This is a genomic window from Micromonospora phaseoli (assembly GCF_900109115.1).
Lineage (GTDB): Bacteria > Actinomycetota > Actinomycetes > Mycobacteriales > Micromonosporaceae > Micromonospora > Micromonospora phaseoli.
The window spans coordinates 114,884-157,530 of sequence record NZ_FNYV01000013.1; the positions used below are offsets into that span (position 1 = coordinate 114,884).

The following is a 42,647-nucleotide window of genomic DNA, read 5'->3' on the forward strand; positions in this document are numbered from 1 at the left end:
TAGTCGGCGCCGCCGGCCACGTACAGGGCAGACCGCATGCCCGCCCCGGAGACGATCCACTTCGCGCCGCCGTTGGCCCGCTGGAAGGAGCCGCCCTCCACGCTCACCGCTGACGCGGCCACGTAGAAGCCCGCGGAGTTCTCGTTCCTGGTGTCGCTGCTGCCGATCCCCGTCGAGTCCGCGGTGCAGCCGGAGAGCGTGGAGTTCGGGGCGAGGATCTCGAAACCGTTGCCCGCGGTGTCCTGGGCTTCACAGCCGACGACGGTCGCGCGCGAGGAATCGATCCGGAACGCGGGAGCGGGATCCGTCGCGGTGCCGATGCCGTACGCCTTGCTGCCCCACATCTTGATGTTGCCACCGCCGAGGAGGTAACCGCCGCCCTTGCAGCCCTGGGCCGAGCAGCCGCTGATGAACCCGTCCGACGCCTGGAAGTTGTATGCCCAGCCACCCGCGTTTTCGACCCGACAGTCGGTGATCTTGAACTCCCGCTGCCCACCCGCGTACGTGCCGCCGAGCAGGAAACCGTCGCCGGTGGTCCGGGTGACGAAGACCCGGGTCAGCCACGGCGCCGGGTCCGGCCCGTACGAATCGGGCTTGATGTTCATCTGGAAGTTGACCCCGTTGGCCGCTCGACTCGCCCCGTCGAGCCCGATGTCGGTCACGCACTGCCGGGTCGCGCCGGCCTGCTCACCGGACCACGGGTTGACAACCAGGGCCGCCCCGTTGAATCCCGAGGCCGCGGTCAGCATCGTGACCAGCGGGCCGGCACCGATCAGGGCCTGCTTGTCACCGAGTACCACCGGGGCCTTCAGGTTGTAGCTGCCGGGTGCGACGTACACGGCCCGCTGGCTGTCCGTGCCCAGCGCCGCATTGATAGCCGCCTGAGCGCCCAGGTTCGGGTTCACCTCGAAGGTGGCGCCTGAGCCGGCCGGGCCGACCCAGGGGATCGCGCCGGTCGCAGCGAGCGCGGCGGCCTGGGCGGGCGCGATGCCGCCCAGCACCGGCGCGGTGACGGCGGCACCGGCGGTGACCGCTGCGGCCCGGAACAGTTGGCGGCGGTGTGAACGATTCTCCTGCATGCTTGCTCCCTGAGGGGTGACCGCCCTGGAATCAGGCCGGTCGAGGTGCTGATGGCACGAGGAAGCAGGCCGGGCGACGACCGGCCCGGCGCGTTCGCGCCGGGCCGGATGCGGTCTCTCCGGTTCTGATTGATCCCCCGTGGTGGCACCGTCTCGGGCACCATCGGAGTCATCCTTGCACCCGTCGGGCGATCCAGGCTGCCCCGTCGTACACATGTTCCATCCACAGCCTGTGAATGCAGGAGTGACTACCACCCGCAATGAACGGTTGACGGAATATAACGGTGACCGTACTATCGACCACATGCAGGAACCTACCTTTCTGATCCTCACCGCCCTGGCCGCGCAGCCGTTGCACGGCTACGGGGTGATCCGGGCGGTCGACGAACTCTCGGCGGGCGAGGTCAAGCTCAGGCCCGGCACCCTCTACGGCGCCCTCGACCGGCTGGCCGAGCAGGGCCTGGTCACCGTCGACCGGGAGGAGGCCGTCGAGGGACGGCTACGCCGCTACTACCGGCTGAGCGACACGGGAGCCGCTGCGCTCCAGGTCCAGATCGAGCGCCTCCGCCGGCACGCCACAGCCGCCGAGATCCAGCTGGGCAAGCGTCTCGGTGGTGCCCTGACCTTTGGCACGGCGAGCGCCCTGACCTTCGGCACGGTGACCGGATGACCGCCGCCTGGGCAACCCCCGACCGCAACACCGACTCCTGGTCGGCCCCTGACCGCAACACCGCAGACTGGCCGACCGCCGACAACCGCCTGGAACGTGGCTACCGCCGGCTGCTGCTCGCCTTTCCACGCCGACACCGGCGGCGGCACGGCACCGAGTTGGTGACCACGCTGCTGGAGATGGCAACACCTGGCCAGCGCCGCCCGCGTACCGGCGAGGCCCTGCATTTGATCGCCAGTGGCCTACGACTGCGGTTCCGGCTGCCCGCCGGTCGGCCGTTCATGGCGCTCACGGCGCTGCTCACCGCGTTGACCATGGGCGGCTTCGGTGCCGCCGCCGGCTCATGGCTGGGTGCACAGACATTCGCGGACCTGCCCGATGACGCCGCCATGACCCGGCTCACGCAGCAGGTCGGCGGAGAGGCCGGCACGGTCCACCGCCTTTACTCAACGTCGCCGTGGACCGCCGAAACGGCCCACTCATCCAGCCAGGTCGACGGCACCTGGGATGCCGAGCAGGTCCGGCAGCGGTTGGCCGACGACGGTTGGTCGGTTTCCGGCTTCACCCCGGCCACCGGCATGTCGGGCACCCTCGACGACGCTGGCTCGCTCGTCGAGGTGCCGCTACACGGTGCGCGTTTCACCGCCGAGTCGGACGGCCTGATCCTTCACGTGATGGGCTGGAACCCTGTGGAAAACAGTCCCGTCGCCATCCGCAGTACCGTCTCGTTCTATGCGATGCCGGAGCGCACCGCCGCGTTCCTGCCCCTGCTCGTCCTCGGCACCGCCGTCGGTCTGCTCGCCGGCTGGCTGGTCGCGGCGACCGTCGCGTACCGGATGGCGGCAGCGACGCCCGGACGCCGCCGCGCCGCCGCCGCACTCTGGGGTGGGGCCCTGTTGGCGCTGGCCCTGCCGGCGGTCGCCCTCTACGGCAACGTCATGCGGGTGTTCCGGGACGGCAGCGCCGAAGACGGCCCTCCGCTGACCGTGCACAGTGCCTTCACGCCCGGCGAGTACTACCCGTTCGGCCCGTCCTGGCTGGTCCTCGGGCTGAGCGCCGCCGGCCTCGTGGTCGCCGTCGCCGCGATTCTGCTCGCCCGCCCTGGCGAGCAACCACCACTGCAAACCGTCGTGCCGGGCTGAGGCGCAACAACGGGGGCAGGGGCCGTTCCGACCGGGAGCGGCCCCTGGTCGCACGGCAGGTCCGTCCCGGTCCAGCTCCCGCTGACGGTACGCGGACAGCCTCCTCACCCCCGCGCACGTGCCCAGGACACGAACCGGTCGAACAGCCCGACCGCCGACGCTCCGTCACCGAGCTGCGCGGTGGCCTCCGCGTACAGCGTCGCGAGGTGCACCAGCAGGGCCGTCCGGTCATCCCGGTACTCCCCCAGCAGCCGTAGCTTCGCCGCGCTGCACGGCCACGCGACACCGCAGTTCCGGCAGCGCCACGTCGGGCGGGACGGCGCGTGCTCCGGGCGACGGCGACTCATCGGCGGACCGTCCCGGCGGGACCGACCGGACCAACCGTCCGGCCCCGACCAACTGTTTCGACCGTCCTGCCCGGACCAACCGGACCGGCCGGGATCAGGCCGGCCGACATGACGAACAGCTCGCGGCGCTCGACCGCGTCGCCTCGGGCGTCGAGTTGGTAGCACTCGATCCAGGTCCACCCGTCGTAGGTGGTCCGGTCGGTGCGGTGCCGGATGACCCGGATGGTGATCGGGCGGACGAACTGCGGCGACGCCGCACGGGTCAGCAGGAACAACTCCCCCGGCACGATCGAGCCGTCTGGCGAGCGGTTCGCGGACTTGTTCAGCACACGCACCCCGATCCGTTCGCCCGCCGGCTGAGCCGCCTGTGCAGTCAGCTCGACAGCGCGTCGAGTAGTGGGTGGGGGCCGCCGTGGTTGCTCGCCCTAACGGCGGCCCCCCGATGCCACGACCGCCGGGTCAAAGGGGGATAAACCGCCACCGGCCGCGCCATCGATACCCCAACTTCCCGCAAGTGACGGGACAACTACATGGCGTGTGTATATGGTCGGCGGATATTCGAGACGTCCGATGGGAGGCGGCCATGAACGACGCGCTGCGGGTGGCGCTGCGGGACACCGGGCACACGATCGAGTCGCTCGCGGAACGCGTCGGCGTCGACCCGAAGACGGTGAGTCGGTGGTTGCTCGAAGATCGGATCCCGCATGCCCGGCACCGCCTCACGGCGGCAGACACGCTCCAGAAGAATGTCTCGGACATTTGGCCGGACATTTCGAGACGTCGGGCGCTGGTCTGGTTCCGCCCCTGGCAGGAGATCGAGCGCGAGGCGACAACGCTGCGCTCCTTCGAATCCCTGGTCGTACCGGGCCTGCTCCAGACCGAGGCGTACGCCCGCGCGGTGCTCACCGGCGGCGGCCTGATCCCCCGCAGCGAGGTGGCACGGCTGGTCGACCACCGAATGTCCCGCCAGTTGATCCTCCACCGCGAGGAGCCGCCGCTGCTCACCGCCGTGCTGGACGAGGCGGTGCTGCGCCGGCCGGTAGGCGGCCCGGCCACCATGCGCGAGCAACTGCTGGCGCTCGCCGAGGCGTCCACCCGGCCACACATCCGGATACACGTGGTGCCGTCCACAGTGGGCGAATACGCTGGAGTGAACGGCCCGTTCGTGCTGGCGACCGCGCCCGATCACCGCATCGCCGGCTACCTCGACAACCAGTTGCACGGGCAGGTGGTGAGCGAACAGGCCGACATCGCGGCGATACTTGCCGCGTGGGAGAACGTGCGCGGCGAGACGCTCTCGCACTGGCAGTCGGTCGACCTGATCAGGGAGGTGGCGGAGTCATGGCAGTGAACGACATCCCCGCGCTGGCCAGCGCGCAATGGCGCAAGAGCAGCCGCAGCAGTGGCAACGGCGGCAACTGCGTCGAGGTCGCAGGGAACCTGCCCGACGTGGTGGGCGTACGCGACTCGAAGGACCCGACCGGTCCGGCGCTGGTCTTCACTCCGGCCGCCTGGCGCGCCTTCGTCACCGAAGTCAACAACACCTGACCCCGTCGTACACATGTTCTATCCACAGGCTGTGGACGCGGGGTGAGTTACCAGCTCAGCGCGGTCGTCGCGGACGGCGGGCTGTTGCGCGAGGAGACCCGCGAGCTGGATCATGCCGTCCTCGGCGCGCTCCGGCAGGACTTCGCCCTGCTGCCGTTGACTCCGCAGCTGGTGCAGGAGTTGACCGGCACACCGCCGGACTACGCGGCCGACGAACCCGGCCCGGGGCAACCCTTCACCCTCACCCTCTCCGCCCCGCTGACCGAGGTGCTGGCCCACTGGTCCCGACGCGGCCCGCTGGCGTACGTCGAGGCGGAGTTCGCCGGTGGGGCCGGGCACCAGGCGGCGGCGGTCTGGTTGGGCGGCGCGTTGGCCTGGGGGCCCCGCTTCGACGCGGCGTTCGACAAGCCACGCCCCGAGTGGCCGATCAACGCCGCACTGATCGAACTGGGCGCGGAGCCGGGCCGATGGATCGACCCCTTCGCTGAGCTGGGACTACACGTCGAGCGCAGCACCGAAGGGTGGCTCGCGCACGGGCGACGCGGGCTGAGCGCCGACTACTGGGACGAGTTGGCCGACGAATGGGAAGCTCACCAATAACCTCTTGGCCCCCGTCACGTTGGGGACTGGGGGATTCCATGAAATTGCGACAATTCGGCTTCATCGCCGCACTGCTCTTTGCTGCCTCGATCTCGGCCAGCGGGCCCGTGCCACCGGGCAGCATCGCCGTGCCCGAACCGGTCGCGGCGGTCGCCGTCGTCGACCGCGACGGCCTGGCCGACGTCGACTTCGGCGACACGGAGAGCGAGCTGACCAGGCGCGGCATACTCCGCACCGACGTCGACGCCTGCGGCCCGACGCTGGCCGGGCACGCCCTGATCAGCCCGATCTTCATCGACGACCGGCTGGTGCTGCTCTGGGCCGGCGACCCGGTCCGCACCCCGGAGGGCATCGCGGCCGGCACGCCGGTCGCCGAGGTCAAGGCCAGCTATCCGACCGTACGTCAGCTGAGTGCTCCACAGGGGACACACCGCTTCGACGGACTGCTCGCCCGAGACGGCGACCGCGCGTACCTGTTCCTGCACGACGGCCACGAGGTCCGCAAGGTCATCGCCGGGTACGCCGACTGGGCACACCGCCTCTTCGTCGAGGGCCACGGCCCCTGCTGAGCCGGGTCATCCCTGGAGGCCGCCGTCCTGCGGGCCGGCGATCCGCCGGCCGTACCACTTGGGCCAGACGAAGTCGGTACGCATGCTCAGGCCGCTCCACGAACCGGACTGCGGCACGAGCCCGCCGGATGAGCCGTGGAACACCGCGACCGAGCCGGAACTGAGCCCGTCCTGGTCGCCAGTGACATCTTCGCCCGGCGACGCCACCAACGCGTCCAGCGGACCGGTGCCGTTGAGGTTGAGGATCGCGACCGAGCCGCCGAACCAGTCGTCCCGCTCGGTGCCGCCCGGAACGACCGCGTGGTCCTGGTCGAACCCCTGGGCACCCGTGCCGGTCAGCCCGGAGGCGGAGCCCTTGAGCAACGCGACCGTGCCCGCCTCGGTCTTCGTACCGATCGCCTCGCCGGGCGCACCCACCAGCACGTCCGCCCGTCCGTCGCCGGTCACGTCGCCGACGGCGAGCGTCGCACCGAAACGGTCACCGGCCTCCGGGGATCCCGGCACGCCCGCCGTCCGCTGCGAGACGAGCTTCACCGCACCGCTGGAGAGCCCCGCCGAGCCGGCGGTGAAGACCGCGACCATGCCCTCGTTCCCCTTCGGGCTCTGGGTGAACGGCGCTCCCGCGAGCACCTCACCCGACCCGTCGCCGTTGACGTCACCGACCGCCAGCGCCATGCCCAGGTCCCACACGTAGCTGTCGCTGCGGCCCGTCGCCTTCCGCAGCGCCGCCCCGGTGACCGAGGTGGCCCCGCTGAGCTTCACCCCGCTCGCCGAACCCCACATCAGCGTGATCATGCCGCTGCCGGTCGACGAGGAGTTCTGGTTCTCCTGCGGCGCGCCGATGATCAGGTCGGCGTACCTGTTGTTGTTGACCTTCCCGATGGCCAGGGTCCAGCCGAAGTGGTCGAGGCGTTCGGCCGAGCCGGGCACCGCGGCCTGGTCCTGGTGCAGCTGCTGCGCGCCGGTCCCGGTCAGGCCGCCGACGCCGCCGTACAGCACGGTGACCGCACCGGCCTCCTGGACGCTGCCGATCGCCTCGCCGTACGCCCCGACCGCCAGGTCGTCCCGACCGTCACCGTTGATGTCACCGGCGGCCAACGCCGACCCGAACCAGTCCTGGTTCTCCGAGGCGCCCGGTACGCCGGCCGTGCTCTGGTTGAAGTGCTTCGCCGAGTCGAGTTGCAGGCCGGTGCTGCTGCCCGGGATCACCCACACCCCACCGCCGTGCACCTTCGCGCCCGGGTCGTACTCCTCCTGGTCACTGGCGGCCAGGTCGTCGTAGCCGTCGCCGTTGAAGTCCCCGGCGGCGAGGACGGTGCCGAAGCAGACGCAGCCGCCGGCCGGCGAGACCGCCGTCGCGTAGTAGTCGACATACGGCGCCGACGAGTAACGCACCACCACCAGGCCCGCCGGCGACTGCGGCAGGCTGTGCTCGAACGGGTCGGCGGAGGCGGCGATGTCGTCGACGCCGTCACCGTCGAAGTCGGACCGGGTCGCACCCGTCCCCTTCATCGGGGTGACCGCCTTCGCCACCCGGTGGTATTGCAGGACGATCCCGTCCCGGGTAACCGTCCGGAACTCGTCCGCCGCCGCCTGGGCGGGCACACTCACCGCCATGCCGGCGGCGACCGCCAACACAGACACTCCAGCGACTCTGCGTCGCATCGAAACCCCGTTTCTCAGTGATCGTTGTTGTGCTGAGTCGGGCACGCTCAGTAGAGCGCGCCGCCGCTCTGCGGGCCGGCGATCCGCATGCCGTAACGCCGAGGCCAGACCAGATCGGTACGCAGCGACAGGCCGCTCCACGAGCCGGCCTGCGGGACGAGCCCGGCGGCGGAGCCGTGGAACCGGGAGATCGTGCCAGAGGCGTGCCCGGCCTGGTCGCCCGCGACCTCCTCCCCGTCCGACGCCACGACCGCGTCCAGCGGGCCGGTGCCGTCGAGGTTGAGGATCGCCACCGAGTTACCGAACTTGTCGTCGCGCTCCGTACCGCCCGGGACGACCGCGTGGTCCTGGTCGAAGCCCTGGGCACCGGTGCCGGTCAGCCCGGAGGCGGAGCCCTTCAGCAGGACGATCGTGCCCGCCCCGGTCTTCGTGCCGATCGCCTCGCCCGGCGCGCCCACCAGCACGTCAGCCCGACCGTCGCCGGTCACGTCACCGACCGCGAGCGCCCCGCCGAACCTGTCGTCCTGCTCAGCACTCCCCGGCACACCGGCCGTACGCTGACTGATGACCTTCACCGCGCTGCCGGACAGGCCGCCGGTGCGGCCGGTGAAGACGGCGATGAGACCCGCGTAGATGGCCGGGTTCTGCGCGCCGGGCACACCGGCGATCACCTCGCCGAGACCGTCGCCGTTCACGTCACCGATCGCGAGCGTCTCGCCGAGATACCACGCGACCGCGTTCGGGTCGCCCGTCTTCGGGTAGATCGCCGCCCCGGTGACCGAGGTGGCTCCGCTGAGCTTCACCCCGCTGGCCGACCCCCACATCAGGGTCACCATGCCGGTGCCGTTCCAGGACTGGCCGTCGTTCTCACCCGGGGCGCCGATGACCAGGTCGGCGTACTTGTTGTTGTTGACCTTCCCGATGGCGAGGGTCCGACCGAAGTGGTCACCGCGTTCGGCGGAGCCGGGTACCGCGGCCTGGTTCTGGTGCAGCTGCTGCGCACCGATGGTGGTCAACCCGCCGACGCCGCCGTACAGGACGGTGACCGCGCCCGCGTCCTTGACGCTCCCGATCGCCTCCTGGTACGCGCCGATCGCCAGGTCGTCGCGCCCGTCGCCGTTGATGTCACCGGCCGCGAGCGCCGAACCGAACCAGTCGTAGTCCTCCGCGCCGCCGGGAACGCCGGGCGAGCTCTGGTTGAAGTGCTGCGCCGAGTCGACCACCAGGCCCGCAGGGCTACCCGGGATGACCCAGACCCCGCCGGCGTGGGTCTTGTTGCCCGGGTCGACCTCGTCCATGTCGCCGATCGCCAGATCGTCGAAGCCGTCCCCGTTGAAGTCACCGGCGACGAGCGAGATGCCGAAGCAGGAGCAGCCGCCGTCGGACGAGAGAACCCCTGCGAAGTAGTCGACCTGCGGCGCGGACGAGTAGCGCACCACGACCACCCCGGTCGGGTGGTGCGGCAGGCGGAACTCGCCCGGGTCGCCGGTGGCCGCGACGTCGTCGACGCCGTCACCGTCGAAATCCGACCGGGTCGGCCCGGTCCCGTTCACCGGCGTGGTCGTCTTCGCCACCCGGTGGAATTGCAGCACCACGTCTTCCCGGGTGATGGTCCGGGTCTCGTCGGCCGCCGCTTGTGCGGGCGTACCAACCGCCATGCCGGCCGCAAGCGCCAGCACCGAAACTCCAGCGACTCTTCGTCGCATCAGAACCCCCATTTGATCGCTCGCTACCGGCCGGCGAAGCACTCGCTGTAGTTCATGAGCTGGACGCGGTCGGTGTTCAACGAACGTCCGCTCCACGAGCTGGACTGCGGGACGAGTCCACCGGAGGCCCCGTGGAACCGGGAAATCGTCCCGGACCCGTACCCCGCCAGATCACCGGCCACCTCTTCGCCCGGCGATCCCACCACGGCGTCCAGCGGGCCGGTGCCGTTGAGGTTGAGGATGGCCACCGAGGCACCGAACTCGTCTGCGCGCTCCGCGCCGCCCGGCACCACCGAGTGGTCCTGGTCGAATCCCTGGGCGCCGGTGCCGGTCAGCCCCGACTTGCTCCCCTTCAGCAGGGCGACCGTGCCCGCCCCGGACTTCGTACCGATCGCCTCGCCCGGCGCGCCGACCAGCACGTCCGCCCGACCGTCGCCGGTCACATCGCCCACCGCGAGCGTCGCACCGAACCGGTCATCGGTCTCGGGCGAGCCCGGCACACCGGCCGTACGCTGCGTGAAGATCTTCACGGCGCTGCCGGAGAGACCACCCGTGCGCCCGGTGAAGACCGCGACCAGCCCGCCGTTGATGTGCGGGGTCTGTGCACCCGACGCTCCGGCGACCACCTCGCCCAGCCCGTCGCCGTTGACGTCTCCGATCGCGAGTGAATCGCCGAGGTACCAGGCGACGGTGTCGCTGCGCCCGGTCGCCTTGTACACCCCCGCGCCGGTGACCGAGGTGGCGCCGCTGAGCTTCACGCCACTGGCCGACCCCCACATCAGGGTGACCATCCCGGTGCCGTCCCAGGACTTGCCGTCGTTCTCGTGCGGCGCGCCGATGACCAGGTCGGCGTACTTGTTGTTGTTGACCTTCCCGATCGCCAGGGCCATCCCGAAGTGGTCGCGTTTCTCCGCCGAGCCGGGCACCGCGGCCTGGTCCTGGTGCAGTTGCTGCACCCCGGCGGTGGTCAGCCCGCCGACCCCGCCGTAGAGGACGGTGACCGCACCGGCCTCCAGCACGTCGCCGATCGCCTCCTTGAAGGCACCGATCGCCAGGTCGTCGCGCCCGTCGCCGTTGATGTCGCCAGCCGCCAGGGACGCGCCGAAGGCGTCGTAGTCCTCGGAGGCGCCCGGCACACCCGGCGAGCTCTGGTTGAAATGCGTGGTCGAGTCGACCACCAGGCCGGTGGGGCTGCCCGGAATGACCCAGACGCCGCCGCCCCGGGCCTTGTTGCTCTGGTCGACCTCGCCATCATCACCGATCGCCAGGTCGTCGTAGCCGTCACCGTTGAAGTCACCGGCGACCAAGGCGACACCGAAGCTGGACGAGGTGTTGTTCGTCAACGAGCCCATCAGATAGTCGAGCTGCGGCGCGGACGAGTACCGCACCACGACCAGACCGCTCGGGTAGTGGGCCGAATAGTTGTAGTTGATGGTCTCGGAGGCGGCCGCGATGTCGTCGACACCGTCCCCGTCGAAGTCGGACCGGGTCTCGCCCGTCCCCTGCACCGGGGTGACCGCCTTCGGCACCCGGTGGTGCTGCATCACGAGACCGTCCCGGGTGATAATCCGGAACTCGTCCGCCGCCCGCGCGGGGGCACCCACCGCCAGCCCGGTCAACACCGTCAGAACTGTCAGTCCCGCAAGCTTCCGCCGCATCGAAACCCCCGTATCCCCGTAGCCGCTCACACATCCTAGGGATACGTAGATCAAAAACCATGTCCGGTCGGTCAGACATGGGGGACTGGACGGGCGCACGATCCTCACCAGGTGACTGGCAGCTCCACGGGGCCGAGGATGGCGTGCCCCTGCTTCCACCGCACCTCGTCCGGGGCCACCGCCAGCCGCAACCCCGGCAACTCCCGCAGCAGCAGCGCCAGCGCGACCCGCACCTCCAGCGCCCCCAGGTGCGCGCCGATGCAGTAGTGCGGGCCGTAACCGAAGGAGAGGTGCGGGTTCGGGTCCCGCCCGAAGTCCATCCGCTCCGGGTCGGTGAAGACCCGCGGATCCCGATTCGCGGCGTCGTGCGACGGGATCACGATGTCGCCCTCGGTCAGCCGCGCACCGCTGGGCAGCGTCACATCCGCCATCACCCGGCGGGGCATCTCGTCGCCGTTGGAGGTCGAGTGCAGCCGCTCCAACTCCGCGACCGCCCCGTCCACCTGCTCCGGATGCTGCAGCAGGTGATCCCACGCGCAGTCGTGCCCGGCGTACGGGCGGGTGCGCAGCAGGTACACGAAGGTCGAGATGGAGCTGGCCGTGGTCTCCCACCCGCCGACGATCAACGAGAGGGGCAGTTTGACCTGGACGTCCACCGGCTGGTCCGCCGCCGCCGTGGCGATCCGGGTCATCAGGTCATCGCTCGGGCAACCCCGCCGCCCGTCCAACTGCTGCCACAGATAGCCGCCCATCTCCTCGGCGGACCGCGCGGCCTCGGCGCGGCTGAGGTCGCCCGAGCCCATGAACATGTCGCCCCAGCGGCGGAACTGCGCCCGATCCGGCTCCGGCAGGCCGAGCAGATCGGAGATCACGTTCAGGCCGAACGGTACGGCGAAGTCACCGACCAGATCCGCCCGGCCGCCCTTGGCGACCAGCACAGCAAGCTGCGCCTCGGCGGCCGCGCGCACCGTGTCGCGTAGCTCGGACACGGCAGGCTTGGTGAAGCTGTCCTTCACCGTGCCCCGGACCTTGGCGTGCTCCGCACCGTCCATCCCGAGCATCGTCCCGGAGACATCGACCTGGTCAGCATGGGCGGCGGTGGCCCGGGAGAACAGATCCTGCCGCCGCAGCACCTCCCGGACGTCGTCGTACCGGCAGATCAGCAGCGCCGGCAGCCACTCCCCGCCGACCTGCCGGACCACCGGCAGGACACCTGAGCCGGAGGCGGCGAACCGCGCGTAGTAGGGGTGCTTGTCCGGGCCGGGCGTCCGGTCGATGCCATCCGCGTCGACGTTGAAGGGGTGTGGCACGGGAGCGGCCTCGGCGGGGATCATGAGGACACCATGGCATGAGATCACAGTGAAGGCAATCGATCACTCACGGTGATCGACGGCCTGGAAACGGAGACGCCCGGTCGATCCTCACGGACCGTGCCGGGCGTTCACGCTGTTGACGAGCGGTGGCGGAGGGATTTGAACCCTCGGAGGGCGTAAACCCTCACACGCTTTCGAGGCGTGCTCCTTAGGCCGCTCGGACACGCCACCGCCGACGAGGGTACAGGACCACCGTTTCCGACGCCGAACCGGTCCCGGCCAGGCCGGCCTGGCAGGATCTCTGCCATGAGTACGCACATCGGCGCGAAGCCGGGCGAGATTGCCGAGCGGGTCCTGATGCCGGGTGACCCCCTGCGGGCCAAGTGGATCGCGGAGACCTACCTCGAAGGCGCGACCTGCTACTCGACGGTCCGGGGCATGCTGGGCTTCACCGGCCGTTGGAACGGCGTCGAGGTCTCCGTGCAGGGCTCCGGGATGGGCATGCCGTCGGCCTCGATCTACGCACACGAGCTGGTCAACGAGTACGGAGTGAAGTCGCTGATCCGGGTGGGCTCGTGCGGCGCCCTCAGCGAGGACCTCCAGTTGCGGGACGTGATCGCCGCGATCGGGTCGTCCACCGACTCGAACATGAACCGGATGCGCTTCGACGGGCTGATCGACTACGCCCCGGTCGCCGACTTCGGGTTGCTGCGTACCTCGGTCGAGGTGGCCGAGCGGCGCGGCATCGCGATGCGGGTCGGGCCGATCCTGGCCGCGGACGCCTTCTACACCGACCGGCCGGACCTCTACGACCGCCTCGCCGAGTACGGCGTGCTGGCGGTGGAGATGGAGTCTGCCGCGCTCTACACCATCGCCGCCCGGTTCAAGGCTCGCGCCTTGACGCTGTTGACGGTGAGCGACCACATCAAGACCGGCGAGAAGACCACCTCGCAGGAGCGTGAGCAGACCTTCAGCCAGATGGTGGAGGTCGCCCTGGACACGATCACCGCCTGAGCGCCCGACCTCACCCGCCTCGTCGATCTAGGGCGAATCGTCGCTAGTTGATCTCCAACGACAGCGATAGTCCCTAGATCGGCGAGGCAGGGGCGCCGTCCCTAGCAGATGCGGTGTGGGGGTGGGGGTTTTCCACAAGGGTTCCCGTTGTCCACAGGGCGCGCGGCCGGGGCGGAACTCGGAGGGGCTCGCTGGGCAGAGTGACCAGCCATGGATCTCTACGCGCAGGCGGCGGCCCTTCCCTGGCAGATTCCGATGGGCCTGCCTCCCAAGCAATTCAGCCAGCTGCGCGACGCGGGGCTTTCCGCCGGTGCCATCCGGTGGCGGGCCAGCCGGACGACGCGCCTGCACCGGGTTCACCGAGGCTATTACGTCTCCGGACCGGACGAGCCAGGGCTCCTGAGTCGGGCGCGCTGTGCGCTGCGCGCCGCCTCACCGTTGGTGGTGCTGGGCTTCCAGAGCGCCGCGCAGTTGCACGGCTTCGGTGTCGCTCAAAGCCAGACGGTTCACTTGCTGGTCCCGGCGACGACCCCATTTCCGCAGCGTCGAGGGGTGACGGCCCACCAGTCCGTACTCCCGCTTGACCACGTCATCCGGCTACTCGGGCTTCCCTGCGCCCCGCCGGCCCGGTGTGCGGTAGACCTGGCCCGCACGTTGCCTCGTCGGCAGGCGTTACCCGTGCTCGATGCCGCCCTGTTCGCCGGGGCCGTGGACAGCGCCGACCTGCTTGCCGAAGTGGCGCGTCACGACGGCCTGCGGGGCGTACGGCAGGCCAGAGAACTGGTGCCTCTCGCCGACGGTCGGGCGGAGTGCCGGCAGGAAACGCTACTTCGGCTGATACTGCACGACGCTGGGATCACGGACTTCGTACCGCAGTTTCCCGTGCAGCAGGCCGGCCGCCTCCGCTACCGCCTCGACCTCGGCGACCCACACCATCTGATCGCGGTGGAGTACGACGGCTCGTCTCACCTCGACGCCCACCGTCTGAGGCGTGACCGTTCCCGCCACAATTGGCTTCAACGCCAGGGTTGGCTCGTGCACTACGCCACCGCCGCCGACCTCTACGACCCCTCGTCGATCATCGAAGCACTTCTCGCTGCTCGTCGATCTAGGGCGAATCGTCGCCGAAGGAGATCCAGTCACGGCGATACGCCCTAGATCGACGGGAAGGTCCTCAGCGGAAGAAGGCGCGCAGGATGGCCGCGTTCTCGGTCGCCAGCACGCCGCCGTAGACCTCGGGGCGGTGGTTGAGCCGGCGGTCGCGCAGCACGTCCCAGAGGGAGCCGGCGGCACCGGTCTTCGGTTCCCAGGCGCCGAAGACCACGGTCGAGACCCGGGCCAGCACCGATGCGCCGGCGCACATGGTGCAGGGTTCAAGGGTCACCACCAGGGTGCAGCCGTCCAGCCGCCAGTGCCCCAACCGCTGGGCCGCACCACGCAACGCGAGCACTTCGGCATGCGCGGTCGGGTCGCCGGTCAGCTCCCGCTCGTTGCGGCCGATCGCCAGCTCCCGGCCGTCCGGTCCGTAGACCACCGCACCCACCGGCACGTCGCCGGACAGGCCAGGATCACCGACGCCCACCGCCACGTCGCGCCCACCCGCGCCCACCGGCACGTCGCCGGGCAGGTCGGGACCACCCGCGGCCGGGTCGGAGGCACCGCCCGCCGACGCCGGCGCGGCGTCGTCCGGGCCGGTCACCGCGACCTCGATGGCCCGGCGCATCCAGAGTTCGTGCCGCTGCCGCCGGCCGGTGCCGGTCGGGTCGGCCAAGCCCTCGTCCGCCCCCGGGCCGACGCGGCCGAGCGAGCCGGGCGTGGGCTGTCCCGGCCGCACCGTGCCCAGCGCCGGGTCGGTCACGTCGGCGGGCTCGGCACCGCCAACCGGCCCCGCACCGCCAAGCGGGCCGGCACCGCGCGCAGACGCGGTATCAGCCGGCTCAGACCTCACGCAGCTCCTCGACCTCGTCGACGCAGCCCAGCACCTGGCAGATCTCGGCGGTGACGTCGGCCGGCATCATCCCCTCGTGGGCGCAGAGCGACAGCAGCCGCTGCGCGGGGATACCCAGGTCGGTGAGGAGATCCGCCTCGCCCACCGGGTCCGCCTCCGGGTCGACGGCGGGCTGCTCGGTGTCGTCCCCACCCGTGGCGGCCGGACGCGCCTCCTCCGTGTCGTCCAGTCCGGTGACCGACGTCTTGAGGTCACCGACCAGCAGGGCACCCAGCCGGGATTCCTCCGCGTACGCCGAGTCGGAGCCGAAGACCCGCAGGTCCTCACCCTCGTCGAGACGCAGGATGACCAGGTAGGTGTCGTCCGCCTCGACGAAGAGCAGCGACAGGTCGGCGTCCGGAGCGGCGTCACGCAGCCGATCGGCGACCTCGTCGACGTCGGCGGTGCCCCGCAGGTTCAGCTCGGCGGCCGTCCAGCCGCCCTTTTCGCGCAGCACGGCCGCAGCGAAGTACGACACGGTTCCCCCAAGTTGCCTCGGCACAGCACACGCCGACCCGTTAAGCGTGCAGGTTAGCCGGTCGGGTCGGCAGGCGACCGGTCAACGCCCCGAAGGGCCGGTCATTCCTGGGGAAGGATCTCCGAGGTGTTCAGCCGGCCAGTCGACGGCGGGTGGCGATCAGCTGGCGCAGCCGCTCGGTGCGGGCGCGTTGTGGCCGTTCACGTTCGCGTACCGAGCGCGCATCCGCCAACTGCGCCAGCAGTTGTAGGCGACGGCGGCTGCGGTCGGGGTCCATCCGCGGAGTGGTCCAGGCCATACCGGGAGAGTGCCGAGTTACGGCGATCCAGTCAAGATGGGTTTCAGTGCATGCACGACGACGCACCGCAGTCACCGCCGGTGGGGTCACCAGAGTGGCCAGTCTCCGCTGGTCACCCACCTGGTGACGACCGCGGCGGTGACGATGCTCAGGCCTCCGGCGGTGACGATCGCTATCCCGGCGGCGGCCCCCCGGTCGCCGTACCGGGCCAGCACCAGGGCGGCGAGCCAGGCCAGGCCCGCGGCGAGCAGCGTCCACCAGGCGTACCCGGCGAGGCTGCGCCCGAGCAGGCCGAAGAGGCCCAGCCAGGCGATCGTGCCGATGGCGCCCGCCGCGACGCTGGCGCCGCCGACCGGGTGCGGTTCCCGGTAGGTGGGGCGTGGGGGCCGCCCGGAGGGGAAGAGGCCTGACGGGTTGTACGGCATCATCGGTGCCCGCACTCCTCCCACGCATGGACGGCTGTCCGTTCACCGTACCGAGTCTGTCAGGATGACCGGGTGGTCTCGCTGACGATCGGACGCCGCCCGGCGTACGCGCTGCTGCTGGTGTCGGTGTTCGCCGTCGGCGGCTGCGGGGCGCCGCCGGCGGCCGGCCCGACGGCCGCGACCAGCTCACCGTCTGCCGGCACGCCCGCCGCCACCGGTACGCCCGCCACCGGCACGCCCGCCACCGCCGGCACGCCGGCCGCGACCGGCTCGACGCCGGACACCGCCGACCAGCCGGCGGCGACGGCGGTGCCGACCCGTGCGGGGTTGCCGCACGTCTTTCCGGTACGCGCGAAGAAGGTGGCCTACCACCCGACCCATTCGGCGTATCCGGGGACGGACATCTTTGCCGACTGCGGCGAGCCGGTGGTCTCGGTCACCGACGGCACGATCGGCGAGGTCAGCCGCCGTGACCGGTACGACAAGCGGGGTCCGCAGGGGCCGTACAACGGCGGCCTGTCGGTGTCGGTGCTCGGCGATGACGGGGTGCGTTACTACGGCTCGCACCTGACCGAGATCACCCCGGGCATCGACCCGGGGATACGGGTCCGGGCCGGTCAGCAGCTCGGCACCCTGGGCCGGACGGGCAACGCCAACAACGTCTGCCACCTGCACTTCGGCATCTCCCCGCCGTGTCTGGGTGAGGACGGTTGGTGGATCCGTCGGGGTGTCGTCTGGCCGGCGCCGTACCTCGACTCGTGGCGCAAGGGCGGCAACCGCGAGCCGGCGGCCGAGGTCGCCGCGTGGCACCGAAAGCACGGCTGCCCGGCGAAGCCGCCGACGCGCTGAGCCGACGCATCGCTCGCGGGCCGGCTGGCGGATCGCTCGCGCGCCAGCGGGCGTGTCGCGTCATCTGCGTTTCATCAGTCGGAAACATTGACGCAGGTCTTGCCGGTGAACTACCGTCCGGTTAACCACCGAGAGAGCGCTCTCTCACCCCCTTAACCTGACAATACCGACGAAGCGTGCGCCGACCGGCGCGGCCGGACCGGCACGCGATGGAGGAAAGATGCGACCTCCCGTCCCACGCCGCCCCCACCACCGGCTGCTGGCCGCCACCGCCGCGGCGGCCCTCGTCCTCGGCGGCCTGGCCGTCACCGCCTCCTCCGCGGCGCAGGCCGCCCCGGTCGGCGCCGGCAGCTACACCACCACCCCCGTCGGCCCGCTCCCCGGCGGCTGCGGGAACCTGACCACCAACCCCCGGCAGTTCGCCACCACCGCCGCCCCGCCGGGGCCGGTACCCACCAACGACTGGTGGTCCTCGCTGCTCTGGAAGCGCCTGAACTGCACCTTCAGCGAGCCGCTGCACGCGCACCCGGTGGCGTACCAGCCGGTCACCGACGGTCTGGGCCTCTCCGCCACCTCCACGCCCACCATCACCGGCACCGCGACCGGCGTCGGCGAGTTCAAGTACCCCTACGTCGAGGACATCCGGGTCGGGGTGGCCGGGCTCGGCGCCCCCAACGTGCTGGTGGACGACTGGACGGACTGGACGGTCACCCCCTACTGGAGTGACGGGTCGCGGACCCTGCGCGCCACCATCGGCCACGGTCTGCCGTTCGCGTACTTCCGCAGCAGCGGTGGCGACGCGGTGATCAACGCGACCGGCGGTACCCCCACCGTCTGGTCCAACAGCGGGACCACCATCGGCTTCACCGTCCGCGGCCACGACTACGTGGCGTACGCGCCGACCGGCGCCAGCTGGACCGTCAGCGGCAACCGGATCACCTCCACCCTCGCCGGGCGGGGCTACTTCTCCGTCGCGCTGCTGCCGAGCACCGGCGACAGCACGGCCCGCGCGCAGCTCGCCAGCACCTACGGCCAGTACGCGCACGCCCACGTCACCGGCACCCGCGTCGCCTACACGTACAACCAGGCGAGCAGCCGGGTGGAGACCCGCTACACGTTCACCACCACGCCCCGCGAGGGCAGCGAGACGCGGACCGTGGTCAGCCTCTACCCGCACCAGTGGAAGGCCCTGTCCGGCGTCACCCCGATCACGCCGACCTACCCGTCGGCGCGTGGTCGGATGAAGGTGGTCACCGGTGTCGGCGAGTTCCGCACCTCGATGCAGTTCCACGGCGTACTGCCGGAGCTGCCCGCCGTCGCCACCGGCGCCGGAGCCGACCTGACCACGCTGCGGCAGCAGTTGGCGGCGGTCCGGAGCAACCCGATGGACCAGCGCGGCGGGGACACCTACTGGACCGGCAAGGGGCTCGGCCGGGCGGCCCGGATCGCCGAGATCGCCGACCTGGTCGGCGACGTCGAGACGCGGACCTCCGCGCTGAACGCGATCCGGTCCACGCTCAACGACTGGCTCACCGCCTCACCCGGCGAGACCGAGCGACTCTTCTACTACGACCAGCGGTGGGGCACCCTGATCGGCTACCCCGCCTCGTACGGTTCCGACCAGGAACTCAACGACCACCACTTCCACTACGGCTACTACATCGCCGCCGCCGCGACGCTGGCCAAGTTCGACCCCGCCTGGGCCCGCCAGGAGCAGTACGGCGGCATGATCGACCTGCTGATCCGGGACGCCAACAACTACGACCGGGCGGACACCCGCTTCCCGTACCTGCGCGACTTCGACATCTACGCCGGCCACGACTGGGCGTCCGGGCACGGCGCGTTCGCCAGCGGCAACAACCAGGAGTCGTCGTCGGAGGGGATGAACTTCGCCAACGCCCTGATCCAGTGGGGGCAGGCCACCGGGAACACGGCGGTACGCGACGCCGGCATCTACCTCTACACCACCCAGGCGGCGGCGATCCACGAGTACTGGTTCGACGTCAACGACGAGAACTTCCCCGCCGCGTTCGGGCACTCCAACGTGGGCATGGTCTGGGGCGACGGCGGTGCGTACGCCACCTGGTTCAGCGCCGAGCCGGAGATGATCCAGGGCATCAACCTGCTGCCCGTCACCGGTGGGCACCTCTACCTGGGCTACCACCCGAACTACAACTCCATCAAGTACGCGGAGCTGGTCCGCAACAACGGCGGTGAGCCGACCGTGTGGCAGGACATCCATTGGCAGTTCCTGGCGCTCGGCGACGCAGACGCCGCACTGGCGAAGCTGCGCGCCAACCCCGGCTACACCCCGGAGGAGGGCGAGAGCCGGGCACACACCTTCCACTGGGTCCGCAACCTGGCCGCCCTGGGCCGGGTCGACACCGGGATCACCGCCAACCACCCGCTGGCCGCCGTGTTCAACCGCAACGGAGCCCGGACCTACGTGGCCAGCAACATCTCCAACTCGGCGCTGACCGTACGGTTCTCCGACGGCACCCAGCTGAACGTGGCAGCCGGCCGTACCGCCACCAGCGGTGCGCACACCTGGAGCGGTGGCAGCGGCGGCGGCGGTGTGAGCCCCAGCCCGACGCCGACGTCTACTCCTACCCCTACCCCTACCCCGACGCCCACGCCGACTCCGACGCCCACCGATCCGCCGTCCAGCGCGCCGGTCCGCTACCTGCTGTCCGGCGGTGGCCTGGGCGCGGCCGGCACCGCCGGCACCAGCACGGTGGCCAGTGCCGGCGGCACCAACCGCGACGGCACGCCGACGAACCCGGTGGTGTTCACCGCGACCGGACTGAACCTGAACCACAACGGCGGGCAGACCGCGTTCGACCTCTTCCTCGACGCCGGCCAGTCGGTCGGCAACGGGGTACAGGCCCGGATCTCGTACGACCTGACCGGTGACGGGAGCTGGGAGCGGGTGGAGACGTACCGCTACTTCGCCACCGACCCGGTGCCGGGCTGGGAGCACTACACCCAGTCGGCTGGGCTGCACTCCAGCACCGGCGCCCTGGGCAACCTGCGCGGCGGCACCGTGCGGGTGGAGATCTGGTCCGCGATCGGGAACAACACCACCACCCTCGGCGTCGGTGACCGCTCACTCGTGCGGCTGCCGTACGCCTGACCCCTCGTACCACCACATTCCCGCGCCGCCGGTCGTCCCGCGACCGGCGGCGCGGGCGCGTAGGTTGCAACCCATGAGCGAGCGCCAGCGAGCGAATCATCAGCGCAGCGCGTCGGTGCCTCAGGGCGGCACGCAGCGCAGCGGAGTGCCGGCATGAGCCGCGATCCCGTCGCCGACCTACGCCGGATCGCCTTCCTGCTGGAGCGCGCGAACGAGGCCACCTATCGGGTACGCGCCTTCCGGTCGGCGGCGAACGCACTGGCCGCGATGCCGGGCGCGGAGGTTGCCGAGCGGAGCCGCGCCGGCAAGCTCACCGAGTTGGCCGGGGTCGGCGACGTGACCGCCCGCTGCGTGGCCGAGTCGCTGGCCGGCGAGGAGCCGGTCTACCTGCGCCGGCTGGTCGCCACCGAGGGCACCGACCTGGACGCCGAGGCCGCCGCTCTGCGTGCCGCCCTGCGCGGCGACTGTCACACCCACTCCGACTGGTCCGACGGCGGGTCCCCGATCGAGGAGATGGCGCTGGCTGCGGTGGAGCTGGGCCACGAGTACCTGGTGCTGACCGACCACTCGCCCCGGCTCAAGGTGGCTCGGGGGCTGACGGCGGACCGGCTGCGCCGCCAGCTCGACCAGGTGGCCCAGCTGAACGAGGCGCTGCCGGAGGGGTTTCGCATTCTCACCGGCATCGAGGTGGACATCCTCGCCGACGGCTCGCTCGACCAGGACGAGGAGTTGCTGGCCCGGCTGGACGTGGTGGTCGGGTCGGTGCACAGCGGGCTGAACGACGACCGGGCGAAGATGACCCGCCGGATGCTGGCCGCGATCGCCAACCCGCACCTGGACATCCTCGGCCACTGCACCGGCCGGATGGTGCTGTCCCGGCCGGCCGGGGTGACCGGACCAGGTGATCGGGGGCACCGTGCCCGGAGCCGCCCGGAGAGCAACTTCGACGCAGACGCTGTCTTCGCGGCCTGTGTGGAGCACGACACCGCCGTGGAGATCAACTCCCGTCCGGAGCGGCAGGACCCGCCGAAGCGGTTGATCCGGCGGGCGCTGGAGGCCGGCTGCCTCTTCGCCATCAACACTGACGCGCACGCCCCGGGTCAGCTCGACTGGCAGCGCTTCGGCTGCGAGCGGGCGGCCCGCTGCGGCGTCCCCGCCGACCGCGTGGTCAACACCTGGTCGGCCGACGACCTGGTCGCCTGGACGCACAGCTGACTGCCGCCCGAGCCTGCGCCCAACCACCCGGCTCACCGGCGTTCGTCGTATCGGCGGGTTTGCGGTATCCGGGCCTGGCGGACACCGCCACTTCGGCGGAACGGAGCTGATCATGGACCTGGCCGGGACGGTAGGCCGGACCGGGCCACGGTCAACGGGCGGCGGGCTCGACGACGGGTACCGTCGGGGTGCCCACGCCCGGCGCGGCCCGGCGACGCCGCCGGCCGATCAGGCCCTGCGACACGGCGACGCCGAGCAGCACGATCAGCGCGCCGACCGGCTGGTGCCAGGTGAGCCGCTCGTCGAGCACGACGACGCCGATCAGCACCGCGAAGACCGGGATCAGGTAGGTCACGGTGGACGCGGTGGACGCTCCCACGATCCGGATGTTGCGTAGGTGGATCACGAAGGCCAGCCCGGTGCCGAGGGCGCCGAGTGCCAGCACCGCCGCGAGCACCCGGGGGGACAGCGTCGTCGGCAGCGGCGGCGGGCCGGCCACGATCGGCGCCACGATGGCGAGCTGGACGGTGGCGACCACCAGTTGCGCCGCCGACAGGGACAGCCCCGACAGCGAGCTGCCGGCGATGAACTTCTTCTGGTACGGGATGGCGAGGCCGTAGCAGGCCGCCGCGCCGAAGCACATCACCTGGCCGATGAAGTGTGCCCCGCCGACGCCCTGCCAGACGCCGAGCACCACCATCACCCCGGCGAAGCCGAGGGCCAGCCCGACGGCACCGCGTACGCTCAACCGCTCGGTGCGGAAGAGCAGCACCGCCAGGGGCAGCACGACCAGCGGAGTGGTGGCGTTCCAGATGCCGGCGAGCATCGACTCGACCCGCTGCTCGCCGTAGCCGAAGAGGGTGAAGGGCAGCGCCACGCCGAAGGCGGCGATCACCGCGAGGTGGCCCCAGACGCGTGCGTCGCGAGGCAGCCGGTCACGCAGCACCGCGAGCACCACCAGCAGCGTCAGCGCGCCGGCGGCGACGCGGTAGAGGGTGAGGTGCAGTGGGTGCAGCTCCGCCACCCCGACCTTGATGAACAGGAAGCTGGAGCCCCAGATCGCGGCAAGGGCGACGAAGCCGGGCAGCCAGCTCCGCAGCGCCGGCCGGTCAGGAGTCAAGTCCGCTGTCACCCCTGACACTCTGCTCCTGGGGCACGACATTGTCCCGCGGATTTCGGCCACCGTGTCGCGCACCACAGAAACCACCTACATTGGTAGGGCGTTGATCGACCGAGGAGGCGTCCCCGTGGGCGATGCCGACGCGCTTCGACCCCGCCGACCTGCTGCCCTGACCCGAGGGCGGCGTGCACCATCGGCGCTCCCGCCTCGCGTAGGGTTCGCAGCGTGGGACGAATCGACGACCTCGCGAACCGTTACGTGGCCGACTGGGCCGAGCTGAGCCCGACCGGCGCCACCTACGTCGGCATCGCCGGCCACGACGACCGGCTGGACGATCTATCACCGGAGGGGTACGCCGCCCGCGCCGAGCTGGCCCGGCGCGCCCTGGCCGACCTCGACGCGACGGAGCCGGACACGGAGGCCGAGCGCACCGCCCGGGAGGCGATGCAGGAGCGGTTGGGACTCGAACTCGACCGCTACGCCGCCGGCGAGACGACCAGCGAGGTCAGCGTCATCACCAGTGGGTTGCACGAGATCCGGATGGTCTTCGACCTGATGCCGACCGAGGGCGACGAGGCGCGGGCCAACATCGCCAGCCGGCTGAACCTCTTCTCCGGTGCGCTGGAGGCGTACAAGACCACGCTGCGCGAGGCGACCGCCGCCGGGCGGGTCAGCTCACGGGCGCAGTTGCTGGAGGTGGCCAAGCAGTGCGACAGCTGGGTGGACCCGGAGGGCGACAACATCTTCCACGGGTTGGTCGAGCGGCTCGGTGCTGACGGCACGCTCGGTGCCGACCTGCGCAGAGGTGCGGCGGCGGCCACCGCGGCGACCGCCGAGTTCGGCCAGTTCCTGCGCACCGAGCTTGCCCCGCACGGCCGGGAGAAGCAGGCCGCCGGGCGGGAGCGCTACGAACTTGCCTCGCAGTACTTCCTCGGTGCCCGGGTCGACCTCGACGAGACGTACGCCTGGGGGTTCACGGAGCTGGCCCGGCTCGAGGCCGACATGCGGACGGTCGCCGCGCAGATCTGCGGCCCCGGCGCCACGATCGACGACGCGGTGGCCGCGCTGGACGCCGACCCGGCCCGCACCATTCAGGGCAAGGACGCCTTCCGCGACTGGATGCAGGAGCTGGCCGACCAGGCGATCAGCGACCTGAACGGGACCCACTTCGACATTCCGGAGCACGTCCGGCGGATCGAGTGCATGATCGCGCCGACCAGCGACGGCTCCATCTACTACACCGGCCCCAGCGAGGACTTCGCCCGGCCGGGCCGGATGTGGTGGGCGGTGCCGCAGGGCGTCACCGACTTCTCCACCTGGCGTGAGGTGACCACCGTCTACCACGAGGGAGTACCCGGGCATCACCTCCAGGTCGGGCAGACCGCCGTCCGGGCCGAGCTGCTCAACCGCTGGCAGCGGCTGCTCTGCTGGGTCTCCGGGCATGGCGAGGGCTGGGCCCTTTACGCCGAGCGGCTCATGGACGAGCTGGGCTACCTGGAGGATCCGGGCGACAAGTTCGGCATGCTGGACGGCCAGGCGTTCCGTGCGGCCCGGGTGATCGTCGACATCGGGATGCACCTGGAGCTGGCGATTCCCGCGGACAATCCGTTCGACTTCCACCCCGGTGAGCGCTGGACGCCGGAGCTGGGCTGGGAGTTCCTGCGGGCACACTGCCGGGTACCGGACGAGATGCTGCGCTTCGAGCTCAACCGTTACCTGGGCTGGCCGGGGCAGGCACCGTCGTACAAGGTGGGCGAGCGGATCTGGCTTCAGGCCCGGGACGACGCCAAGGTACGCAAGGGTGCCGACTTCGACCTACGGGAGTTCCACCGGCAGGCGCTCGACCTGGGCGCGCTCGGGCTCGACCCGCTACGCCGGGCGCTGGCCCGACTCTGAGTTCGTCAGACCGGCGTGCAGACGCCGGGGGGCGGACCCGTCTGGGCCCACCCCCCGGCGCATGTTCGGCTGCTCAGCCGGTCACTTCTTCTCCGACTCGTCCTGCGCGGGCCGCTGGCTCGGCACCGTCGGCTCGTCGGACTTCCAGTTCGTGGACGCGGGCGGGATCTCGTCGGTCAACGGCCCCGCCGCCCGCTCGTCGTCCCGCACCACCGGCTGGTCGACGCGGGTCGGCGTCGGGTCCGCGGCCGGTGCCGCAGCGGCCGGTTGGGCGGCGCGGGCCGGCGCCGCGTGCGCGGCCGGCCGGGCCGGAGTACGGCTGCGCGAGACCAGCAACGCCACGATGATCAGCACCAGCCCCAGTACGGCGAGCCCGAGCGGCGCGAACACACCGAGGAGGTTGAGCTGGCCACGGCTCTCCTTGGCCCGCTCCACCGACGAGGAGACGGTCTCCTCGTTGTAGGAGAAGTCCGCGTCCAGCAGCGTCACCGGCGTGCCGACGTTCGGCACCAGCACCTTCTTCTGCTGCTCACGGACGTTGACGTAGGAGCCGGTGACCGGGTCGACCCAGACCGTACGGGTGTTGCTGTAGACCACCTCCCCCGAGGTCGCGCCCGGAGCCAGCGCACCGAGCAGCAGGGCCACCCGGTCGGTGGCCAGCGGGAGCTTCTCGTCGGTGATGACCTGCTCGTAGCGGTACGCCTCGAGGCCGTCGACATCCTCGGTGCCCTTGAACTCCGCCATCCGGGTCTGGCGCAGGTCCCGGTCGAAGACCTCGTAGTTGCCCTGCGCGGCGTTGAACGGGAACTTGTACACCTGGCCGGCGAAGGAGATCTTCTCCGGGGTGCCGCTCTCGTCGAGGAACTGCTCGTTCCACTCGACGGCCGCTCCGGAGACCCGGTCCAGCGCCAGCTCAGCGCCGTAGGCGCTGACCAGCGCCTTGGTGTCCGTCCGCTCGACGGTCTGGCCGACCTGCCAGACGACACTGTCACCGGCGAGATCGCCGCTGAGCGCGGCGGTCTTGTCGCGCTCCGGCGTCACCTGGACGGTGGACGCGAGATCGGCCTGGTTGATGGCGACCGCACCGTTGGTGATCTGGAGGAACGTCGCGCCCTTGGCCTCGGCCACCGAGGTCGACGGATCCAGGTCGTAGGGCAGTTTGGTCATCGCCGGCTTGACGACGAAGACCAGCCCGGCGGCGAGCGCCAGGAGCAGTACGCCGCCGCCGAACAGCACGGCACCCACGGCGCGGTGCTTCATGTTTTCCTCCCTGAGGAGCTCAATTACGTCGATGTCGATCAGTCAGATTGCCGCGAGGTTACTACCTGGTCACATAGCAACGCGACCCCCGGTCAGCTTTGTTTTCTCCACCGCGCCGGGCTGTCGTTCCCCGGTCCGGCGCAGTACGAGCACGAAGTTCCACGCCGCCACCTCACGGATGCCGGGCACCTGGATCACCCACCGTGCCCACCACGGGTGGTAGCGCGGCAGGGCGTCCAGCACTTCGACGTCACCGTTGCCCCGGGCCCAGCGCAACGTGTCGGAGATCGAGACCGGAAAGAGCGTTTCACGGAAGCGGTTCTTCGGCGCTCGTCCCATTCGCCGTTCGTAACGGCGGCGGGCCCGCTCGCCACCGAGATAGTGCCAGGGTGCGGTCTCGTGCCCACCCCACGGCGACAGCCAGGGGGTGTACGACACGAAGAGCAACCCACCCGGCCGCGTCACCCGCACCATCTCGTCGAGCATCCGGGGTGGCTCGGCGACGTGCTCCACCACGTTGGACGAGAACGTCACGTCCACGCTGCCGGTGCGGACCGGCAGCGCCGTGCCGCTGCCCCGCAGCATCCCCGCCACCGACTCACCGGCGGCGGAGAAGTCACCCACGTCAGGGTCCAACCCGACGTAGCGGGCACCGGCTGCGCGAAACGCCGTGGCGAAGTATCCCGGCCCGCCACCCACGTCGAGGACCGTCCGGCCGCTCAACGCGGTGTAGCCGGAGACCTGGCGCACCGAGTCGGTGGCCAGCAGCCCGTAGAAGTGGTCGGGGTCGGTCTGCTCCACCAGGAACGCCCGGAACAGGGTCACCGAACGGCTCAGGGTGGCGAACCGACGTCGATCCGCCCGAAGCGCCCGGTCGTCCGCTGTCGTCACCGCGCCACCGTCCCGTCCTCGCCCTTGCCCTGCGCCGCTGTCGACGGCTCACCGGACGTGCCCGGCGTCACATCATGCGGGATGGTCGGTTCGGGCCGCACACCGGGGACGGGCACCACCGCGGCAACCACCGCGCCGATCGCGACCAGCATGGCCGCCTGCACCCACGAGCGGTACGCCCACTCCTGCCCGTGCCCCTGCAGGCGCCCGGCCACGGCGGTCGCGGTGGCCACCGTCAGCCCGCCCAGCACCACCACCGGCAGGGCCCGCACGGCCAGTTGCCGCAGCAGCATCGCGGCCAGCACGATGGCCACCGGCAGCACCCCGCCCAACGCGGCGAGCAGCACCACCAGCAGCACACCGATCGCCCAGCCCGCCGCCTCGGCCGGGATCGCGTACCCTCCGCCGGCGTCCGGTCGTGACCGGCGCCGCACCGGCCAGACCGCCAGGGCCACTACCCCGACCACCAGGACCGCGCCCACCGCCAGCGCATTGCGGTACGCGTCGTCGGGTGCGAAGACGAGCCGGACCTCCCCGCCGCTGCCAGCCGGCAACACCCACGCCTGCTGCCATCCGTCCACCCGGGTGGGGGCCAGCACCTCTCCGTCGAGGGTGGCCGTCCAGCCGGCGTTGGCGTTCTCCGGCACCACCAGCAACGCCCGGTCCCCGGCGGCAACCCGTACCGTCCGATCGGTCGGCGCCCAGCCCAGCACCGTGACCGCCCGAGATCGGGGCGCGGCAGTCCGGTCATCGTCCGGTCGAAGGGCCGCATCCTGCACGACGAAACCCGCCGAAGGGTAGGTCGCCAGCCGGTGTCCCCCCGCCGGCAGGTCCAGTACCGCGCCGTCCTCCCCGCAGATGCGGACCGGCACCGGCCGCCCGGCCAGCACGTCCGCCAGGTCGGCGGTGATCGAGGTTTCGTAACGGAAGCCGTCCAGCTCGACGGTCGGGCCGTCGCCACACGATTCGACCAGCCGAGTGTCGGCGTCGATCGGGCTCATCAGGCTGGCCAACGCCGGGATCTCCACCTCGGCGACACCTGCGGTGGCGGGCCAGCCGTTGCCGCGCTGATCGGCGAGGCGATACTCGGTCTCCCGCACCACGATCTCGATGCGGTCGGTCCGGACCGCCGGGAAGCGGACGGTCCCGTCGGCGTCCACGGGCACCTCCACCTCGCGGTCCGCGGCGCGGATCTCCACCCGCTGCGGCAGCGAACCGACCGGCGACTGGGTGGCCCGCAACCGCAGCCGGTCGATCCGGCGCTCCCCGGACCAGCTCAGCGCAAGGGTGGGACGCAGGTCGCCGGTGTCGGCGAGCCAGGCCGTGCCCGGGTCACCGTCGATCGCCGCGTGCGCCGCCACCGACGGGTCACCGCCGAGCCGCGACGAGGAGGTCGCGGTCACCTTCGTGCCGGTGAGCGTCAGCTCTCCACCCGGCCGGGGCACTGCGGTCAGCTCCATCCGGTACGTGCCGGCGGCCGGGTTACGGAACAGCCGGTCCAGGCCGAGTGGCTCCTCACCGACCCGGGCCAGGAACCGGTCACAGCGGATCACCGTACCGGCCGCCCGGGTCGTCGCCCCGGCCCCGCCCGAGCCGCCGCTCGGCACCGGTTCCGTGCCGCTCGCCGAGGTGGGGTAGCAGGGTGTTCGGTCGGCCGGCCCTCGGCTGAACACCCAACTGGGCGGCGCCGACAGGTCGGTCGGCAGGTCGGTCGGCGCGCGCAGCGCGCGGCGGGGTTCGGTGTCCGGGATGGACAGCTCCCGGATTCCGACACCGCCGTCCAGGTGACCATCAGCCATCTTCAGCACCGTCACCCGCACCCGGCTGGTCGGCCCGGGCAGCGTGTAGTACGAGTGACCGCCCAGCGTGGGGGCCACCTCGTGGTCCACCGAACCCCGGTCCGTGGTGATCCGGAACCTGCTCACCGGCCAGCCCACCGCGAGGTCGCTGACGAAGGCCAGGCGCACGCTCTCCACCTGACGCGGCGTGTCCAGGTCCACCTCGAGCCACTGGCCGATCGGGCCGACCAGCGGTGCCGAGTGCCAGGCGGTGGCGTACTCCCCGTCGACCGCCGCGAACGGCAGGTGCGACGGGTCGGCCGGGCCGAGGGTGTCCACGAAGCTCACCGCCGAGGATGCCGTCACCTCCCGGATGCCCTGGTACGTCGCGGTCGTCTGGTGCCGTTGCGCGGCGAAGGGCAGGAGGTCGAGGGCGACCCGCCCCTGCCGTCCCGGCTCGTTCGCGGTCAACGTCTGGGAGAGGTTGTCCCGCACCCGACCGATGTCGCGTTCCCGGCGTCGCAGGCCGTCGGTGACGATCCACGATTCGCCGACGGCGTCCGGGGAGTCGTCCCGGTCGCCGGCGAGGACCACCGGCCGGTCCCGTTCCACCACCCCCTGTTCCAGCAGGGGCAGTAGGGACTCGGGGCCACCGCTGACTGTCGGCACGTCGGCGGTGAGCACCGCCGAGGCGGTCGGCACCGGACGCCGCACCTCGTACACCTCGACCGCCGGCAGGGAGCGGGTGCCGTCGTCCACCGGGCTGCCGAGCGTGCGGGACAGCGCATCGGTGGTGCCGAAGGTGGCCACCCGGGCGATGCCCGGCGAGTCGGCCAACGCCCGGCGCAGCACCGCCACCGGCGGCGCGTCGGCCTGGGCCACCCGGTCGATGTCGTTGCGCAGCAGCAGATGCCGGAAGCCGGAGCGGGCGAGCAGGTCGGCCAGCCCGGCCGAGCCCCGGCCGCTGGCCAGCACCTCCTCGACGGTGTCCATCATCCGGGTGTTGCCGGCCGAGCCGAGCGGCACCTGGTGGCGGACCGCCCACGGCGCGCCGGCCAGCGCCTGCATCGGTTCGTCGATGGTGCGCCCCCACTCGTACTGCCCGAAGCCGGTACCGGGCACCAACAGCGTGCGGGCCAGCGCGTCGCGGTCGGCCAGCCAGGTCGCCGCGGCGCGCCAGTGCGGCGGCAGGTCGGACCAGCCCGGACCGGGGCGCAGCAACCCCAGCCAGGCCGGCGCGGCAGCCCCCAGCACGAGCAGCAGGACCGGCACGAAGACCAGCGGGCGCAGTCGGATCCCGGGCCGGCGTCGGGCCAGCGCGTTGTGCATCCGGGTGGCCACCGCGTCGACGCCGTGCGCGAAGCCGAGCATCAGCGGCAGCCGCAGCACCGGGTCGAGCTTGTGCACGTTGCGGAACGGGGCCAGCGGGCCGTCCAGCAGGTCGCGGACGATCTCGGAGAGCGGGCTGTCCACCGCGCCGACGTAGCCGATGGTGAGCAGGGTCAACCCGGTGAGGAAGCCGGCCACCAGGAACCGCCGCTCGGGCAGCAGGTTGCCGGCCAGCCCGGCCAGCCCGATCAGCGCCACCACCGCGGTGAGCGCCATCAGCACGGGATGGTCGATCAGCAGCCATCCCGCGGGCCACCACGGGTCGCCCTGCACGATGTACGCGACCCACTGGTTGGTGCCGCGTACCGCCTGGAACAGCGAGGCCACCGCCGTGGTGGTGGTGGAGGACTCGATGTGGTCCAGGAATGGGAGGCTGTACTGGCCGAGCAGCAGCAGCGGCACGATCCACCACAGGCAGACGCCGACCACGCAGACACACCACCAGCCGACCAGCCGCAGATGTGGCCCGTCCCAGCGGCGGGTGAGCAGCCAGACACCGGGCAGTACCAGGGCCAGCAGCACCACCGCCGCGTTGATCCCGCCCATGCCGAGCACGGCCAACGCGGAGAGCGCGGCGGCCCGTCGCGGTGACCCGATCCGGCGCACGGTGACCAGGGGCAGCAGCACCCAGGGCAGCATCGAGGCGGCGAGTGTCTCGGAGGAGAGCGCACCGACCTCGGTGAGGATCCGGGGGGCCAACGCGTAGCCGAGGGCCGCCGCGTACCGGGTCGGTTCGGTGCCGATGTTCAGGGCTCGGGCCAGCCGCAGCAGCCCGTAGAACGCCGCGGCGAGCAGCAGCGCCGTCCACAGCCGTTGGGTGATCCACGGCGGTACGGCCAGCAGCTGCCCGACGGCGAAGAACGGTCCCATCGGGAACAGGTAGCCGTACGCCTGGTTCTGCAGTTCCCCCGAGGTGGCTTCCGGGTTCCACAGGTGCAGCGCACGGGCCATGAAGTGGATCGGGTTCGCGGCCAGATCGAGTTTGGTGTCGAAGGTGACCTGCCCGGGCCGCTGACCGAAGGCGATCGCGGTGAGCAGCAGCAACGACAGCAGCGTGCCGGGCGAGCGGCGCAGCCGCGCCAGCACCCGGCTCATCGGCGGCACTCCGGGGGCAGGCAGCTCAGGTCGGCCAGGGCCGAGAAGAAGATGCGCCGCATCCCGCCGGGCTGCTCGGTGACGAAGACCCGCCCGCCGGTGACCTTCGCGATCGCGTTCAGCTCCTCGGGGTCGATGTCTCCGCCGAGGCCGATGAAGATGATCGGCAGCGGGCGACGCGGCTCCTGCAATCGCCTGAGTTCGGCGAGGAAGTCGGCTCGCCCGATGCTGTCGCCGTCCTCGTTGCGCCCGTCGGTCATCACCAGCACCAGGTTGATCCGGCCCGGCGTCCAGTTGCGCCGCGCGTCGCGGTACGCGGCCAGGGTGCTGTCGTAGAGTCCCGTGCCGCCCTGCGCCTTGACCTGCAGGCCGGCCAGCGCCTCGGCCAACTGCTCACGCTGACCGCCCAGCGGGGCCACCGGCAGGACCTCGCGGTAGTCCCGTTCCCCGTCGACCTTGGTGGAGAAGGCCCAGATGCCGAGTTCACTGTTGGCCAGCAGCAGTTCCGCACCCTCCTGGGCGGCCCGGACGGTGGCGTCGAGCCGGGTCCCGCCGTCCGGCACCGTCGCCGCCATCGACCCGGAGATGTCCAGCAGGGTGAGGATCCGGGCGCTGCGCTGCACGCCGCTCCAGCCGGTCAACACGTCGCTGACCGTCTCCTCGGTCGGCAGCGGGACCGGCCGACGTTCCTCGGCGAGCAGCCGGTCGTCATCGGGCATCGCCGGTGGAAAGCCCGCCGCGGTCCGGAACCCGTAGCCGGTGAACACCTCCCGGGCCGGGGCGGCGAGCAGCTTGGCCAGGAACGCCGCGGCGGCGTCGCGTGGGCGGTCCTGCGTGCCGGGCAGCACCACGTACGGCAGGTCGAGCCAGGGGACGGCGATCTCCGGGTACGCGGCGACCAGCTTGCCCTCGGCGGCCAGCGCGTTGTGTTCGAGGACGGCCTGTTCGCTCGCGGCGACGATGTCGGCCCGGCCGGGCAACTCACGGTTCGGGGTCAACGGACCGTCTTCCCCGGCCGGGCTGTAGGTCCGCTCGGCGAGGCGCCGCAGCGTCGCAGCCACGGTCGCGGCCGAGTCCCCGTTTTCGTCGGCCAGCACCCGGACGCCGAGCAGGGCACCGACACCGGCCGGGTCGACCGCCGGATCGGGCAGCCCCACCCGGACCGTACCCGCCCGGGAACCGAGCAGCGACGCCCAGTTCAGCCGCTTGTCCGGCCAACCCGATCGGCGCGCGACGCGCTCGCCGACCGCCAGCACCACCGGAGTGCTCGCCACCGAGGTGCCCTGCCCGGGCACCTCGAAGGCGCCCGAGGCACGCGCCCGGCGAAGCCAGAACGTCGACTCGGGCAGCCAGGCGTCCGCCACGTCGCCACCGTCGGCGAGTTCCCGGGCGACGGTCACCGAGGGCCGGGCCTGCACCTCGACCGACACACAGGGCTGGCTGCCGGCGTTGGCCCGGGCGACGCGGTCGACGGCCGGCGCGATCACCGGAGCGGCCACCACCCGGAGCCGAACCTGCTCCACGCAGGTCGGCGTGCCCCGATCGGCCCGGACGTACGCCACCGCGGCCCAACCGGCCAGCAACAGCACGAGGGCGGCGCTGAGCAGCACCACCGGCGAACGGTGGGACAGGGCGCGCGCTGGCGCGGGACGGTCGGCAACCACCGCCGCCTCACCTCCTCGTCACCCCTGCGGACGACGTCCCACCGCAGGTCACAACTTCGGCAGCGACGAGATCGGGCACCGGGCACCGGGCATCGCATGCGGTTGCGCTGCACACCCTGCCAAGGTTTCCGCTCGTCGGCAAACCCCCGTTCGGCGACCCACCATCGGATCGTCGCTGCCGGATCTGCCCATTGCGCGCGTGGGTCGGACCGCCCTAGGGTGGCGCGATCGTGCTCACTTACTCACCGGTAGGAGCAGCGTGGACAACTCCGGCACCCCCTCCCGCCATGTCCTGTTCCTCAACTGGCGAGACACCACCAACCCCGAGGGCGGCGGCTCGGAGGTCTACCTCGAGCGGATCGCCGCCGAGCTGGTCACCGTCGGTCATCGGGTGACTCTGCTCTGTGCCGCTCACGACAATGCCGGTCCGGCCGGCGCCACCGATTCCGGTGTGCACGTGCTGCGGCGCGGTTCCCGGATGACCGTCTACCTCCGCGCGGCGCTGACCTGTCTCGCCGGCCGGTTCGGGCTGGGCCCGCTGAGCCGACGCGGTCTGGGCCGGCCGGATCTGGTCGTGGACGTCTGCAACGGCGTGCCGTTCTTCGCCCCGCTCTACGCCGGGCGGCCCGTCATCGCGCTGGTGCACCACGTGCACCGGGAGCAGTGGCCGGTGGTGTTCGGCCCGTGGATGAGCCGGCTGGGCTGGTGGATCGAGTCGTGGCTGGCGGTGCGGCTCTACCGGCGCTGCCGGTACATCACCGTCTCCGAGGCGAGCCGGGCCGAGCTGACCACGCTGGGGGTGGCCGCGGACCGGATCGACGTGGTGCCCAACGGCACGCCCCCGGTGACCGGCCCGGCACTACCGCGCACCACGCATCCGTCGCTGCTGGTGCTCGGCCGTCTGGTGCCGCACAAGCGGGTGGAGATCGCCCTCCGGACGGTCGCCGAACTGGTCACCGAACTGCCCGACCTGGAACTGGTGGTGGCCGGGCAGGGCTGGTGGGAGGAGCCGCTGCGCGAGCTGTCCGCCTCCCTCGGGATCAGCGACCGGGTACGGTTCACCGGCTTCGTCAGCGAACAGGAGAAGCACGCCCTGCTCAGTTCCGCCTGGCTCGCCCTCACCCCGTCGCTCAAGGAGGGCTGGGGCCTGACCATCGTGGAGGCCGCCGCGCGCAGCACTCCCACGGTTGCCTTCCGCTACGCGGGCGGGGTCGCCGAGGCCATGGTCGACACCGAGACCGGCCTGCTGGTCGACGACGAGCGACAGTTCACCGCAGTGGTGCGCGAACTGCTCGCCGACGACGTGCGGCGCAAGTCGATGGGCGAGGCGGCGCTGGCCCACGCGGCCCGCTACACCTGGACGGCGACCGGCGCCCGGTTCGCCCAGTTGGTGGAGCAGGCGACCGTCCGCGCCAACTGACCGACGAGGTTCGCCTCGACCTTGGACCAACGAAAGGCGCCCGCAGGACGCGGGCGCCTTTCTCGCCGTTCGAGGTCAGCGCGTGCCGTACAGCGGGGCCTCGGTCTGCTCACTCACCTTGGAGTTTGCGGCCTCCTTGGCGGACGGGCTGAGCGCACTCGCCAGACCGACGCTGCCGAGCATGCCGAGCACGACCCCGAGTACCCCGACGGCGACGAACGCGGGCAGGTTCCTCATCCACCTTCTCCTTCCGCGGGACTCGCGTGCCGGGACGCTACCACGCGGTAGCACCATCGCGCAGTGCCCGAAAGCCCGAGGACCAGCACCACCGTTCCGGCCAGCAGGTGAGCCAGGCCCACCGGGCCAGGTCGGGTCGGCGCCGAAGGCGGTCGCCACGCCGGATTCTCGTACAGGGTCAGCTCGTCACCCAGATACGCCCGTCGCAGGCCAGCCAGCGTGGCCGGGTCCGGGGGCGGACCGGCGGCCCGCTGCACCAGCACCCAGCGGGGGCCCGCCACCGCCACCGGTTCGCCCGCGTCGAGCAGCTCACGCAGCCGCGCGGCCCGGGGATCCTCCCCGGCGACCGCGACACCGTCCACCCGCAGCGTGTCGTCGATCAGCACGGGCACCCCGAGGTAGCGAGGTGCCGGATCGATGACCACCTGCCCGTCGTTCCAGGCGTAACTCTGGTACTCCTGGAACGGCAGTGAGACGACCTCGCCGGGTCGCTGGCCGACCATCCGGGCCACCGTCGCCCAGTCCGCCGGCCAGGGCACCGGGCGCAGCCGTCCCGCACCGCCGAAGGCCAGGTCGGGCAGCACGGCCAGCGGCAGCAGCGCCGCGCCGGCCAGCAGCACGCGTCCGGTCGCCACGTCGAACCGGGCCGCGAGGCGCCCGGCGAGCCGCTCCGCCCCGAGCGCCCCGGCGACCACCAGGACCAGCACGTACGGCACCAGCAGCTTCTGGCCGTCACGGAGCAGCCCGGCACCGGGCACGCCGGCGACCAGCCAACCCAGCACCGTCGCCCCGCCGGGGAGCACGCCGAGCGCCGCCACCAGCCACGAACCGACCGCCAGCAGCCCGAGCCGGCCGACGACCGACCCCGGCCAGCGACGCCGCAGCAGCGGTACGCCGCACCCCGCGACCACCAGCACCAGCAATGTCGCCAGCGGCACCAGCCAGCCGCTCCGCGAAGCCGGGGTGGCCTGCCCGTTCCAGATGCCGCCGGTGCCCGCGAGCGCCACCAGCGGCCCGGCCCAGTTCTCCGCACGGGCGGCAAAGACCGCCACCCCGGCCGGATCGGACCGGCCGTCGCCGGCGCTGAGGAACCCGGCCACCAGCCACGGTGCGTTCAACAGCACGGTCACGCCCACTGCGGTCGGCACCGCACGGGCCGCACCCGGGTACCGCCCGACCAGCAGCACCACCACCACGACCAGGGCGAGCAGCCCACCGGTCGGCGTGATCGCCGACGCCGCCACCGCCAGCAGCAGCCGGCGCAGCGCTCCTCGCTCGGCCGCCCGTACCCCGATCGCCGCTCGCACCAGCCAGGGCAGCGCGGCGTACGCGACCAGCAGTCCCCACTGACCGATCAGCAACCGCTCAGCCAGGTACGGGGTCCAGGCGTACCCGAGCGCCGCCACCACCCGCACCGCCAGCCGCCCGGTAGGCACCAGACGGGCAGCGCCGAGCGCGGCAAGGTAGAAGATCGCCACCAGGACCAGCCGTTGCAGCAGCCACCCCGGCATGAGCTGGTTGACCAGCGCCACCACCGCGTCCTGCGGAACGGCGCGGGGCAGCGCCGTGGCCGGGGCGATCAACTCCCAGCTCAACGCCGACCGGGGCACGAAGACCATGTCGTAGCGCAGCACGTACCCGGGAAGGGCCAGTGGCGCGAGCACCACCGCCGTGACGGCGGCGGCCACCGCGTGCGGCACCAGCCGTTCCCGCATCCGTCGACCTCACCACTGCCGGTGCGCGGCAGCCGGCCGCGCTGGTGGCGGCCACTGTACGCGGCCGTCGTCGGAGCGCTCCGGCCACGGGCGAACCATCCGTTGACCTGATGGGAGGCCCGGTGGCCGATATGGCAGTCTTCCCGCCATGGCATCGACGGGGGCGGACGCGGCGACAGCATCGACGGGAGCGGACGCGGCGACATCGCCCGGCCGGGTCAGCGGCTGGCTGAGCAGGGACCGGATCCGGGCGGCGGCACTGGCGATGATCGCGCTCAGTGTGCTGTGGCGCGCCCAGATGGCGTCCCGTGGCTTCCTGGCGGCCGACGACTACGTGATGATCACCCAGGCGGCGGAGTCCGACCTCACCGTCGAGCACCTCCTCGCCCTCTACAACAACCACCTCATGCCCGGTGGACGGCTGCTCACCTGGCTCGTCACCGAGTACGTCGGCATGACCTACTGGCCGTACGTACTGCTCATGGCGATCGGCCAGGCGATTCTCGGGATCACCTTCTTCCGGCTGCTGCGTCGGCTGCTGCAACCGTCCTGGCTGCTGCTCCTGCCGCTCGGTGCGCTGATGTTCAGCCCGCTGACCCTGGAGGCCACGTCCTGGTGGGCCGTCGGCGTCAACATGCTGCCGATGCAGATCGCGATGGTGCTCGCGGTCGGCGCGCAGGTCGGCTACGTACAGACCCGACGCAAGCGACACCTGGTCACCCTGGCGCTCTCCGTGCTGCTGGGCCTCTTCTTCTTCGAGAAGGCGATCCTGGTCGTAGCGCTGGTCTTCCTGCTGACCGCGGCCCTCTACGCCGAGGGCGGCCCGATCCGCACCATCTGGACCACCATCCGCCGCTGGTGGCCGTCGTGGCTGCTGCTGACCGTGCTGTCGCTCGGTTTCCTCGCCGCCTACCTGGGCAATTCGGAGTCCTCGTTGCGGCGGCCGACATCGGCCGGCGAGGTGTTCTCGTTCCTCACCCAGATGCTGGGGTCCACGGTGGTTCCAGGGCTGGTGGGCGGGCCCTGGCGGTGGCTGGGGGCGGGGGACGGCGCACCGGTCGCGGCACCGCCGGAGTTGGGCACCTGGGTGGCCTGGACGATCGTCGTCGCACTGGTCGTGGCGACCGTACGCCGTCGCCGCCGAGCGGGCCGGGCCTGGCTACTGGTCGGTGCGTACCTGCTGATGGTGGCGGGCATGCTGGCCGCGACCCGGCTCGGCTCGACCTTCAGCGGAGTGGCCGGCGGCGTCCCCCGGTACGTGAGTGACGTCGTCGTGGTGGCCGCGATCTGTCTCGGTGTCGCCGTGGTCGGGTTGGCTCGACCACCCCGCGTTCCGGCCGAGACCGAACCGCCGGCCGAGACCGAACCGCCGGCCGAGACCGAACCGCCGGCCGACGATGCGTTGTCCGCGGCGCCGGACGCCGTCCAGGAACCGATCGCCGCACCGACCATCCCGGCGCCGCCGCCGGTGCGATCGGCACAGCCGGCGCTCGTGGTGTCGCGGCAGGGCGTCATCCACGCCGAGGCTCCCGACGATCTCGACCCGAACCCCGCACCCCGGACCGCACCCGATGCCGACACGTCCCCTGCGCTGGACGCCGCCCCCGCGCCGGACGACGCCGCCAGCCCGGGCCCTGCCCCGGCCACCGGCCCGGGCCCCGCCCCGGACCCCGTCCCGGGCCAGCGACCGGCCGCTCCCGCGGATCGCGACGCCGCCGAATCCGCCACCGACACGCCGGTGCGCAACGACACCATGGCACCGACGATCAGCGCGCCGACGCACGTCACGGCGGAACCACCCGCGCCCGGTCTGCTCGGCCCACTGCCGGAGCGCTATCGGGAGGCGGTGAACGTCATGCTCGCCCTGCTGCTGGTGGCCGTCTGCCTGGGCACGGTGTGGACCACGTCCCGGTACAGCGACGAGTGGGCGGCGAAGTCCGGCAGGTCGTACGTCGACACCGTCCGCATCGAGATGGCCAGCGCGCCGCCCGACACGGTCTTCTTCGACGGCCCGGTCCCGAACAGCGTCGTTCCGAACCTCTCCTGGCCGTACAACATGCAGTCCCGGTTCTTCCGCGCCTTCGGCACCCGCCCCACCTACGTGGACGAGGCCGACAACGTGGCGGTGCTCGACGATCTGGGCCGGATCCAGGTGGCCACGGTCGTCGGCAGCACGATCCAGCCGGGCCCTCAGGAAGGCTGCGGTTACCTGGTCGCCAGCGGCCAGACCGTGCGGATGCCGCTGAACGAGCCGCGCAACGACTGGCACTGGGTGGTCCGGATCGGCTACCTCAGCTCGGCGGACGGCACGGCGACGCTCCGGCTCGGCACCGGCATCGCCGAGTTCCCGGTCAGGAAGGGTCTCAACCAGCGCTTCTTCCGCATCGTGGGCGGCGGAGACGCGGTAGAGCTGACCGTGGCCGGAACCGACGTGTCGTTCTGCACCAACGAGATCGCGATCGGCAATCCGGCCCCGAGGCCGGAGTGAGGCACCGGCGACAGCCGGTGTGGCGAGCCAGGGCCGCCCCGAGGGGGCACTCGGGGCGGAACGGACGCGGAGTGGCATGACGCAGACCACGGGCAGGGACGCCGCGAGGGCGCGGCTCGGCGCGGCCGGCGCCGCCGTCACCGTCGCCACCGTGGTGACCAACGCACTGGCGTACGTCGTACCGGTGCTTGGTGCGCGCCGACTCAGCGCCGCCGATCTGGGTGCGCTCGCGACGGTGCTCGCGCTGGCCGCGATCGCGGCGGTACCGGGATACGGCCTGCAGATCGCGGTGGCCGCGCACCGGGCACGCTGGGGCGGCGGTGGCGCTGCCCGACTGGGGCTGCGAACCGCCGCCCTCACCGCCGCGGTCACGCTCGCCGCGGCGCCGGTGCTGACGATTGCCCTGCGGCTGCCGGTCGCGCTCACCCTGCTGCTCGCGGCGACCACGTTCGCCACCGTGCTGAGCGGCCGGTGGCTGGGTGAGCTCCAGGGTGATCAGCGTTTCCTGCGACTGGCCATCGCGATGGCCGTGCTGGCCGCCGGCCGTTACGGCGGGCTGGTCGTGGGGCTCGTGCTCGGTCTGGAACCGGCGATCTGCCTGCTGCTGGCCTCGCTCACCGGCCTGCTCGCCCTGCCGCTGCTGGCTCGCCTCGCCACCCCACCAGCAGCCCGCCCGGCTGAGGCCGGGCCGGTCGTCGAGGCCGTGGTGCCGAACGGCGAGCAGGGTCGTCCAGCCGGGATACCGAGACTGCTGGGTCCCCGGCAGGTGATGACCGCCTGCGGCGCGACCCTGGCGATGCTCACCATCTCGTACGCGGATCTGATCCTCGCCCGCCAACTGCTGCCGGCGACCGCCTCCGGCGCGTACGCGGTCGGCGCCGTGCTCACCAAGGGTGCGCTCTGGGCGCCCCAGGTGGTCACGCTGCTGGTACTGCCCCGGCTGGCTCGGGGCGACCGTCGGGCCCGGTTGGTGGCGCTGGCGCTGATCCTGGCCTGCGGCGCGGTGCTGGTGGCCGCCTCGGCGGTCGGCGGTGAACTGGCCTTCCGGCTCGCCGGCGGTGCCGACTACCTGCACCTGGCCGGGTTGGCGCCGCTGTTCGCCGCCACCGGCGCCCTGTACGCGGTGGTGTTCATGCTGGTGAACGACCGGGTGGCCACGGCCGCTCGATGGCCGGCCGCACCGCTGTGGCTGACGACGGCCGGGCTGGCGGCGAGCGCGGCGCTGATTGCCCCACGCAGCGTCACGGGGGTGCTGTGGTGCGCGTTGGCCGCCGCCACCGTGGCCGCCGTTACGATGGCCCTGCTCGCCTTCCGTCCGGTACGCCGCTGACAACCCGGCAGTTCACCACTACCGGGAGCCACCATTCGAGGTGCGTGGTGCACCGAACGGACGCATGTGGCGGTTCCCCACGAACTCGGGCTCCCCGATGGCCGTCGCGTTGGCTACCGTAGTTGTCTCCCGGAGTGGGGGTCCCGGCTCCGACGCGGTACGTCCCTAAGAGGTAGTTGTGACGCTGTACGGCGAAGAACGTCCACCACCCGCCGACGACCGGCCCACCGTCCAGGTGAAGGCGGTCAGTTGGCCGGTCGAGGAGCCGGTGCGCCCCGCCCCACCGGACGGTACGCCCGCCCGGTCCCCCCGATTCCGGCTCCTGCTCGCCTCCGGTGTGGCCACCGCCGTGCTCGGCTCGGTCGGCGCGGTGGCCATCTGGGCGTACGCCGGCGACGTGCCGCGTGGCACCAGCGTGCTGGGCACAGAGCTGGGCGGGCGCAGCCGGTCGGATGCCGCGCGGGAACTGCGGGCCCAGCTGGACCGACGCGCGGCCGAGCTGGCCGCCCCCCTCCAGGTACGCGTGGGCGAGAAGACGGCCGAGATCGACCCGGCCGAGGTCGGGCTCACGGTCGACGTGGACGCCACCGTGGCGACCGCGGCGGCGACCAGCGCTCACGCGGTGGATCGGCTGGTCGGCTCCCGGGAGATCGAGCCGGTGGTCTCGGTCGACGTGCCGAAGCTGGAGGCCGCGCTGGAGAAGCTCGTCGGCAACCAGGGCCGAAAGATGACCATGCCGGCCATCACCTTCTCCGGCACCAAGCCGAAGGTGCGCTACCCGAAGCCGAGCCTCGCGATCGACCCGGAGCATTCCGCGCAGGTCGTCAAGGAGGGGTGGCTGAGTGGGCAGCCGGTGACGGTGCCGCTCGTGGAGAACCACCCGACGACCACGTCCGACGAGGTGGATCGACTGGTCGCTGAGCTGGCCGAGCCGGCGGTGGCGGCGCCGGTCAAGCTCACCACGGACCGGGGTTCGGTGACCATCTCGCCGGAGGCCATCGCCAAGGGCCTCCGCTTCAAGGCGGACAAGACCGGCAAGCTCACCCCCAGCGTGGACGTCAAGCAGCTGCGGTCCGCGCTCGGCAACAAGCTCGGATCGGTCGAGGTGGCCCCGAAGAACGCCACCATGACCATCTCCGGCGGCAAGCCGAAGATCAGCGACGGCCGTGCCGGGCAGCAGGTGGACACCAGCAAGCTCGGCGACGACCTGCTGGCCGTCCTACCCCGCGCCGACGAGCGTACGGTCTCCGCCGACCTCAAGCCGGTGCAGCCGAAGCTCACCGCGGAGAAGCTCGGCGAACTGGGGATCAAGGAGAAGGTCGCCTCCTTCACCACCAACTTCACCGGTGGGTTGTCGTCACCGCGCAGCCAGAACATCGTGACGATCGCCAACGATGTGAAGGGCACCGTGGTACTGCCTGGCGACACGTTCTCGCTGAACGGCCACACCGGCGAGCGCGGCTACGCGCAGGGCTACCGCGACGCGCCGGTCATCCTCGACGGCAAGCTGGTGCCGGGTGTCGGTGGCGGCACTTCCCAGTTCACCACCACCCTGTTCAACGCCACGTACTACGCGGGCCTGGAGGACGTCGAGCACAAGCCGCACTCGTACTACTTCAGCCGCTATCCCGCGGTCATCGAGTCGACCATCTTCTGGCCCAACCTGGACTTCAAGTTCCGCAACAACACCGACTACGGCGTCCTGATCGACACCTCGTACACCGGCAGTTCGGTGACCGTTTCGATCTGGAGCACAAAGATCTGGGACAGCGTGAAGACGGAGTACGGTCCTCGGCGGAACATCACCTCGCCGAAGACCGTCTACCTGGACCCGGGCCCGACCTGCATTCCCGCCAATGGCAGCCAGGGCTTCACCCAGGACGCCTTCCGCGTCATCAAGAAGGACGGCAAGACCGTCAAGCGGGAGAAGTTCTCCTGGACCTACTCGGCGGAGCCTCGCTTCATCTGCGCCAAGGCGCCTTCCTGACGCCCGCCGGGCACCAGCTCCGTCACGGCCCCGCCAGCCTCGCGCCGGCGGGGCCATTCCATCCGGTACGCCCACCGGCCCCAGGTCCCGGCCGTTCCCCGGTGCCGTGACAGCCCCCAGCACGCGGCATCCCGGGCTGTCACCACCGTGGAGTCCCCGACATACCGCAACTCGGGGCTCTCACCGCTCTCGCCGTCGTGGACCGGGGCATGCCGCGACTCGGGGGGCGTCAACGAGTGGGGGCTGCGGGACGTCGTTTCCGGGGCCGGGGGTGGGCCCCGGTGCGTAGAAACGAATTCAGGGCCACCCTGTATAGGGTGGCCCTGAATCGAAGAATGTCCGGCGGTGTCCTACTCTCCCACACCCTCCCGGGTGCAGTACCATCGGCGCTGGAGGGCTTAGCTTCCGGGTTCGGAATGTTACCGGGCGTTTCCCCTCCGCCATGACCGCCGTAACCTTATCAACATGTCAAACAACACCACACCAGAAAACCCTGGGGTCTTGTTTGTTTGCTGTGAGTTGCACAGTGGACGCGTAGCAAATCTTTGTTGTCAAGTCCTCGGCCTATTAGTACCGGTCAACTGAACCCGTTACCGGGCTTACATTTCCGGCCTATCAACCCAGTCGTCTAGCTGGGGGCCTTACCCATCCGAAGATGGTGGGATACCTCATCTTGAAGCA

At 71.5% G+C, this 42,647-nt stretch carries 34 protein-coding genes, 1 tRNA gene and 2 rRNA genes (1 of these 37 cut by a window edge); 16 read left to right on the top strand and 21 right to left on the bottom strand.

Going from position 1 to position 42,647, the window contains the following annotated elements; all coding sequences use genetic code 11:
- Positions 1 to 1,079: the 5' portion of a right-handed parallel beta-helix repeat-containing protein gene (locus BMY89_RS25930; protein WP_092382688.1), read on the bottom strand. The gene continues 103 nt to the left of window position 1, outside the view; only the first 1,079 of its 1,182 coding nucleotides appear in the window; the start codon lies at positions 1,077 to 1,079; its stop codon lies beyond the left edge, outside the window.
- A gap of 304 nt (positions 1,080 to 1,383) precedes the next feature.
- Between BMY89_RS25930 and BMY89_RS25935 the strand changes: the two genes are divergently transcribed.
- Both BMY89_RS25935 and BMY89_RS25940 read left to right on the top strand, forming a co-directional pair.
- On the top strand, positions 1,384 to 1,749 hold the full coding sequence (locus tag BMY89_RS25935; RefSeq protein WP_092382689.1) for a PadR family transcriptional regulator: 366 nt from the start codon (positions 1,384 to 1,386) through the stop codon (positions 1,747 to 1,749).
- Positions 1,746 to 2,891 (top strand): hypothetical protein, encoded by a 1,146-nt coding sequence (locus BMY89_RS25940; protein WP_092382690.1) that lies wholly within the window; start codon positions 1,746 to 1,748, stop codon positions 2,889 to 2,891. The genes BMY89_RS25935 and BMY89_RS25940 overlap by 4 nt, the downstream gene beginning before the upstream one ends.
- A gap of 104 nt (positions 2,892 to 2,995) precedes the next feature.
- On the opposite strand, the gene BMY89_RS25945 is transcribed toward BMY89_RS25940, so the two are convergent.
- Positions 2,996 to 3,238: a flavin reductase gene (locus tag BMY89_RS25945; protein ID WP_092382691.1), complete on the bottom strand. Its 243-nt coding sequence runs from the start codon at positions 3,236 to 3,238 to the stop codon at positions 2,996 to 2,998.
- Positions 3,235 to 3,573, bottom strand: coding sequence for a hypothetical protein (locus tag BMY89_RS30575; RefSeq protein ID WP_175510425.1), 339 nt, complete (start codon positions 3,571 to 3,573; stop codon positions 3,235 to 3,237). Before BMY89_RS30575 ends, BMY89_RS25945 begins: the two co-directional genes overlap by 4 nt.
- Positions 3,574 to 3,821: 248 nt before the next feature.
- Between BMY89_RS30575 and BMY89_RS25955 the strand changes: the two genes are divergently transcribed.
- The 4 genes from BMY89_RS25955 to BMY89_RS25970 are packed head-to-tail and all read left to right on the top strand — an operon-like array spanning position 3,822 to position 5,955.
- A complete protein-coding gene (locus tag BMY89_RS25955; RefSeq protein WP_092382692.1) occupies positions 3,822 to 4,589 on the top strand; it encodes a helix-turn-helix domain-containing protein in 768 nt (255 codons plus the stop codon).
- On the top strand, positions 4,580 to 4,786 hold the full coding sequence (locus BMY89_RS25960; protein ID WP_092382693.1) for a DUF397 domain-containing protein: 207 nt from the start codon (positions 4,580 to 4,582) through the stop codon (positions 4,784 to 4,786). The genes BMY89_RS25955 and BMY89_RS25960 overlap by 10 nt, the downstream gene beginning before the upstream one ends.
- Before the next feature lie 42 nt (positions 4,787 to 4,828).
- On the top strand, positions 4,829 to 5,386 hold the full coding sequence (locus tag BMY89_RS25965) for a hypothetical protein (RefSeq protein WP_092382694.1): 558 nt from the start codon (positions 4,829 to 4,831) through the stop codon (positions 5,384 to 5,386).
- 38 nt (positions 5,387 to 5,424) lie between these two features.
- On the top strand, positions 5,425 to 5,955 hold the full coding sequence (locus BMY89_RS25970; RefSeq protein ID WP_092382695.1) for a thioredoxin domain-containing protein: 531 nt from the start codon (positions 5,425 to 5,427) through the stop codon (positions 5,953 to 5,955).
- Between the two features lie 6 nt (positions 5,956 to 5,961).
- Here BMY89_RS25970 and BMY89_RS25975 read toward each other — a convergent pair whose 3' ends face one another.
- The 5 genes from BMY89_RS25975 to BMY89_RS25995 all read right to left on the bottom strand — a co-directional run bounded on the left by BMY89_RS25975 (position 5,962) and on the right by BMY89_RS25995 (position 12,528).
- Positions 5,962 to 7,599 carry an FG-GAP and VCBS repeat-containing protein gene (locus BMY89_RS25975; protein WP_232521548.1) on the bottom strand — a complete coding sequence of 546 codons (1,638 nt, stop codon included), beginning with the start codon at positions 7,597 to 7,599 and terminating at the stop codon, positions 5,962 to 5,964.
- 68 nt (positions 7,600 to 7,667) lie between these two features.
- Positions 7,668 to 9,299 carry an FG-GAP repeat protein gene (locus BMY89_RS25980; RefSeq protein WP_232521549.1) on the bottom strand — a complete coding sequence of 544 codons (1,632 nt, stop codon included), beginning with the start codon at positions 9,297 to 9,299 and terminating at the stop codon, positions 7,668 to 7,670.
- Between the two features lie 50 nt (positions 9,300 to 9,349).
- A complete protein-coding gene (locus BMY89_RS25985; RefSeq protein ID WP_232521550.1) occupies positions 9,350 to 10,948 on the bottom strand; it encodes an FG-GAP-like repeat-containing protein in 1,599 nt (532 codons plus the stop codon).
- Positions 10,949 to 11,088: 140 nt separating this feature from the next.
- A complete protein-coding gene (locus BMY89_RS25990; protein ID WP_092382699.1) occupies positions 11,089 to 12,318 on the bottom strand; it encodes a cytochrome P450 in 1,230 nt (409 codons plus the stop codon).
- Positions 12,319 to 12,441: 123 nt separating this feature from the next.
- A tRNA-Ser gene (locus tag BMY89_RS25995) sits at positions 12,442 to 12,528 on the bottom strand.
- A 75-nt stretch (positions 12,529 to 12,603) separates the two neighbouring features.
- Between BMY89_RS25995 and deoD the strand changes: the two genes are divergently transcribed.
- Positions 12,604 to 13,311 carry a purine-nucleoside phosphorylase gene (gene deoD, locus BMY89_RS26000; RefSeq protein WP_092382700.1) on the top strand — a complete coding sequence of 236 codons (708 nt, stop codon included), beginning with the start codon at positions 12,604 to 12,606 and terminating at the stop codon, positions 13,309 to 13,311.
- Between the two features lie 210 nt (positions 13,312 to 13,521).
- Positions 13,522 to 14,469 carry a hypothetical protein gene (locus tag BMY89_RS26005; protein WP_232521551.1) on the top strand — a complete coding sequence of 316 codons (948 nt, stop codon included), beginning with the start codon at positions 13,522 to 13,524 and terminating at the stop codon, positions 14,467 to 14,469.
- A 16-nt stretch (positions 14,470 to 14,485) separates the two neighbouring features.
- Here BMY89_RS26005 and BMY89_RS26010 read toward each other — a convergent pair whose 3' ends face one another.
- The 4 genes from BMY89_RS26010 to BMY89_RS26020 all read right to left on the bottom strand — a co-directional run bounded on the left by BMY89_RS26010 (position 14,486) and on the right by BMY89_RS26020 (position 16,502).
- Positions 14,486 to 15,034, bottom strand: a complete 549-nt coding sequence (locus tag BMY89_RS26010; protein ID WP_092382730.1) for a nucleoside deaminase — start codon at positions 15,032 to 15,034, stop codon at positions 14,486 to 14,488.
- A gap of 214 nt (positions 15,035 to 15,248) precedes the next feature.
- Positions 15,249 to 15,776: a tRNA adenosine deaminase-associated protein gene (locus BMY89_RS26015; RefSeq protein WP_092382701.1), complete on the bottom strand. Its 528-nt coding sequence runs from the start codon at positions 15,774 to 15,776 to the stop codon at positions 15,249 to 15,251.
- A 130-nt stretch (positions 15,777 to 15,906) separates the two neighbouring features.
- Complete coding sequence (locus BMY89_RS30580; RefSeq protein WP_170147777.1) at positions 15,907 to 16,074, bottom strand: hypothetical protein; 168 nt, start codon at positions 16,072 to 16,074, stop codon at positions 15,907 to 15,909.
- An 86-nt stretch (positions 16,075 to 16,160) separates the two neighbouring features.
- Positions 16,161 to 16,502: a hypothetical protein gene (locus tag BMY89_RS26020; protein WP_092382731.1), complete on the bottom strand. Its 342-nt coding sequence runs from the start codon at positions 16,500 to 16,502 to the stop codon at positions 16,161 to 16,163.
- A 357-nt stretch (positions 16,503 to 16,859) separates the two neighbouring features.
- On the opposite strand from BMY89_RS26020, the gene BMY89_RS31585 reads away from it, so the two are divergent.
- From BMY89_RS31585 to BMY89_RS26035, 3 genes are all read left to right on the top strand, one after another.
- Positions 16,860 to 17,348 carry a M23 family metallopeptidase gene (locus BMY89_RS31585; RefSeq protein WP_372433303.1) on the top strand — a complete coding sequence of 163 codons (489 nt, stop codon included), beginning with the start codon at positions 16,860 to 16,862 and terminating at the stop codon, positions 17,346 to 17,348.
- A gap of 220 nt (positions 17,349 to 17,568) precedes the next feature.
- Positions 17,569 to 20,481, top strand: a complete 2,913-nt coding sequence (locus BMY89_RS26030; RefSeq protein ID WP_092382703.1) for a glycosyl hydrolase — start codon at positions 17,569 to 17,571, stop codon at positions 20,479 to 20,481.
- Positions 20,482 to 20,634: 153 nt separating this feature from the next.
- Positions 20,635 to 21,696, top strand: a complete 1,062-nt coding sequence (locus BMY89_RS26035) for a PHP domain-containing protein (protein WP_092382704.1) — start codon at positions 20,635 to 20,637, stop codon at positions 21,694 to 21,696.
- A gap of 151 nt (positions 21,697 to 21,847) precedes the next feature.
- Here BMY89_RS26035 and BMY89_RS26040 read toward each other — a convergent pair whose 3' ends face one another.
- Positions 21,848 to 22,828 carry a DMT family transporter gene (locus BMY89_RS26040; RefSeq protein WP_175510426.1) on the bottom strand — a complete coding sequence of 327 codons (981 nt, stop codon included), beginning with the start codon at positions 22,826 to 22,828 and terminating at the stop codon, positions 21,848 to 21,850.
- A gap of 213 nt (positions 22,829 to 23,041) precedes the next feature.
- Between BMY89_RS26040 and BMY89_RS26045 the strand changes: the two genes are divergently transcribed.
- Positions 23,042 to 24,712, top strand: coding sequence for a DUF885 domain-containing protein (locus BMY89_RS26045; RefSeq protein WP_092382706.1), 1,671 nt, complete (start codon positions 23,042 to 23,044; stop codon positions 24,710 to 24,712).
- A gap of 81 nt (positions 24,713 to 24,793) precedes the next feature.
- Here BMY89_RS26045 and BMY89_RS26050 read toward each other — a convergent pair whose 3' ends face one another.
- The 4 genes from BMY89_RS26050 to BMY89_RS26065 all read right to left on the bottom strand — a co-directional run bounded on the left by BMY89_RS26050 (position 24,794) and on the right by BMY89_RS26065 (position 32,789).
- Positions 24,794 to 25,972 (bottom strand): cell envelope lipid trafficking protein PgfA, encoded by a 1,179-nt coding sequence (locus tag BMY89_RS26050; protein WP_092382707.1) that lies wholly within the window; start codon positions 25,970 to 25,972, stop codon positions 24,794 to 24,796.
- A 69-nt stretch (positions 25,973 to 26,041) separates the two neighbouring features.
- On the bottom strand, positions 26,042 to 26,863 hold the full coding sequence (locus tag BMY89_RS26055; protein WP_092382708.1) for a class I SAM-dependent methyltransferase: 822 nt from the start codon (positions 26,861 to 26,863) through the stop codon (positions 26,042 to 26,044).
- Entirely contained in the window at positions 26,860 to 31,125 is a 4,266-nt protein-coding gene (locus BMY89_RS26060; protein WP_232521552.1) for an alpha-(1->3)-arabinofuranosyltransferase, read from the bottom strand. Before BMY89_RS26060 ends, BMY89_RS26055 begins: the two co-directional genes overlap by 4 nt.
- The gene (locus tag BMY89_RS26065) at positions 31,122 to 32,789 is read right to left on the bottom strand and encodes a substrate-binding and VWA domain-containing protein (RefSeq protein ID WP_092382710.1); all 1,668 of its coding nucleotides are present in this window, start codon (positions 32,787 to 32,789) and stop codon (positions 31,122 to 31,124) included. The genes BMY89_RS26060 and BMY89_RS26065 overlap by 4 nt, the downstream gene beginning before the upstream one ends.
- A gap of 259 nt (positions 32,790 to 33,048) precedes the next feature.
- Here BMY89_RS26065 and BMY89_RS26070 point away from each other — a divergent pair, with 259 nt between their 5' ends.
- Positions 33,049 to 34,209 carry a glycosyltransferase family 4 protein gene (locus BMY89_RS26070; protein WP_092382711.1) on the top strand — a complete coding sequence of 387 codons (1,161 nt, stop codon included), beginning with the start codon at positions 33,049 to 33,051 and terminating at the stop codon, positions 34,207 to 34,209.
- Between the two features lie 75 nt (positions 34,210 to 34,284).
- Here BMY89_RS26070 and BMY89_RS30585 read toward each other — a convergent pair whose 3' ends face one another.
- Both BMY89_RS30585 and BMY89_RS26075 read right to left on the bottom strand, forming a co-directional pair.
- Positions 34,285 to 34,446 (bottom strand): hypothetical protein, encoded by a 162-nt coding sequence (locus BMY89_RS30585; protein ID WP_170147776.1) that lies wholly within the window; start codon positions 34,444 to 34,446, stop codon positions 34,285 to 34,287.
- Complete coding sequence (locus BMY89_RS26075) at positions 34,443 to 36,161, bottom strand: MmpA family trehalose lipid delivery protein (RefSeq protein WP_111313869.1); 1,719 nt, start codon at positions 36,159 to 36,161, stop codon at positions 34,443 to 34,445. Before BMY89_RS26075 ends, BMY89_RS30585 begins: the two co-directional genes overlap by 4 nt.
- Positions 36,162 to 36,309: 148 nt before the next feature.
- Between BMY89_RS26075 and BMY89_RS26080 the strand changes: the two genes are divergently transcribed.
- The 3 genes from BMY89_RS26080 (at position 36,310) to BMY89_RS26090 (ending at position 41,966) form a co-directional block, all read left to right on the top strand.
- Entirely contained in the window at positions 36,310 to 38,649 is a 2,340-nt protein-coding gene (locus BMY89_RS26080; protein ID WP_139218014.1) for a hypothetical protein, read from the top strand.
- A 76-nt stretch (positions 38,650 to 38,725) separates the two neighbouring features.
- Positions 38,726 to 39,979: a polysaccharide biosynthesis protein gene (locus BMY89_RS26085; RefSeq protein ID WP_092382713.1), complete on the top strand. Its 1,254-nt coding sequence runs from the start codon at positions 38,726 to 38,728 to the stop codon at positions 39,977 to 39,979.
- A gap of 178 nt (positions 39,980 to 40,157) precedes the next feature.
- The gene (locus tag BMY89_RS26090; RefSeq protein ID WP_092382714.1) at positions 40,158 to 41,966 is read left to right on the top strand and encodes a VanW family protein; all 1,809 of its coding nucleotides are present in this window, start codon (positions 40,158 to 40,160) and stop codon (positions 41,964 to 41,966) included.
- A 337-nt stretch (positions 41,967 to 42,303) separates the two neighbouring features.
- On the opposite strand, the gene rrf is transcribed toward BMY89_RS26090, so the two are convergent.
- Together rrf and BMY89_RS26100 are read right to left on the bottom strand one after the other, a co-directional pair.
- Positions 42,304 to 42,420: ribosomal RNA gene (gene rrf, locus BMY89_RS26095) — 5S ribosomal RNA — on the bottom strand.
- Positions 42,421 to 42,513: 93 nt separating this feature from the next.
- Positions 42,514 to 42,647: ribosomal RNA gene (locus tag BMY89_RS26100) — 23S ribosomal RNA — on the bottom strand; the annotation flags it as partial.

What these genes read in the sequence shown, in the direction of transcription:
- BMY89_RS25935 (WP_092382689.1), top strand. Translation starts at nt 1,384, where the DNA reads ATGCAGGAACCTACCTTTCTGATCCTCACCGCCCTGGCCGCGCAGCCG.
- BMY89_RS25970 (WP_092382695.1), top strand. Translation starts at nt 5,425, where the DNA reads ATGAAATTGCGACAATTCGGCTTCATCGCCGCACTGCTCTTTGCTGCC.
- BMY89_RS25945 (WP_092382691.1), bottom strand. Translation starts at nt 3,238, where the DNA reads ATGAGTCGCCGTCGCCCGGAGCACGCGCCGTCCCGCCCGACGTGGCGC.
- deoD (WP_092382700.1), top strand. Translation starts at nt 12,604, where the DNA reads ATGAGTACGCACATCGGCGCGAAGCCGGGCGAGATTGCCGAGCGGGTC.
- BMY89_RS26075 (WP_111313869.1), bottom strand. Translation starts at nt 36,161, where the DNA reads ATGCGGGAACGGCTGGTGCCGCACGCGGTGGCCGCCGCCGTCACGGCG.
- BMY89_RS26080 (WP_139218014.1), top strand. Translation starts at nt 36,310, where the DNA reads ATGGCATCGACGGGGGCGGACGCGGCGACAGCATCGACGGGAGCGGAC.
- BMY89_RS26035 (WP_092382704.1), top strand. Translation starts at nt 20,635, where the DNA reads ATGAGCCGCGATCCCGTCGCCGACCTACGCCGGATCGCCTTCCTGCTG.
- BMY89_RS26010 (WP_092382730.1), bottom strand. Translation starts at nt 15,034, where the DNA reads ATGCGCCGGGCCATCGAGGTCGCGGTGACCGGCCCGGACGACGCCGCG.
- BMY89_RS26020 (WP_092382731.1), bottom strand. Translation starts at nt 16,502, where the DNA reads ATGATGCCGTACAACCCGTCAGGCCTCTTCCCCTCCGGGCGGCCCCCA.
- BMY89_RS26060 (WP_232521552.1), bottom strand. Translation starts at nt 31,125, where the DNA reads ATGAGCCGGGTGCTGGCGCGGCTGCGCCGCTCGCCCGGCACGCTGCTG.
- BMY89_RS26030 (WP_092382703.1), top strand. Translation starts at nt 17,569, where the DNA reads ATGCGACCTCCCGTCCCACGCCGCCCCCACCACCGGCTGCTGGCCGCC.
- BMY89_RS30580 (WP_170147777.1), bottom strand. Translation starts at nt 16,074, where the DNA reads ATGGCCTGGACCACTCCGCGGATGGACCCCGACCGCAGCCGCCGTCGC.
- BMY89_RS26005 (WP_232521551.1), top strand. Translation starts at nt 13,522, where the DNA reads ATGGATCTCTACGCGCAGGCGGCGGCCCTTCCCTGGCAGATTCCGATG.
- BMY89_RS26085 (WP_092382713.1), top strand. Translation starts at nt 38,726, where the DNA reads ATGACGCAGACCACGGGCAGGGACGCCGCGAGGGCGCGGCTCGGCGCG.
- BMY89_RS25955 (WP_092382692.1), top strand. Translation starts at nt 3,822, where the DNA reads ATGAACGACGCGCTGCGGGTGGCGCTGCGGGACACCGGGCACACGATC.
- BMY89_RS30585 (WP_170147776.1), bottom strand. Translation starts at nt 34,446, where the DNA reads ATGAGGAACCTGCCCGCGTTCGTCGCCGTCGGGGTACTCGGGGTCGTG.
- BMY89_RS25960 (WP_092382693.1), top strand. Translation starts at nt 4,580, where the DNA reads ATGGCAGTGAACGACATCCCCGCGCTGGCCAGCGCGCAATGGCGCAAG.
- BMY89_RS25940 (WP_092382690.1), top strand. Translation starts at nt 1,746, where the DNA reads ATGACCGCCGCCTGGGCAACCCCCGACCGCAACACCGACTCCTGGTCG.
- BMY89_RS25990 (WP_092382699.1), bottom strand. Translation starts at nt 12,318, where the DNA reads ATGATCCCCGCCGAGGCCGCTCCCGTGCCACACCCCTTCAACGTCGAC.
- BMY89_RS26050 (WP_092382707.1), bottom strand. Translation starts at nt 25,972, where the DNA reads ATGAAGCACCGCGCCGTGGGTGCCGTGCTGTTCGGCGGCGGCGTACTG.